Raw genomic sequence first — 57,671 nt, forward strand, 5'->3', positions numbered from 1 at the left:
GGCAGCAGGACGGCGACGGGTTCACCGTGCCGTACCCCGTGGTGCCGCAGGCGTACGGCCGACGACTGCGCCCGGGCCAGGAGTTCGCCGTAGGTGAGGACGTCCGGGCCGTCGATGACCGCGGCGGCCTCGGGGGTACGGGCAGCCTGGGCCGCGAACTCCCGGGCGACCGAAGGGGCGTGGACCGGCTCCTCGGCCCGGTTCCACTCCGTGAGCAGCCGGTGGTGTTCGTCGTCCGTGAGCAGCCGGACGGCGGACGCCGGGCGGTCGGGCCGCTCGGCGAAGGCGGTCAGGATCCGCTGATACCAGTCGGCGATCCGCCGCACGGTCTCCTCGTCGAAGAGTCCGGTGCGGTAGGTGATGCCTCCGTTCAAGGCGCCCTCGGCGCCCGGTTCCTGGACAAGGGTCACCGTGAGGTCGAACTTGGCGGTGCGGGTGTGGACGGCCACCGGTTCGCTGCTCAGGCCGGACAGTTCCGGCCCTTCGGCGGTCCGGGTCTGGTAGTTGAGCATCACCTGGAACAACGGGTGCCGTTCCAGGGAGCGTTCGACGTCGAGCAGGTCCACCAGCCGCTCGAAGGGGAGGTCCGCGTGGTCGAGCGCGGCCAGCGTGGTGTCACGGGCGCGGGTGACGAGCTGCTCGGGGGTCGGGTCGCCGCCCAGGTCCAGCCGCAGGACGAGGGTGTTGACGAAGAACCCGACCAGTTCGTGGACCGAGGCGTCGTCGCGCCCGGCGACGAGGGTGCCGATGGGCACGTCGTCGGTGGAGCCGATCCGGTGCAGGAGGACGGCGAGCGCCGCGTGGGCGACCATGAAGGGGGTCGCGCCGGTCCGGGAGGCGAGCCGCCGCAGGCCCGCCGTGACCTCGCCGGAGAGGGCGAACTCGACGATGCCGCCGCCATGGCCGGTGTCCGGCCGGCGCGGCCGGTCCAGCGGAAGCGGAGTCTCCGCCGGGAGACCGGCCAACCGGTCCTGCCAGTAACGCACTTGGCGGCCGGTCTCGCTCGCGTCGTCGTCCTCCGCGCCCAGCAGTTCCCGCTGCCGGAGCGTGTGGTCGGCGTACTGGAGCGGCAGCGGCTCCCAGTTGGGCTCCCGCTGCCCGGTGCGGGCGGCGAGGGCGGTGGCGAGGTCGTCCAGCAGGGGACGTACGGACCACTCGTCCCCCGCGATGTGGTGCAGCACCAGGAGGAGCACGTCGTGGCGGTCCCTCTCCCCCTCGGCCCGCACCCGGAACACGGTGGCGCGCAGCGGGGTCTCCGTCTCCAGGGCGAAGGGACGGGTGGCGGCCTCGGCGAGGGCCGCCTCCAGGTCCGGCGCCGCCACCTCCTCGACGTTCAGCGGTACGGGGGCGTCCCCCGGGGCGAGGATGCGCTGCACCGCGCGGCCCGCACGTTCGGGGAAGACCGTGCGCAGCACCTCGTGGCGGGCGGCCAGGTCCGCCAGCGCCCGGGCCAGGGCCTCCGTGTCCAGCGACCCGGCCAGGCGCAGGGCGATGGGGACGTTGTAGGCGGCAGTGGGTTCGTCGTCGAGCCGGTGGAGGAACCAGAGGCGCTGCTGGGCTGCGGAGAGGGGCGGTTCGGCGGGGCGTGGGCCTCCGGCGGGCGCCGTGCGGCCCTGGGCGGGCCGCCGTGCGTCGCGGAGCAGGGCCGCGGTGGCGGCCGGGGTCCGGGCGGCGAACAGTTGCCCGACGCTCAGGTCCGCGCCCAGCACGGTCCGTACCCGGCCGGCCAGGCTCATCGCGGTCAGTGAGTGTCCGCCGTGCTCGAAGAAGTCGTCGTGCGGGCCGAGTTCGGCGAGGTTCAGGACGTCCGCGAAGAGACGGCACAGGAGTTCGGTGCGCTGGTCCAGGGGCTCGCCTCCGGCGCGGTCCGTGGCCGTCCGCTCCGGTGCGGGCAGAGCGGCGCGGTCGAGCTTGCCGTTCTCGGTGAGCGGGAGGGCCTCCAGGGCGAGGAGGGCGGCGGGGACCTGGTAGCCGGGGAGGCGGGCGGCGAGCCGGTCGCGCAGTGCCGCCAGGTCCAGGGGGGCGTCGGGCACAACATAGCCGACGAGCGCGGGGCCGCCCGGCAGGTCCGTGCGCAGGACGACGGCCGCCCGCGCGACCCCGTCCTGGGCCAGCAGCGCGGCCTCGGTCTCGCCGGGCTCGACGCGGTGCCCGCGCAGCTTGACCTGGTCGTCGGCGCGCCCCAGGAAGTCCAGGGCACCGTCGGGCCGGACGCGGACCAGGTCGCCCGTGCGGTACAGCCGCTCCCCCGGCGTCGCCCCGTGCGGATCGGCGACGAAGCGTTCGGCGGTGAGCCGGGGGCGCCGGTGGTAGCCGCGGGCCAGCCCGGACCCGCCGACGTACAGCTCGCCCGGGACGCCGGGCAGGACGGGCCGCAGGGCGCTGTCGAGCACGCGGGCGGTCGTGCCGTCCAGGGGGACCCCGATCGGGAGGGGGCCCTCGCCGGGTGTGCCCGGCTCCAGCGGGTGGGCGGTGGCGAACGTGGTGGTCTCGGTCGGCCCGTAACCGTTGACGATGCGCAGCTCCGGTGCGGCGTGCAGGGCTGCGGTCACGGCGGCGGGCGGGACCACGTCGCCGCCGGTCCACACCTCGCGCAGGGCGGCGAAGACCTCGGGTGCCTCCTGGGCGAGGAGGGCGAACAGCCCGGCGGTGAACCAGGCGGACCCCGCCCCTTCGCCGTGTTCCGCGTCGCCGGTCAGCAGCTCGCGCCAGCGGGCCGGGTCGAGGGGTTCGTCGGGGGCGAGGACGAGTTGGCCACCGCGCAGCAGCGTCCCCCAGATCTCGTGGGTGGCCGCGTCGAAGGAGTGCGGTGAGTGGACCAGCGTCCGGTCGTACGCTCCGCCGGTGAACCGGCTGTCGGCGGCGAGGGCGAGCACGGCACGCTCGGGGACGCCGACGCCCTTGGGCTCCCCGGTGGATCCGGAGGTGTACATGACGTACGCGAGCCGGTCGGGCGCGGGCTGCGCGACCGGCGGCCAGGGTCCGCCCGCACCCTCCGGGCCCTCGTGGGGCGGATGCACGAGAGGCAGCGGACCGTAGGCGGGGTCGCCGGAGCCGGAGAGGCACACCAGCGCGACCGCGCCGGACGCGCTCAGCACCGTACGGACGCGTTCGGCGGGCCAGTCGGGGTGCAGGGGCAGACAGGCCGCCCCGGCCCACGCGATGGCGAGTTCGGTGGTCACCAGGTCCACCGAGCGGGGCAGGAGCACGGCGACGACGGCCTCGGGTCCGGCCCCGGCCTCCCGGAGCCGCTCCGCGAACCGTGCTGCCCGCGCCGCGAGTTCGCCGTAGCTCACGCTCTCGCCGCCCCCGCCGAGGGTGCGTACGGCGACGGTGTCGGGTTCGGCGGCGGCGAAGGCGGCGACCGTGGCGGCGCATCCGGGGGCATCGGCGGTGGCGGTCGGCGCGGGCCGGTGGAGCACCTCGGCCGCCGCTCCCCCGGCGATGTCCAGCCGCCCGGCCGGTGTCTCCGGCCGGTGGGCGAGGTGGTGCAGGGCGCGGGTCAGCAGCTCCAGGATGTGCCGGGCCGCGTCGGTGTCGTACAGATCGGGGCGGTGCTTGAGGACCAGCCGGATGCGGCCGCCGTGCAGGGTGATGGCGAGCGTGAGCGGATAGTGGGTGGCGTCCCGGCCGCCGACGCCGCGCACCTCCAGCCCGGCGGCGCGTTCGGCGCCGGTGAGGGATTCGTCGTCGAAGGGGTAGTTCTCGAAGACGGTCATGGTGTCGAGCAGCACCGGCAGCCCCGACAGCCGCTGGATGTCGGCCAGTCCGAGATGCTGGTGGTCGAGCAGGGCGACCTGGCGGGCGTGCAGGTCGGTGACCGCGTCGCCGACCGGGCGGGCGGGGCCGGTCCGTACCCGGGTGGGCAGCGTGTTGACGAACAGCCCCACCATCGCTTCCACCCCGTCGAGTTCGGCGGGGCGGCCGGAGACGGCGCTGCCGAAGACCACGTCGTCGCGGCCGGTGAGGCGGGCGAGGACGAGCCCCCAGCCCGCCTGGACGACGGTGTTCAGGGTGGTGCCCTCGGCCCGCGCGTACCGCTGGAGGGCGGAGGTGAGGTCCGCGTCGAGTTCGGTGCCGGTCTCCTGGGGGATGTGTGCGGTGGCCGGGGCGGCGGGCGCGACCAGGGTGGGTTCCGTGATCCCGGCCAGGGCGGTGCGCCAGGCGGCCTCGGCGGCCGCCCGGTCGCGGGTGGTGAGCCAGGTGGCGTACTCGGCGAACGGGCGCCGGTGGACCGGGGGCCGCCCGGCGTAGGCGTCGAAGATGTCGGTGAGGAGCAGCGGGGACGACCAGCCGTCGAGCAGCAGATGGTGGCTGGTGAGGAGCAGCCGCCACCGGTCGTCCGAGGTACGGATCAGGGTGATGCGCAGCAGCGGCGGGCGGTCCGGGTCGAAGCGGCGGGTGCGGTCCTCCGCGACCAGGGTGTCGAGGTCGGCGGGGTGTTCCCGCAGGTCGTGCTCGGTCCACTCCGGGGCCGCGTCGGCGCTGGTGTACTGCACCAGCCGTCCGGTGGAGAGCCGGCGGAATCCGGCCCGCAGATTGGCGTGGCGGCTGAGGACGGTCCGGGCGGCGCGGTGCAGCCGGGCGGGGTCGAGGGGGCCGGTGAGCTCCAGTTCCAGCTGGACCGCGTAGATGTCGGGGCCGGTCCGGTCCCCGGTCAGCGCGTGGTAGGCGAGACCGTGCTGGAGGGGGGTGAGGGGAAGGAGTCCGTCGAGTCCGGGGCGGTCCGTTTCGAGCTCGGTGATCTCCCCCTGGCTCAGCGGTACGGCGAAGTCGCCGGGGCTGTGTCCGGCGAAGCCGGGTTCGCCGCTGCGCCGGACGAGTTCGGCCAGGGCCGCGGTGAACCGCTCGGCGAGGGTGCGGACCCGGTCGGGGGCGAGGAGGTCGGCGGCGTAGGTCCAGCGGACCGTGAGCAGCGGCCCCTGGGGGCCGTCCAGCGTCGTGGCGTTGAGGTCCAGCACGTGTCCGCCCAGGAGGACGGGGAGCGGTCCGGTGTGGACGGCGTCCGATTCGGGGGCGGGGCCCCAGTGGCCGTCGGCAGTGTCGGCGGTGAAGCGGCCGAGGTAGTTGAAGGCGATCTGGGCGCCGCTCGGCGCCTGCGCGTGCAGGGCCCCGTAGCCGGCGCCCCGGCCGGGGACGGCGGCCAGTTGGTCCTTGACGCGCTTGACGTCCTGGCCGACGGAGCCACTCCCCGGGTGCAGGCGTACGGGGTACTGCGTGGTGAACCAGCCGACGGTACGGGAGAGGTCGGCGCCGGGCACCAGTTCCTCGTGGCGGCCGTGGGATTCCAGGTCGACCAGCAGCGGGTCCTTCGCGCCGACGGCGTGGACGAGGGCCGCCAGGAGGAGTTCGTCGGGCCGAGCGTGGAAGGCGGCGGCGGTCGCGGCGAGCAGGGGGGCGGTGATCTCCGGCGGGAGTTCGGTGCGCAGCTCACCGGGGGTGTGCGGGGCGGCCGCCGCGTCCGGGGCGGCCAGGGGCGCGGGCGGTTCGTGGAGCGCGGCCGCCCAGTGGTCCCGCTCGGCGGCGAACCGCTCGGGGGCCCCGTACAGGGCCTCCGCCCAGTGCGCGAAGGAGGTGGTGGGGCGGGGCGGGGGTGTGCCGGTGGTGACGGCGTGGGCGAGATCGGGCAGCAGGATCCGCCAGGACACCCCGTCGACGGCGAGGTGGTGCACGAGCAGCAGCAGCCGCCCGTCCCGGCCGGGTCCGCGCGAGAACCACACGGCCCGCAGCAACTGGCCCGCCTGCGGGTCGAGTTCGGCGGCGGCGGACCGGGAGTGCGCCTCGACGGCCAGCCGCAGCTCGGCCTCGTCCCCGGTGACCGGGACGACGGTGAGCAGGGAGGCGAGGTCCGGGGCGGTTCCGGCGGGTGTGAGGCGCGGCTGTCCCGCGTCGTCGGTGACCGCCGCGCCCAGCAGGTCGTGGGTGTCCAGGAGGTGGCCGAGCGCGGTGCGCAGCCGTTCCGCCGTGAGGTCGGCCGGGACGGTGGAGAGCATCGACTGGTGGAAGCCCGTCCAGTGCCCGGGGCTGCGGCGCAGCCAGTGCATGAGCGGGGTGAACGGGGCCGGTGCGGGCGCGTCCGCCACGGGCTCCGCGCGGTCGCCCGGCAGGGCGGTGCGCGGGGCGAGTGCCTCGGCGAGGGCGCGCGGGGTGGGGTGTTCGAAGACCTGCCGGGCGCTGACGTCGAACCCCGACTTCCGGGCGCGGGAGACCAGTTGGATGGAGCTGATGCTGTCTCCGCCGAGGGCGAAGAACGAGTCGTCCCCGCCGGGCGGGCCGTCCAGGCGCAGGATGTCGGCGAAGAGGACGGCCAGCTCGGCGGCCGCGCCTTCCAGTGGCGCGTCATCGGTGGACGGGGCGGCCGGGGCGGGCAGGGCCGCGCGGTCCACCTTGCCGGTGGGCCCGAGCGGAAGGGCGGGCAGGACGGTGACGGTGGCCGGGACGGCGTAGTCGGGCAGCCGGTGGGTGAGGGCCTCGCGCAGTGCTCCGGGGTCCAGCTCCGTGCCGTCCTTGGCGACGGCGTATCCGGCGAGCAGTCTGCTGCCTGGCCGGTCCTCGCGCAGGACGGCGGCGGCCTGGCGTACGCCCGGCAGGGCGGCCAGGGCCGACTCGATCTCCCCGAGCTCGATGCGGAAGCCGCGCAGCTTCACCTGGTGGTCGGCGCGGCCGAGGTACTCCAGCTGCCCGTCCCCGCGCCACCGGGCCAGGTCGCCGGTGCGGTACATGCGGGAGCCGGGCGGCCCGTACGGGTTGGCGACGAACCGTCCCGCGGTCAGCCCCGGGCGGCCCGCGTAGCCCTGGGCGAGCCCCGATCCGGCGGCGTACAGCTCGCCGGGGGTGCCGGGCGGCACCGGCCCCAGGGCCGCGTCCAGGACGTAGACGGCGGTCTCCGCGACGGCCGTGCCGACGGGGACGGGGCTGTTGTCGTCGCCGCGCAGCCCGTCCGGGGTGCAGCGCCACAGGGTGGCGTCAACGGTGGTCTCGGTGGGTCCGTAGGAGTTGAACATGCGGGTGCGGCCGGCCCAGGTGCGGACGAGGGCGGGGGTGCAGGCCTCCCCGGCGACGATGAGCGTGGTGCCGGGGGCGACGGCGCCCTCGGGGAGCGCGGCGAGGACGGCGGGCGGCACGGTGAGGTGGGTGACGCGGTGCTCGGCGAGGAAGCGGGCGAGCGGTTCACCGAGGCGCTGTTCGGCGGGGACGATCTCCAGGGCGGCCCCGGAGAGCAGCGCCATGACGATCTCCCACACGGAGGTGTCGAAGCTCAGCGAGGCGAACTGGAGGACCCGGGAGCCCGGTCCGGTGGCGAAGGCGTCGGTGAGGGTGCGGGCGAGGGCGGGCAGCCCGGTGTGGGTGACGACCACGCCCTTGGGGGTGCCGGTGGAACCCGAGGTGTAGATGACGTACGCCGCCGCGTCGGGGCGCAGGGTGCGCCAGTGGCCGGGGTCCTCGGCGGACCGGGTGAGCAGCGAGCTGTCCAGCTCCAGGCCGGGCACGCCGTCGGGGGCGGGCGCGCCGGGTGCGGTGAGGACCAGGGCGGGGGCCGCGTCGGTGAGCATGTGGGCGACGCGCTCGGCCGGGTAGCCGGGGTCGACGGGCACGTACACGGCTCCGGTCTTCGCCACCGCGAGGAGCGCGACGACCGCTTCGACGGTGCGGGGCAGCATGACCGCGACCCGGCCCCGGGGACGTACGCCGTGGTCGGTGAGGGTGCGGGCGAGGGCGCTCGCGGCCGCGTCCAGGCTCCGGTAGTCCAGTTCGGTACGCGGGCCGGCGGTGAGGGTGGGTCCGGCGAGCGCGGGCGCCCCAGGGTGTGCGGCGGCCTGGGCGGCGAAGAGGCCGGGGAGGGTGGACCAGGCGTCGCCGTGCGGTACGGCGGCGGCGTCGGGGCCGCCGATGAGCGCGGCGCGTTCGGCGGGGCTGAGGATCTCCAGCCGGTGCAGCGGGGCGGCGGGGTCGGCGACCGCGGCCGACAGGAGGCGTACGAGGCGGTCGGCGAGGGCCTGGGCGGTGGCCGGTTCGAAGAGGTCCTCGGCGTACTCCAGGACGCCTTCGATGCCGTGGGTGCCCTCGCGTTCGGCCAGGGTGAAGGTCAGGTCGAACTTGGCGGAGCGGCCGCGCGCCGGGACCGTCGTGGTGGTGAGGCCGGGCAGCCCGATCTCACCCGCCTGCCGGTTCTCGTACGCCAGCATCACCTGGAAGAGCGGGTGGCGGGCGAGCGAGCGGTGCGGGGCGAGCGCGTCCACCAGGTGTTCGAAGGGGACGTCGGCGTGGGCGTAGGCGGCGAGGTCGGTCTCCCGGACGCGGCGCAGGAGGTCGCGGAAGGACGGGTCGCCGGTGAGGTCGGTGCGCAGGACCAGGTTGTTGACGAAGAAGCCGACCAGGTCGTCGAGCGCGGTGTCGTGGCGTCCGGCGACGGGTGTGCCGATGACGATGTCCCGGCCCGATCCGGTGCGGGCGAGGAGGGCCGCCAGGGCGGCGTGGGCGACCATGAACAGCGAGACGGACTCGGTGCGGGCCAGGGCGCGCATCGCCGTGTGGACCTCGGCGGGGACGGTGAAGCGGACGAAGCCGCCCCGGTGGCTCGGGACCGGCGGCCGGGGGTGGTCGGTGGGCAGGGGGAGCTCGGCGGGCAGGTCCCGCAGGTGCTCGCGCCAGTGGTCGAGCTGGGCGGCCAGGACGCCGCCGGGGAGCGGGGAGCCGTCCTGCCAGCCCAGGGTCTCGCGCTGCCAGAGCGTGAAGTCGGCGTACTGGACGGGCAGCGGCGGCCGGTCGGGGGCGCGGCCCTCGCACCGTGCGGCGTAGGCGGTGGCGAGGTCGGTGAGGAGGGGGCGGGCGGACCACTGGTCGGCGGCGATGTGGTGGACGACGAGCACGATCACGTGCTGGTCGGGGGCGAGCCGCAGCAGTCCGGCGCGCAGCGGTACGTCCCGCTCGACGTCGAAGGGGGTGCGGGCCATCTCCTCGGTGAAGGAGGCGATCTCGCCGTCGCGGCCGTCGGATTCGACCACCGTGAGCAGCGGCGGGAGGCCGTCGGTGGCCACGATGTGCTGGCGCGGCTGCCCGTCGGTGGCGGGGAAGACGGTGCGCAGGGACTCGTGCCGGGCCGCCACGTCGACGAGGGCGGCGCGCAGGGCCGGGACGTCCAGCGGGCCGGTCAGCCGGGCGGCGAACGGGATCGTGTAGTCGGCGCCGACGCCGTGGAGCTGCTGGAGGAACCAGAGCCGCTGCTGGGCCGGTGAGAGCGGCAGGGTGTCGGGGCGCGGCCGGGGGCGCAGGGGTACGGGGGCGGTTTCGGCGCTCCGGGTGCGGCGGGCGAGCGCGGCGACGGTTCCCGCCTCGAAGACATCGCGTACCGACAGCCGTACGTCGAGCGCCGCGCGGATACGGGAGGCGAGCCGGGTCGCCAGGAGGGAGTGGCCGCCGAGGGCGAAGAAGTCGTCGTCGGCGCCCACCTGTTCGCGTTCCAGGATCTCCGCGAACAGGTGCGCGATGATCTCCTCCTGCGGGGTGGCGGGCGCACGGCCGCCGACGGTGGTGCTCTCCTCCGGCTCGGGCAGGGCGTTGCGGTCGAGCTTGCCGTTGCCGGTGAGCGGCCAGTGGTCGACGGCGATGACGGCGGCGGGGACGAGGTGGTCGGGCAGGCGTTCGCACAGGGCCTCCCGGAGCCGGGCCGGGTCGGCCGGCCGGCCGCCGGCGGGGGTGACGTAGCCGAGGAGCCGGGTCCCGCCGCCGGGGGCGGGGCGCGCCAGGACGACGGCGTCGGCGACCTCGTCGAGCGCGGCGAGGGCGGCCCGGGCCTCCCCCGGCTCGACCCGGAATCCGCGGATCTGGACCTGCTCGTCGGCGCGGCCGAGGTAGTCCAGCTCCCCGTCGTCCGTCCAGCGCGCCAGGTCACCGGTGCGGTACATCCGGGAGCCGGGCCCGCCGAACGGGTCGGCCACGAAGCGGGTGGCGGTGAGGCCGTGCTGCCCCAGATAGCCCCGGGCCAGGCCGGGTCCGGACACGTACAGCTCGCCCGTCGCGCCGGGGGCGACCGGCTGGAGGGCGCTGTCCAGCAGGCGTACGGCGAGGTCTTCCAGGGGCCGCCCGACGGGGCTGCCCCCCGGGACGGCCGCCTCGGGAGTGAGGGTGTGGGTGGTGACGTGGACGGTCGTCTCGGTGATGCCGTACATGTTGACGAGTTCGGGTCCCTCGTCCCCGTACCGCCGCCACCACTCCCCCAGCCGCTCCGGTTCCAGCGCCTCACCGCCGAACACGACGGTACGGAGGGCGAGTCCGCCGTCCTCCGGCCGGTCGAGCAGGACGTCGGCGAGCTGGTGGAAGGCGGAGGGGGTCTGGTTGAGCACGGTGACGCGTTCGCGGCGCAGGAGGGCCGCGAACTCCTCGGGGGTGCGGGTCACTTCACGCGGGACGATGACGAGGCGGCCGCCGTACAGCAGGGCGCCGAAGATCTCCCAGACGGAGAAGTCGAAGGCGTAGGAGTGGAAGAGCGTCCACACGTCGCCGGGGCCGAAGCCGAAGTCCTCCTCGGTGGTGTCCAGGAGCCGCAGGACGTTGCCGTGCTCGACGACCACGCCCTTGGGGCGGCCGGTGGAGCCGGAGGTGTGGATGACGTACGCGGCGGCGCTGCGGGGAACACGGGGTGCGGGGCGCGCCGGAGGTTCCGGATCCGGTACGTCGTCCAGGGCCAGCCACCCCGTTCCCGGGCTCCCGTCCACCGAGGGGAGTTCGTCGCGGTACCGGGAGAGGGTCACGCCCACCACGGGCCGTGCGGTGGCCAGTTGGACGGCCACCCGGTCGGCCGGGGTGGTGGTGGCGAGCGGTAGGTAGGCGGCACCGGTCTTCAGCACGCCGAGGATCGCGGCGATCTGCGCGGTGGAGGGGCCCAGGGCGAGCGCGACCAGGGTGCCGGGGCGGGCGCCGTGGGCGTGCAGCAGGCGGGCGATCCGGTCGGCTGCGGCGTCGAGCTCGCGGTAGCTCGTCGCCGTGTCCCCGTCGGTCACGGCGATCGCGTCGGGGTCGAGGGCGACGGCGGCGGCGAACCGGTCCGGGATGCTCTCGTCGTCCAGGTCGCCGGACGTGAGAACGTCACCGTCCTCCAGGACGCGGCGGCGGTCTTGTGCCGAGAGCAGGTCCACCGTGCCGGCCGGAGCGGTGGAGTCGGCGGCCAGGGCGTCCAGGACCCGGACGTAGGCGGTACCGAGGGCGCGGGCCCGGTCGGCGGTGATCAGATCGGGGCGGTGGCGCAGCGCGATCCGGGTCGCGGGGCCGGGGTGGACGACGACGGTGACGGGGTAGTGCGTGGCGTCCTCCCCGCGTACCGAGCGCACGGTGAGGCCCCCGGCGGCCTGGGCCTCGGCGAGCCCCTCGCTGTCGACACCGAAGTTCTCCACCACGAGGAGGGTGTCGAACAGCTCGCCGTGGCCGCCGAGTCGCTGGATGTGCTGGAGCCCGAGGTGCTCGTGACCGAGGAGCTTCGTGCGCTCGGCGTGGAGGGTGGTCGCGATGTCGGCCAGAGCGGCGCGCGGGGGCGCGTGGACGACCACGGGAAGGGTGTTGATGAAGAGGCCGATCATGGACTCCGCCCCGTCGAGATCGGCCGGACGGCCGGAGACGGTGGTGCCGAAGGCGACGTCCGCCCGGCCGGTGAGGCGGGCCAGCGTGGCGCCCCAGGCGGCCTGGTGGACGGCGGCCACGGTGAGCTGACGGGCCGCCGCGAAGGCGGCCAGCCCCTCGGCGGTGGCGGCGGAGAGCCGCAGGTCCAGCTGGACGGGCGGTTCGGCCGGCGCGGCGCCGACGGAGGCGGGAGCCAGGAGGGTCGGCCCGGTCAGCGGCGCCAGCGCCCGCGACCAGGCCGCCTCGGCGGCCGGGCGGTCCTGGGCGGCGAGCCAGGCCAGGAAGTCGCGGTAGGGCCGCACGGCCGGGAGGGCGGGCGCGGCGGGGGCCTTGGTGTGCTGGGCGTAGGCGGTGAACAGCTCCTTGCCGAGCAGGGGGACCGACCAGCCGTCGAGCAGGACGTGGTGGGCGGTGAGGATCAGCGTGTGGTCCTGGCCGGTGTGGCGCAGCAGGGTGAGGCGGAGGAGCGGGGGGCGGGTGAGGTCGAAGCGGTGGGCGCGTTCCTCGTCGAGGACCCGCTTCTCCTCGGCCCGCCGCTCTTCGGGGTCCGCACCGCGCAGGTCGATCTCCCGCCACGGCACCTCGGCGTCCCGGGGGATCACCTGGACGGGCCGGTCGAGGCCCTCCTGGAGGAAGGCGGCCCGCAGGTGGGGGTGGCGGTCCAGGACCGTGTCCATCGCCCGGCGCAGGGCGGTGGTGTCGAGATCGCCGTCGAGACGGAAGACCAGACGCATGGTGTAGACGTCGAGTCCGCCGGGGGTGCCGGCGGCCTTGACCGTGCCGGAGGCGGCGCCTGTGCCTGAACCGGTGTCCGGGGCGGAGCCGGTGTTCGCGCCTGAACCGGTGCTCGCTCCGGCGAGGTCCGCGTGGAAGAGCAGGCCTTCCTGAAGGGGTGCCAGCGGAAGAATGTCTTCCAGGCCGTGGTCCACGCTCACCGGTTCCTCCATCGGGCTTCGAGCATCGCGGTCTGTTCGGGGCTGAGGGGGGACAGCCCGTGGGCGGGCGCGGCAGTGGGCGCGGGCCCGGGGTCCTCGGCGGCGAGGGCGATCAGCGCGCGCTGCCAGCAGTCGGCCAGCGCGCGGGCCGCCTCGCCGTCCAGGGCGCCCGGCGACCAGGTCAGCCGGGTGTCCAGCAGCGGCCCTTCGGGGGTGTCCCGGGTGAGGGCGTTGATCTCCACGGCATGGGCCATGGCGAGCGTGGCGTCGATCGCCCCGCCGAGCACCCCCGCCTCGGGCGCCGGGCTCCACGGTTCTCCCCCGGCGCCGGGTGCCGTACCGAACCGGCCCAGGTAGTTGAAGGCGAGCGCGGGTGCTTCGGCACCGGGGGCGATCGGGCCCTGGTCCGGGGCCGCGTACCGCAGCAGCCCGTAGCCGATGCCGCTGTCGGGCAGCTCGGCCAGGTGGTCCCGGGTGCGGGTCAGGGTGGCGGCCGGCGGTTCGGCGGCCGTGGCCAGCAGGCGTACGGGATAGAGGCTGGTGAACCAGCCGACGGTACGGGACAGGTCGGCGCCGTCCACGATCTGCTGCTCCCGGCCGTGGCCCTCCACATGGGCGGCGAAGTCCACCCGGTCGCGCCCGCTCCACTCGCGGACCGCCCGGGCCAGCGCGGTGAGCAGCAGGTCCTGGACCCGCGCCCCGTGGCGTTCCGCCGACGCGGTGAGCAGGGAGCGGGTGTGCTCGCCGCTCAGGGTCGCGGTCAGGTGGCGGGCGTCGGCGACCGTGCCCAGCTCCGTTCCGGTGCGGGCCACGGGGGCGGGGAGCCGGTCGGGGGCGGCCAGGATCTCCTGCCAGCGCGGTAGTTCGGCGGTACGGCGGGCGGCCGCCCGCTCCAGCGTCAGTGCCCAGGCCCGGAACGAGGTGGTCACCGCGTCCGGCCGGGGCGCGCGCCCTGCGGAGATGTCGCGGGCCGCCTGGGCGAGGTCGTCGAGCAGGATGCGCCAGGAGACGCCGTCCACGGCCAGGTGGTGGATGACCAGGAGCAGCCTGCCGGCCGGGTACTGGCGGGCCCGCACCATGAGCCCTTCGGCCGGGTCGAGCCGGGCGGCGAGCTCGTCCACCTCGCGGGCCAGGGCCTCCGGTCCCGACTGCGGGTCCCACTCCCCCGTGTCCAGCAGCGGTGGCCGCGTCTCACCGGGTTCCGGGATCACCGCTGTCCCGGCCCGCAGGTCGATGCGGGCCCGCAGCATGTCGTGGTGGCGCAGCAGGGCGGTGAGGGTGCGTTCCGTCTCGGTGGGATCGATGCCGGGAGGGAGGGTGAGCAGCATCGACTGGCTGAACCGGCCGGTGGGGCCGGGGCGTTCGGACAGCCAGCGCATGATGGGCGTGAGGGGAGCCGGACCGGAGGCCGGGGCGGCGGCAGGCGCCGCGCCCACGGCCGTACCGGGCTCCCGCTCGGCGGCCAGTGCGGCGAGCGCGCGGACCGACCGCGCTTCGAAGACCTCACGCGGGGTGAGGAGAATCCCGGCGGCGCGGGCCCGGGCCACCAGTTGCATGGAGAGGATGCTGTCCCCGCCGAGCGTGAAGAAGCTGTCCTCGGCTCCCACGGAGGGCAGGGCGAGCAGGTCGGCGAAGAGCGCGGCCAGGGCCTCCTCGACAGGCCCTTCGGGCACCGCCTGCCCGGTGGCGGCGCTGAAGTCGGGCGCGGGCAGAGCGTCGCGGTCGAGCTTTCCGTGTGCGGTCACCGGCAGCGCGGGGACGGTCACGAAGGCGGCGGGCACCATGTGGTCGGGCAGGGCGGCCGCCAACGCCGTGCGCAGGGCGGCGGGGTCGAGGGGCTCGTCGCCCGTACCGTCCGCGGGGGTGACGTAGGCGACGAGCCTCGTCGGTCCGGCCGGGGCGTCCTGGCGGAGGATCACGGCGGCGGAGCGGACCTGGTCGAGCGCCTGGAGCGCGGCGGTGATCTCGCCGGGCTCGACGCGGAAGCCGCGCACCTTGATCTGGTCGTCGGCGCGGCCGTGGTAGCGGAGGGAGCCGTCCGCCGTACGGGAGACGAGGTCGCCGGTGCGGTACATCCGGCTGCCGGGGGCGCCGCCGGGCTCGGCGGTGAAGCGCTCGGCGGTCAGCCCGGGGCGGCCCAGGTAGCCCTGGGCGACGCCGGGTCCGGCGACGTACAACTCCCCCGTGGCGCCGGGCGGGACCGGCCGGAGCAGGGTGTCCAGGACGTGGGTGCGGACGCCGTGGAGCGGGGTGCCGATGGGCGGCTCGGAGCCGGGGCGCAGGGCGGCGCTCATGGTGACGCAGGCGGTGGCCTCGGTGGGGCCGTAGGCGTTGATCATGCGTCGGCCGGGCGCCCAGCGGGCGGTCAGAGGGGCCGGGCACGCCTCGCCGCCGACTATGAGGGTGCGCAGGCAGTCCAGGCCGTCGGGTTCCAGGCCGGTCAGGGCGGTCGGAGGGATGAGGGCGTGGCTGATCCGGCGGCGGGCGATCGTCTCGCCGAGCAACTCGCCTGCCAGCGGCCCGGGTTCGGGGATGACGAGGGTGGCCCCGGTGGCCAGGGCCATCAGCGTCTCCATGACGGACGCGTCGAAGGACGGGGAGGCGAGCTGGAGCACCCGGCTCTCGTCGTCGATACCCAGGCGCTCGGCCTGGGCGGTGGCGAGGGCGGCCAGTCCCCGGTGGGTGGTGACGACGCCCTTGGGGCGGCCGGTGGATCCGGAGGTGAAGGTGAGGTAGGCGGGGTGGTCGGGGGTGACGGGGGTGACGGGGGTGACGGGGGTGACGGGGGCGGACTCCTCGGTGGCAGGGGCGACCTGGACGGGCGCGCCGGTGGCGGACGTGTTGCGGGCAGGCGCTCCGGTGGCCGCGCCCGTCTCCGGCTCTCCGTCCGTGAACAGCGCCCCCGGGTGGCGGTCGGCCAGGGCCCGGTGGGTGAGGATTCCGGCCGGCCGGGCGTCCCGGAGCATGGCGGCGATGCGCTGCCCGGGATAGTCCGGGTCGACGGGCAGGTGGGCGGCGCCGGCCCGCTGGACGGCGAGCTGGGCGACGACCAGGTCGGCGGAGCGGGGCAGGATGACCGCGACCACCTGTCCCGGACGGATGCCGGTGCCGCGCAGCCGTTCGGCCAGGCGCCCGGCGCGCTCGTCCAGTTCGGCGTACGTGAGCGTGCCGCCCGGCGCGTCCACGGCGACGGCGTCGGGCCGCCGGTCCCGCTGCGCGGCGAACAGCTGGTGCCAGGTGCGGGCGGGCGGCGCCTGCGGCCCCTCGCGGTGCGGGGTGAGGGCGGTGCGCTCGGCGGGGGTGAGCGGGTCGAGGTCGGCGACGCGGGTGTCCGGTGCGGCGACGAGCGTCCGCAGCAGGTGCTCGACGCGTGCGGCCAGCTCCCGGGCCCGGTCGGGTGGGACGGCGGCGGGGCGGTGGGCCAGGCGCAGGGTGAGCCGTTCACCGGGGACGACGGCGAACGTGACCGGGTAGTGGGTGGCGTCCCGGCCCCGGATCCCCGCCACTCCGAGCCCAGTCGCGGCGGCGAGGGAGGCGACCGGGTCGGCGGGGTAGCTCTCCAGGGCGGTCAGCGTGTCGAACAGGACACCCTGACCGGCGGCACGTTGGATCGCGGCCAGGCCGAGGTGCTGGTGCGGCAGCAGCGCGGCGTACTCGCCCTGGACGCGCTCCGCGAGCGCGGCGAGCGTCTCCTCGGGCCGCAGGGTGACGCGTACGGGCACGGTGTTGACGTACAGCCCGATCATGTCCGGCGCGTCCGGCACCTCGGCGGGCCGGCCGGCGACGACGGTGCCGAAGACCACGTCACGGCGTCCGGTGTGCGCGCTCAGCACCAGGCCCCACACGGTCTGCGTGAGGCTGCCCAGGGTGAGCTCCCGCTCCCGGGCGAACGCGGCGAGGCGGGCGGTGAGTTCGGGGTCCAGCACCACGACGTGCTCGGCCGGCAGTTCGCTCTCGCCGGGGTCGTCGGGGACCAGGCGGGTGGGTTCGGTGACCCCGTCCAGGGCATTCCGCCACGCCTCGGCGGCGCTCTCCTCGTCCTGGGCGTCGAGCCAGGACGCGTAGTGCGCGTACCGGGGTGCGGCGGCCAGGGGCAGACCCGCGTAGCTGTGCAGGATCTCCCGTACGAGCAGGGGCAGGGACCAGCCGTCCAGGACGAGGTGGTGGCCGGTGAGGACCAGCTCGGTGGCGTCGGAGCGGTGGATCAGGGTGGCGCGGAGCAGCGGAGGGGCGGTCAGGTCGAAGCGGCGGCGCCGTTCTTCGTCGATGCGGCGCAGTGCGCGCCGTTCCTGCTCCCGGGGCTTGCGGCGGCGCAGGTCCAGCTCGTCCACCTCCGGTTCCAGGCCGTCGTGGACGCGTCGGGCCCAACCGTCCTCGCCGGCGGTGAACCCGGTGCGCAAGGGGTCGTGGCGGTCGACGACGGTGCGCAGGGCGCCGCGCAGCCGGTCGGGGTCGAGGGGGTCGGTGAGCCGGACCACGACCTGGACGTGGTAGACGTCCAGGGCCTCGGCTCCGGCGCCCCGCGACCCGTCGTACTGGCCGTCGTGCTGCCCGCCGTACTGGCCGTCGTACTGCGAGAGGAAGAGCAGCCCCTCCTGGAGCGGGGTGAGCCGTCCCGGCCTTCCGCCGTCCGGGGTGCCGTGGGCGGTCTGCTGCCCCGCCGTCGGCTCGGTGGCGCGCTCGGCGACGGCCAGCAGACCGCTGACCGTCCGGCGGCGGAAGACGTCCTGCGGGGTGAAGACGATCCCGGCCTTGCGTGCGGCTCCGACGAGCTGGATGGAGAGGATGCTGTCACCGCCGAGGGCGAAGAAGCTGTCGTCCACGCCGACGTGTTCGGTCCGCAGGAGTTCGGCGAAGAGGGCGGCCAGCCGGCGTTCCTCGTCGGTGGCGGGCTCGGTCCGGGTGTCCGGGGAGGCGAGCCGGGGTGCGGGCAGCGCGGACCGGTCGAGCTTGCCGTTGGCGGTGACCGGGAGGGCGGGCAGCGGGACGAGGGCGGTGGGGATGAGATGGGCGGGCAGCCGGGCGGCGAGGTGCTCGTCCAGTCCGTCCGGCAGCCGCACGTCACCGTACTCGTGCAGTCCGTCCGGCAGCCGCACGTCACCGTACTCGTGCAGCACGGCGGGCAGCCTGGCCTCACCGTGCTCGTCCGGTCCGGCCGGCAGCCGCTCGGCCGTCGGCGTACCGGGGCGCGGCACGACGTAGCCGATGAGGTGCGTCGCCCCCGTGGCCGCGTCCTCGCGGGCGACCACCGCGCTGTGGGCGACCTCCGGGTGGGCGTCCAGCGCGGCCTGGATCTCGCCGGGTTCGACGCGCTGTCCGCGCAGTTTCAGCTGGTCGTCCGCGCGCCCGAGGTGTTCCAGCACCCCGTCGGCCCGCAACCGGGCCAGGTCGCCGGTGCGGTAGAGGCGGCTGCCGGGCGGACCGTACGGGTGGGGGACGAAGCGTTCGGCGGTCAACGCGGCCCGGCCGTGGTAGCCGTGGGCGAGCTGGACGCCGGCGAGGTACAGCTCCCCCGCCGCCCCGGGCGGCGCCGGGCGCAGCCGCTCGTCCAGGACGAGGGTGGCGGTGTTCCACACGGGGGCGCCGATCGGGATGTGTCCGGCGGCGATGTCGTCGCCGGTGACGTGATGGGCGGTGACGTCCACGGCGGCTTCGGTGGGCCCGTACAGGTTGTGGAGTTCGGTGTGGGGGGCCAGGTCCAGCAGTCCGGCCGCCGCAGCGGGGCTCAGGGTCTCGCCGCTGGCGATGACGCGGCGGAGGGTGGCGCAGTCACCGGGTCCGGCGACCGCGGTGAAGGCCGTCAGCATCGAGGGGACGAAGTGCACGGTGGTGATGGAGTGGTGGCGGATCAGCCGGGCGATGGCGGCGGGGTCGCGGTGGTCGTCGGGCCCGGCGGTGACGAGGGTGGCGCCGGCCAGCAGGGGCCAGAACAGCTCCCAGACCGATACGTCGAAGCTCGCCGGCGTCTTGAGCAGGACACGGTCCCGCGCCGAGAGCCGGTAGGTCTCCTGGGCCCACCGCAGCCGGTTGGTGACGGCGCTGTGCGGAACGGAGACGCCCTTGGGGCGGCCGGTGGAGCCGGAGGTGAACAGGATGTACGCGGGGTCGGCGGGCCGGGGGGTGTCGGGCACGGTGGTGAAGCGCGGCACGTCCTCGGAGCGGATGTCGAGCACCGGGAGGCCGTCGGCCGCCCCGTCGGGCAGCGGCCGGGACGCGTCGGTGACCAGCAGCGAGGCGTCCGCGTCCCGGAGCAGTTCGCCGATCCTCGCCGGTGGCAGGGCCGGGTCGAGGGGCAGGTAGGCGGCGCCGGCGCGCTGCACGGCGTGGACGGCCAGGACGAGTTCCGCGCTTCGGGGCAGCGCCACGGCCACGGTGTCGCCGCGTCGCACGTCCCGGTCGGCGAGGAGTCCGGCGATCCGGTCGGTCTCGGTGTCGAACTCGCCGTAGCTCCAGCTGCGCGTCCCGTCGCGCAGCGCCTCGGCCGCCGGGGTGCGGGCGGCCTGCTCGCGCACCAGGTCGGTGAGGGTGCGGGCGGGCAGGGGCACGTCGGGACCGGTCGACGTGGAGAGCACCCACCGCTGTTCCGTGCCGTCGAGGACCGGGATGTGGCTGAGGGGCAGGTCGGGATAGGCGCAGAGCCGGTGCAGCAGAGCGGTCAGCCGGCGGGCGAGGGCTTCGACGGTGGGGCGGTCGAAGAGGGCCGTGCGGTAGTTGAAGGCGGCCCGGAGCCCTTCCGTACCGGACTCTTCGACGACGGCGAGCGTCAGGTCGAACTTGGCGGCCCGGGTCTCGACCAGTTCCACATCGGCGCTGCCCGGGCCGAAGGGGTGGGTGCGCCGGGGGGCGTTCTGGTGGATCAGGGCGACCTGGAAGAGCGGGTGGCGGGAGAGGGAGCGTTCCGGGGCGAGGTCGTCCACCAGCCGTTCGAAGGGCAGGTCGCCGTGGTCGAAGGCGTCCAGGTCGCCGGCGCGGACCCGGGCGAGGAGTTCGGCGAAGGTGGGGTTGCCGGAGGTGTCGGTGCGCAGGACGACGGTGTTGGCGACCAGTCCCGGCAGCTCGGCGAGGGCGTCCTCACCGCGTCCGCTGAGCGTGGTCCCGATCGGCAGGTCGTGGCCGGCTCCGTGGGCGCTGAGCAGGACGGCGAGGGCGGCCTGGAGCGTCATGAAGAGGGTGGCGCCACTGGAGCGGGCGAGCTGGACGGCGGCCCGGTGGGTCGCGGCGGGGAGGGTGAACTCCACCGAGTCGCCCCGCTCGTCGACCGCCGTGGGCCGGGGCCGGTCCAGGGGCAGCGTGATCTCCTCGGGCGCTCCGGCGAGGGCGGTGCGCCAGTAGGCCAGCAGCCCCTTCTCCCGGGCGTCGGTGGCCGCGCGGTGCCAGAGGGTGTAGTCGGCGTACTGGAGCGCGGGTTCGGCCGGCGTCTGCTGTTCCGGGTCGGTCTCGGTGGCGTAGAGCCTGCCGAGATCACGGACGATCGGGCCGGTGGAGCCCTCGTCGAAGGCGATGTGGTGCAGCGTCAGCAGCAGGGCGCGTACGTCACCGGAACCGGAGCCGCCGCCCGGGCCGGTGAGCAGGTGGGCGCGGAGCGGTGGCCGGTCCGCCAGGTCGAACGGCTCGGCCGCCAGCCGCCGGGCCGCGTCCTCGACGCTCTCGCCCTCCACCAGCCGGACGTGGCTCAGCGGTACGGAGGCGGCTTCGGGCAGCACCTGCTGCACCGGGCGGCCCTCGTGCTCGGGGTAGCAGGTGCGCAGGATCTCGTGGCGGTGGGTCAGGGCGGTGAGGGCGCGGCCGAGGGCGTCCTCGTCGACGGGTCCGTGCAGCCTGATCAGCAGCGGGACCGCATAGGTGACGGGTGATCCGCCGAGCCGGTGCAGGAACCACAGCCGGGCCTGCGCGGGTGAGAGCGGCAGCCGTTCGGGGCGGGCGGCGGCACGGGCGAGTGCGGGCGTCCCCTCCCCCGCCGTGCGGGTGAGCCCGGTGAGGCGGGCGGCGAGCCGGGCCACGGTCGGGGCCTCGAAGAGCGTCCGTACGGGAACGTCGAGCCCCAGCTCCGTACGCACCCGCCCGGCGAGGCGGGTGACGAGCAGGGAGTGGCCCCCGAGCGCGAAGAAGTCGTCGTCCACGCCGACGGGGGCGCGGCCCAGCACCTCCCCGTACAGCCCGGCGAGCAGCCGTTCGTGCGGGGTCCGCACGGCCCGGCCACCGGATTCCCCGGTGTCCGTGCCGGGCAGCGGCAGGGCGGCCCGGTCGAGCTTGCCGTTGGCGGTGAGCGGGAGCCGTTCCACGCCGACGAAGGCGGTAGGCACCATGTGGTCCGGCAGGGCGGCGGCGCACGCCTCGCGCAGCGCGGCCGCGTCCGCTCCCCCGGTCGTGTAGGCGACGAGCCCGGGTCCTGCGGGCAGGTCCTCGCGCAGGAGGACGGCGACGGAGCGGGCCCCGCCCCGGGTGCGGAGCACCGCCTCGATCTCGGCGGTCTCGATGCGGAAGCCGCGCAGCGACACCTGGCTGTCGACCCGCCCGAGGTAGTGCAGGGTGCCGTCGGCGGACCAGCGGGCGAGGTCGCCGCTGCGGTACATCCGGGTGCCGGGCGGGCCGTACGGGTCGGCGACGAAGCGTTCGGCGGTCAGCGCGTGCCGCCCCCGGTAGCCCCGGGCGAGCCCGGCCCCGCTGACGTACAGCTCACCGCTCACGCCCGGCGGTACGGGGCGCAGGGCGCGGTCCAGGACGTAGAGGCGCAGGTCGTCGATGGCCCGGCCGACCGGGCTGGTGCCGGGGACGGCCGCCTCGGGGGTGAGGGGGTGGGTGGTGACGTGGACGGTGGTCTCGGTGATGCCGTACATGTTCACCACGCGCGGCGCGCCCGGCAGTTGGAGCCAGGGAGCGAGCCGGGCGGGGTCCAGGGCCTCCCCGCCGAGGACGATCAGCCGCAGTGCGGGGGGTGCGCCGGGTGAGCCGGGGGCGGCGAGGGCTTCGGTGAGCTGGTAGCAGGCGGAGGGTGTCTGGTTGAGGACGGTGACGCCTTCGCGGTGCAGCAGGGCGAGGAAGTCGTCGGGGGCGCGGGTGACGGCGTGCGGGACGACGACCAGGCGGCCGCCGTGGAGCAGGGCGCCCCACATCTCCCAGACGGAGAAGTCGAAGGCGTAGCTGTGGAAGAGGGTCCAGACGTCGTCGGGGCCGAAGGCGTGCTCGGCGGTGGCGTCGAAGAGGCGGGCCAGGTTGCGGCCGGTGACGACGACGCCCTTGGGGCGGCCGGTGGAGCCGGAGGTGTAGATCAGGTAGGCGGCGTGGTCCCGGCTCAGGGGGGCGGTGCGCTCGGCGTCGGTGACGGGGTCCTGCGACGACTGCGGCCAGGTGCTGTCTTCTCCGTCGAGTACGAGGACGGGTGCGGCGGATTCGGCGGATTCGGCGGGGGCACGGTGGGCGGTGGCCGTGTCGGTGAGGACGAGGGCGGGATCGGCGTCCTGGAGGGTCCAGGCGATGCGCTCGTCCGGGTACGCGGGGTCGACGGGGACATAGGCGGCCCCGGTCTTGGCCACCGCGAGCACCGCCTCCACGAGGGTGAGCGAGCGGGGCAGCAGCAGCGCGACGCGCTCCTCGGGTCCGGCACCGCGTGAAATGAGGTTCCGGGCCAGGGAGTTGGTACGGGCGTCGAGCTCGGCGTAGGTCAGGGTGCGGCCCTCGGACGTGACGGCGGGGGCGTCGGGCCTCAGGTGCGCCGCGCGGGCGAACCGGTCGAGGACGGACAGGGTGTCCGGGTGGCCGCCCCGCGGGTTCCAGTCGCGTAGCAGGGTCTCCTCCTCGCCGTCCAGGAGGACCCCGAGGGAGCTGAGCGAGGTGTCCGGGCGGGCAACCGCCCTGGCCAGCAGGGCGACCAGCCGCTCGACGAGCGTGACCACGGTGGCGCGGTCGAACAGGTCGGCGCTGTAGTTGACCGCCCCGTCGATGGCCCCGGTGGTGAGGTGGTCGGTGAAGCCGACGGTGAGGTCGAACTTGGCGGTGGCGGTCTCCCGCAGAGCGAAGCCGGCCTCGACGCCGGGCGCGGTGAAGGGGGGCTCGGTGCGGTTCTGGTAGGTGAGCATCACCTGGAACAGCGGGTTGGCCGCGCCGCGTTCGGGGTTGAGCTCCTCCACCACCCGCTCGAAGGGCAGCTCGGCGTGGTCGAAGGCATCGAGGTCCACGGCCCTCACCCGGCCGAGGAGTTCACGGAAGGACGGGTCCCCGGACAGGTCGGTGCGCAGGACGAGGGTGTTCACGAAGAAGCCGATCAGCTTCTCCGTGTGGCGTTCGCCCCGGCCGGCGGTCGGGACTCCGAGGGGGATGTCGTCGCCGGCGCCGAGCCCGGTGAGCAGGGCGCAGAGCGCGGCCTGCGTGACCATGAACGGGGTCACCCCGGCGTCGGCGGCCAGGGCGCGGAGCTGTGAGGCGACCTCGTCGGGCAGGGTCAAGGGGACGAATCCACCGCGTCCGGTGGGGGTGTCCGGGCGCGGCCGGTCGGTGGGGAGTGCGAGGACGGCCGGGGCGCCCTGGAGCGTACGCCGCCAGAAGTCGAGCCGGTCGTCCAGGTGGCCGCCGTCCAGCAGCTCCCGCTGCCAGCGGGCGTAGTCGGTGTAGCGGACGGGGAGCGGGGGCCACGTCGGCGCCCGGCCGGCCAGGCGCGCCCGGTAGGCGGCGGAGAGATCGGTGAGCAGGGGCTCCACCGACCATTCGTCGGCCGCGATGTGGTGGATGAGCAGGAGCACGGTGGTGCGGTCCGCCTCGGTCAGCACGGTCACGCGGAGCGGGGGTTCGGTCGCCAGGTCGAAGGGTTCGGCGCTGAGGGCGTCGAGGGTCCGCTCCACCTCCTCCGGGCCGTCCGTTGCCCGGATCCGGACCGGCGCGGCGCTCTCCAGGACCTGCTGGACGGGGGCGCCGTCGGCCTCGGGGAACACGGTGCGGAGCACGGCGTGGCGGGCGGCGAGGTCGGTGACGGCGGCGGTCAGCGCGCCGAGGTCGCACGCCCCGGTGAGGGTGAGGACGAAGGGCAGGTGGTAGGTGGTGCCGGGCTGGAGCCGGCTGAGGAACCAGAGCCTGGCCTGTGCGGGCGAGAGCGGCGGAGCGCCCTCGTCGTCGGCGACGCGTTCGAGGGCGGGCAGTCCGGCCGTCGGGGGCGCGGAGCGGGCGGCCAGGGCGGCGACGGTCGGGGTGTCGAAGATCTGCCGGACGGAGAGCGGATGGCCGAGCACCTCGGCCGCTCGCCCCGCGAGCCGGGCGGCGAGCAGGGAGTGGCCGCCCAGGGCGAAGAAGTCGGCGTCCGCGCCGACCTGTCCGGTGGAGAGCAGGTCGGCGAAGAGGGCGGCGAGCAGCTCCTCCCGCTGGCCTGCCGGGGCACGTCCGGTGGTCGGATCGGCGGGCCGGGGTGCGGGCAGGGCGTTGCGGTCCAGCTTTCCGTTGGGGGTGAGCGGGAGGGTGTCGAGCGGCAGGCAGAGCGCCGGGATCAGGTGGCCGGGCAGGACGGTCCGCAGCTCCTCGCGGACCCGGGCGGCCGCGGCCGCCCGCTCCTGCGGGGTGGTGCCGGGGAGCCCGGTGAGGTAGGCGATGAGCCGGGGTGCCGGGTCGGACGGGTCCTGGTGGGCGATCACGGCCGCGTCGGCGACCTCGGGGCGGGTGCGCAGGGCGGCGGCCACTTCCCCGGGTTCGATGCGGTGGCCGCGGATCTTCACCTGATGGTCGGCGCGCCCGACGATCTCCAGGGTGGCGTCGTCCCGGAGGCGGGCGAGGTCGCCGGTGCGGTACATGCGGGATCCGGGCGGCCCGTAGGGGTCGGCGGTGAAGCGTTCGGAGGTCAGCCCGGCCTGGCCGGCGTATCCCTGGGCGAGGCCGTCGCCGGCGAGGTAGAGCTCCCCCACGGTTCCGGCGGGCAGCGGGACGAGGCCCCGGCCGAGCACGTGGGCGCGGGTGTTCCACAGCGGGGTGCCGATGTGCGGGCTGCTCGCCGCCGCCCTGCCGAGTGCGCCCGCCGTGGACCAGATGGTCGTCTCGGTGGGCCCGTAGAGGTTGACCAGCCCTGCCCCGTGCTCCGCGAGCCGGCGGGCGAGGCCGGGGTCGAGGGCTTCACCGCCGACGAGGGTGCGCAGCCCCGTCACGGCGTCCTCGTCGTGGTCCAGGAGGGACCGCCAGAGGGAGGGGGTGGCCTGCATGACGGTGGGGCGGGTGGCGGCGATGAGCGCGGTGAGGAGCGCCGGGTCACGGACCTGTTCGCGGTCGGCGAGGATCACGGTGCCGCCGGTGATCAGCGGCAGGAACAGTTCGAGTACGGCGATGTCGAAGCCGACCGTGGTGACCGCCAGCAGGCGCTCGCGCCCGGTGAACTCCAGGGTGTCGGCCAGGCAGAGCAGGAAGTTGCCGACGGCCCCGGAGGTGACGACGACCCCCTTGGGCCGGCCGGTGGAACCGGAGGTGTAGATGACGTAGGCCGGGGCGAGGGGGTGGGCGGGCCGGGGCGCGAGCGGCGCGGCCGCACCGAGAGCGGCGGCGGTCCCCGGGTCGTCCAGGAGCAGAGCGGTACGCGGCTCGGCGCCGATGGTGCGGGCGGTCTCCCGGTCGGTGACCAGGAGTGCGGGATGCGCGTCCGCGAGCAGCATCCGGATCCGCTCGGCCGGGAAGCCGGGGTCGACCGGCAGATAGGCGGCCCCGGTCCGGGCGACGGCCAGCAGGGCGACGAGAAGGCCGGCGCCCCGGGGCAGGCTGATACCGACGAGGGCGCCCGGTCCGGCACCGCGCTGGGCCAGGAGCCCTGCCAGACGGGCGGCGCGGGCGTCGAGTTCGCCGTAGGTCAGCGGCCCCTCCGCGCTGACGAGGGCGGTGCGGTCGGGGGTACGGGCCGCCTGGGCGGAGCAGAGTTCGGCGAGGGTGGCGGGCGGAGCGGGGTGCGGGACGGCAGCCGCGCCCGCCGTGGCGGATGCGGGCACGGGCGGGATCGTGACGAGGGGGCGGGCCGGGTCGGCGGTGACCTGTTCCAGGACGTGCAGCAGCACCCGGCCGAAGCGGCCGGCGGCGTCGGCGTCCCACAGATCGGTGCGGTATTCGAGCTGCCCGGTGGCCGTGCCGGTGGCCGGGTCCTCGCTGATGGTGCACTGGAGGTCGAACTTGGCCACCCCGGTCGGCACGAGCCGTGGCCGGCCGTTCTGTCCGGGAAGGACGGGCCGGTCGGGGAACTCCTCCCGTACCGCGAACAGCACTTGGAACAGGGGGCTGACTCCGGGCAGCCGGGGCGGGTTGACCTCGGCGACGATGCGGTCCAGCGGGAGCCGCTGGTGGGTGAGGGCGGCGAGGTCGTCGTGCCGGGTCCGCTCCAGCAGCTCCAGGAAGCTGGGGGTGCCGCTGAGGTCGCTGCGCAACGGCAGGGTGTTGATGAGGAAGCCGACGCTGTCGCGGAGCGCCTCGTCGTCCCGGCCGGCGACCGGTGTGCCGATCACCAGGTCGTCGCCGCAGCCGAGTTGGGCCAGGGCGGTGACGAACGCGGCGTGCAGCACCATGAAGGAGGTGGTTCGGGTGGACCGGCCCAGGGCCGTGATCCGCGCGTGGAGCCGGGTGTCGATGGTGAAGTCGTGGGTCCGGGCGGGGCCGCCGGTCCGCTCGGGCCGGGGGCGGGCCCAGGGCAGCTGCAGCTGTTCGGGGGCGCCGCTCAGCCGGGTGCGCCAGTACGCGGTGTCGGCCTGCTCGGTCGCCGCCACCACCTCTCGCTGCCAGAGGGCGAAGTCGGCGTGGTCCACGAGGAGCGCCGGGCGGTCGGGGGGCGTGGAGCCGAGCCGGGCGGCGTAGCAGGCGGCGAGGTCGTCGAGGAGCGGGGGCAGGGACCACTCGTCCGCCGCGATGTGGTGCAGGACGAGCAACAGCGTCTGCCGGGCGGGCTCCTGCTCCCCGTCCTCCGGTACGACGGTGAACAAGGCGGCACGGAGGGGCGTTTCGCGTTCGATGGCGAATGGCTCCGCCGCGAACATGGCCAGACGTCCCGTCAGATCTTGCGCCGAGGTGTCCCGTTCGGACAGCCCGGGCGCGGCGGATGCGGCGTCCAGGATGTGCTGCCGGGGCTCTCCCCCCTCGGCGGGGAAGACCGTGCGCAGGATCTCGTGGCGGGCGGCGAGGTCGGCGAGCGCGAGGCGCAGGGCGGCCGGGTCGAGCCGCCCGGTCAGGTCCAGGGCCAGCGGAATGTTGTAGGAGCCGTCCTCGCCGTCGCTCCGGCCGAGGAACCACAGGCGTCGCTGTCCGGCGGAGAGCGGCTGGTCGTGGGTGCGGGCCCGCCGGACCAGCGGGGGTACGGCCGCGGTCTCCCGGGAGGCCTGGGCGTCCGCCAGGACGGGGGCGAGCCGGGCAGGGGTCGGGTGGTCGAACACGGCGCGTACCGGCAGTTGCACGGCGGTGCGGGTGCGGAGCGCGGTGACCAGCCGGGCGGCGGAGAGGGAGTGGCCGCCCAGGCGGAAGAAGTCGTCGTCGGGTGACACGTCGGGCAGCGCGAGCACCTGGGCGAACAGGTCGCAGAGCAACGCCTCGTCGCCGGGCCGGGGGGCGCGTCCCGCTGCGGTGCCTGCGCCCGCCCGGACGGTGGGGAGGGCGGCACGGTCGGTCTTGCCGTTCGCGGTGCGCGGCAGCCGGGGCAGGGCGACGAAGTGGCCGGGGACCAGGTGCTCGGGGAGTGTGGCGGCCAGGGCCGCGCGCAACGGGTCGGCCCAGCGAGGGTCGGGGGCGGTGTCGGTTCCGACGGCGGAAGGGTCGGGGGCGGTGTCGGCTCCGACGGCGGACGGGCTGACGGCGGTGTCGGCTCGGGCAGCGGAAGGGCCGGCGGCGGTCTCCGTGGACAGGACGCAGTACGCCACCAGGGCCGGCTCTCCGCCCGGGCCGGGCGTGGCCGTGACCGCCGCCTCGGTCACCGAGGGGTGGGACAGGAGGGCGGCCTCGATCTCACCCGGCTCGACCCGGTGGCCGCGGATCTTGACCTGGTGGTCGGCGCGGCCGAGCACCTCCAGGGTGCCGTCCTCCCGGAGGCGGGCGAGGTCACCGGTGCGGTACATGCGGCTGCCGGGCGGCCCGTAGGGGTCGGCGACGAAGCGTTCGGCGGTGAGCCCGGTGCGGCCGAGGTAGCCGTCGGCGACCCCGTCGCCGGCGAGGTGGAGCTCACCGGTCGTTCCGGCCGGGGCGGGGGCCAGAGTGCGGTCCAGGACGTAGGCGCGGGTGCGCCGGACCGGCCTGCCGACGTGCGGCGCGGTGGCGGTGGCGGTGGCGGTGGCGGTGGCGGTGGCGGTGGCGGTGGCGGTGGCGGTGGCGGTGGCGGTGGCGGTGGCGGTGGCGGTGGCGGTGGCGGTGGCGGTGGCGGTGGTGAGGGTGGCGGCGGTGGACCAGACGGTGGTCTCGGTCGGGCCGTAGAGGTTGACGAGTCCCGCCGCGTGCCGGGTGAGGGTGCGGGCCAGGTCGGCGGGGAGCGGCTCTCCGCCGCTGAGCGCCCGCAGGCCGCCGAGCGCGTCGGGCGCGGCGTCGGCGAGGACCCGCCAGAGCGAGGGCGTGGCCTGCATGACGGTGGGCTCGGCCGCCCTGACCAGCTCGGCGAGTGCGAAGGGGTCACGTACCGCCTCCTCGTCCGCGAGCACGACCGTCGCCCCGCTGAGGAGGGGGACGAAGAGCTCCAGCGTCGCGATGTCGAAGGAGACGGTGGTGACGGCCAGCAGGCGGTCCTCGCCGGTCAGGCCGAGCAGCCGGCCCATGGCGGCGAGCAGGTTGGCCAGGGCACGCCGGGGAACCACGACCCCCTTGGGACGGCCGGTGGACCCGGAGGTGTGGATCACGTACGCGGGGTCGCCCGGGTGGGCGGGCGGCGCGGGCACGGGCCGTTCCGGCGGCCGCGCGGCGAGTGCGGTACCGCCTGCGTCCACCGTGAGTACGGGCGGCGCGGCGCCGCCGTCCGGCGTGCGGTCCGTCACCAGCAGCAGGGGGCGGGTGTCGTCGAGCATGTACCGCAGCCGGTCCGCCGGGTAGCGGGGGTCCAGCGGTACGTACGCGGCACCGGCCGCCGCCACGGCCAGCAGGGTGACCACCAGGGCTTCGCTCCGCGGCAGCGCGACGGCGACCAGAGTGCCCCGGCCCGCCCCTCGGGCCCGTAGCTCGCCGCTCAACCGGTCCACTCGATCGGCGAGTTGGGCGTACGTGAGGCTCTTCCCGCCGCAGCGGAGCGCGACCGCCTCCGGGGTGCGCCGCACCTGTTCCGCGAACCCCTCGGCGAGGTCGGGGGCGGGGGCGTCGTCGTCGGCCGGGGTGGTGGACTCCGCGAGGAGGCGGTGGCGTTCGGTGTCGTCCACGAGGGCGAGGCGGCCCACCGGGGTGTCGGGGGCACAGCGGGAGAGGCGGTCGAGCAGCCCGGCGAAGCGGTGGAGGTGGGCGGCCGGCTCCTTCTCCCCGTACACCTCGGGGTTGGCGTCGATGGTGAGGCCGAGGCCGGTAAGGCCGTCCTCGCCGCCCTGCCCGCTCACGGTGACCGTCAGGTCCTCCACGGCTCCGGCGGCCAGCGAGTGGACCGACCCCGCGCAGTCTCCGAAGGCGATCTCGGTGGTGAAGGGCTTGATGTTCAGCTGCGGTCCGACCAGGCGCTTGCCGTCACCGAACAGGCCGAGTTCCCGGCGCAGTTGCTCGCCCCGGTAGCGCTGATGGCGGCGCTGGCGGCGCAGCGTCCTCACCACGCGGCGCAGGAGGTCGCCGACGGGCTCCCGCTCGTCGACGGCGATCCTGAGGGGCACGACGTTGACGGCGGTGGTGGGGATTCTGGCGAGCGCGCTGCCGGTGCGGTTGCTGACGGGCAGCCCGATCACGGCTTCGCCCGCCCCGGTGAGCCGGGTGAGGTAGAGGGCCCAGGCGGCGGTGACGGCTTCCGGCCAGGTGGCGCGGGCCTGCGCGGCGAAGGCGGTGAGCCGTTCGGCGTCGGCGGCACGGAGGGTGAGTCCGGTGCGCAGGGCCCGGTGCGCGGGGCGGGTGGGTTCCGCGCGGGCGGGGGTCGCGGGGTGCGGGCGGTCGGCGAGCAGGTCGCGCCAGAACTCTCCGTCCACCGCGTGCTGTTCGGAGTCCCCGTACCGCTGGTCCTCGGCGATCGCGTCCCGGATCGAGCCGAACGCGGCGTCGGGCGGCGTGGTGCCCGCGGTCAGGTGGCCGTAGAGCTCGGCGACGCGCTCGGCGAAGCGGGCGTAGCCGTAGGCGTCCAGGAGGATGTGGTGGCAGCGGTGGTACCAGAGCCACTGTCCGTCCCCGGTGCGCAGCAGGGCGTGGAGTTGGAGCCGGCCGTCCTCCAGGTCGACGGGCAGGGAGAGGTCGTGGGCCATCCAGGCGTGCGCCGCACCCCGCGGATCGGTGGCTTCGCGGAAGTCCAGCAGGTCGGGCCGGACGGGCGCCACCGCGCCGGTCTCCTGCCGGACTGTGTCCCCGTCGGCGGCGAAGCGGACGGAGAGGCCATCGGCCTCACCGGTGGCCCGGGTCACCGCCGTCGCGAACGCCTGCTCGTCCAGCTCCCCGGTGAGCTCGACGTACTCCGCGGTGAGATACGCGGGGTTCGCCGGGTCGAGTCGCTGCGCGGACCAGAGCCCGAGCTGGGCCTCGGTCAGCGGCAGGCGTTCGCGGTCGGTGGTCATGCTCAGTCTCCCGGCGGGAAGTCTCACCGGACTCCGGTGAGGCGGACAGGGGCGTGGGCGGGGCGTGCGAAGGCGGGGCGTACGGAACCGGCGCATGCGGAAGCAGGGCATGCCGGACGGGCACGCCTACGGTCCCGTCGGCGCGGCGGCAGGACGGAGGAGGGATGGTGGCGGCGCGCGGAAGCCGAGGCGCGCGCAAAGCCGAAGCGTGCGGAAGGCGGGCGTCCGGGGACGCGCCGGGGTCCGGCCCGCAGGTCGGGCCCCGGCGCGGCGTCCTCAGCGCCAGGGTGCGGGCTCGGTCAGCCGGCGGATCTGTGGCCGGGGAATCTGTGGCCGTGGTGGGGGGCGAGCGACATGACAGCTTTCGGCTGTACGACGAAGGGGCGCATCATCATCATGTCCTCGTGCTCGTAGACGTGGCAGTGGTGCATGAACCGTCCGGGCGGCCCGTCGAAGGTGGCGCCGACCGTGATGAGCTGGGCGGGAGCGAGCGAGATGACGTCCTTGGGGCCCTTCTCCGCAGCGGTGAGGGGGGCGTTGCGCAGCCACCGGATCGGGGTGGTGGTGCCCATCCCGTAGCCGCCGTCGAGTTCGAAGGCGGTGAAGGAGCTGACGTCGTACACCTCGCGGCTCAGCCCCTGGAAGGCGACCGAGTGCAGGTGCATGGGGTGCGGGAAGGCCCCCGCGGATTTCTCCAGGCTGAGGAACCTCCACCGTTCGGTGGCTCCCGCGGCGACGGTGAAGCGCACCGGGTCCTCGAAGGTGGCGGCGACCCGCCGGAAGGTGCGTACGGTGCCGTGCTCGTCCTCGATCTGGATGATCCCGTCGATGGGCAGCGGCCCTTCGGGGGCGTCGGTCTCCTCCATCTCCCAGAGTTCGGGGTCCTTGGGATAGACGGGGGTGACCACGACGAGGCGTTCGGGGGCGGAGGCCGGGGGCCTGACCGGCGTGAAGGAGGTGGCGAGCCGCTTCGGCGGGACGAATGTGCCCGGCGCCGCCCGGGAGGCGACGCGGAACTCCATCAGGTCGGGCCGGGCGCCGGGTTCCGGGAGGGCGTTGACCAGGCGGAGCCGTCTGCCGCGCAGGGCGGTGAAGTCCACCAGGAGGTCGGCGCGTTCGCCGGGGGTGAGGGGTACGCCCCCGGTCACCGGGTCGGGAGCGGGCAGCAGCCCGCTGTCCGTGCCGATCAGCCGGAAGGCGGTGGATGGCAGTTCGGCGCCGGACTCGTCGAGGATCTTGAGCAGGTAGGGCCGGTTGTTGGCGGCGTTGAGGGCCCGGAAGCGGTACCACCCGGCGTCCACGTCCAGATGCGGCCAGATCACCCCGTTGACCAGGTTGAACGGCCCCGTGAAGGGGCGGACCAGCTCGTAGGGGTCGTCGGCGACGACGATTCCCTTGTAGAGGAGGTCGCCGGTGAACGCGCCGTCGGCGTCCAGGTCGAGGTTGCGGTCGTAGATGACGAGCGGAATCTCGCGGTCCCCCGAGGGCAGGCGTAAGCGCCGCTCCTCCTCGTCCCTGATCAGGTAGGCGCCCGCGCCGAGTCCGGTCATCACGTTGAGGTGTGTGATGTGCATGGCGTGGTCGTGGTACCAGAGTCCGGCGGCCGGCTGGTCGTTGGGGTATTCGGCGAGTTGCGCCGAGCCCGGCAGTACGGCGTTCTCCGCCCAGCCGTCGTTGCCGCCGCCGGTGACGGCGCCGTGCAGGTGCACCACGGCCCAGGGCGGCAGGGCGGCCACGTCGGCGCGGGGTTCGGAGCCCTCACGTCCGGGCCGGTCCCACATCAGGGGCAGCTCGGGGTCGTAGGCGAAGGGGACCCGGACGGCCGGCAGCGGGAAGGCGCCACTGAGGTCGTTCTCCCAGGCGATACGGAGCCGGCTGCCGCGCCGTGCCTCGATGGTCGGGCCCACATGGGTGCCGTCGTAGGTCCAGAGCCGGGTGGCGGGGAGGCTTCGGTGGAGCCGTACGCGGGCCGGACGCATGGGGACGGTGAGCTCCCCCTTGCGGCCGCGCAGTACCCGGGGAATGGGCAGCGGGTCGAGGAAGGGGGTGAGGGTGCGGGCCGCGCGGGCCGCCGCTCCGGCGGCTTTCCCGGTGAGCCGGGGGCCTGCCTCGCGGGCCTCACGGACGGCTTCGGGCAGGTCGTCGAGCGGGGTGCCGAGTGCGGCGGTCATCAGGTCGGGGCGGGGTGGGGCGGGGGCTGCCACGGCCCGGCCGGATCCGCCGGTGAGGGCGAGTCCGGTGCCGAGGGCCGCCCCGGTGCTCACCAGGCCGGCTCCGATGAGGAACCCGCGGCGGGCGACCGGGTGCGGCGGCTTCGGGGAAGGGCTCATGTCGGATCGGCCGCCATGCTCTCTATCAGGCTCTTGGGCCGCAGGTCGGTCCAGTTCTGCTCCACGTAGTCGAGGCAGGCCTGGCGGGTGTCCTCCGGGTGGGCCACGGTCCAGCCGGCGGGCACCTCGGCGAAGGAGGGCCACAGGGAGTGCTGCCCCTCGTCGTTGACGAGCACCAGGTAGGTGCCGTTCTCGTCCTCGAACGGGTTGGTCACCGATCCTCCTTGAACTCAGGCCTGGGGCCCAGGCCTTGGGTGTGGGCCTGAAAGCCAGGCCGCAAACTTAGGTAAGGCTATCTTTACTTCGACGATAGCGACCCTACCCACCTTGTTCTCGGTTGACTCATCGAACCTCACAACTCCCTTCCGCATCAGGGACGTTGATGGCCGGAAATGAACGCCACGCTCCCAGCCATCCGGCTACGCGGTGCCGGTGCCACGCCGCTTGAACAGCACCCAGGCGAGGTAGACACCGCCCAGCACGGCCGTGGTGACGCCCACCGGGAGCAGGTTGTTGCGCTGGGACTCCTCGACCACCTGGATCCAGCCGATCCGCTCGTCGGCCCACACCAGGGCGGTGAAGAACTGGCTGGAAGCGAGGTGTGCGGCCGACAGCAGTCCGGCGCCCACCGCGCCCGCCGAGAGCAGACTGACCCCGGGACTGCGGCTCACCATGACGGCGATCTGAGGGGCGGCCAGCGCGATGAACGGGATGGGGCCGGCGCTCGCCACGGCGACCCCGCACAGCCCGATGCCCAGCACGGTCAGCGCGAGCCGCGAACGGTTGACGCGGACGCCCAGACCGGTCGCCAGATCGTCGCCGAGCTCCATCATCCGCAGCCGTCTGCCGAACAGCAGGGCCAGGGGCAGCAGCACCACCAGCGCCACCGCCATCGTCTGCACCGAGCTCCAGCCCCGCCCGTTGAGCGTGCCGACGAGCCAGATGTGCGCGTTCTGGGCGTCGTTGAGCGAGGACCTGGTGAGGAGGTAGGAGTTGACCGAGCCGAGCATGGCGGTCACCCCGAGCCCGATGAGCACCAGCCGGATACCGTGCAGCCCTCCCCGGCTCGCCAGCACCGAGACCACCAGCGCGGTGGCCAGTCCTCCGGCGATCGCCCCGGCCGCCACCGAGGCGGCCGCTCCCCCGAAGGTCACGATGACCAGGATCGCGCCGGTCGCCGCGCCGCTGTTGAAGCCGATGACGTCCGGACTGGCCAGGGCATTGCGGGAGACGCTCTGGAAGATCGCGCCGCTGATGCCCAGCGCGCAGCCGACCAGGATCGCCAGCAGCGCCTGCGGCAGGCGTTCCTGGTTGACGAAGTGGACGGCGAGCCGGTCGCCCGTCCCGTAGAACAGGGCGCGGCCCACTTCGGGGACGGTCACCGGGTAGGCGCCGACGCAGAGGCTGACCAGCAAGAAGCCCCCGGCGAGCAGCAGCGCGCCGACGATCACCGCACCGGTCCGCCGGTGCATCCGGAAGCTGACCCGCCCGGCCCAGAGCCGTACCGGCCGGGCGGGGGCGGTGGAGGGGCCCGCGCTCTGCCGGGCGGGCCGGACCTCGGTCGTCGTCACAGCGAGGCCTCCTTACGACGGCACACCATGGCGATGAAGACCGGCGCGCCGATCACCGCCGTCACGGCGCCGACCTCCAGCTCGTCGCCCGGCAGTGCCACCCGGCCGATGATGTCCGAGACCAGCAGGAGCACGGGGGCGAGCAGCATCGAGTACGGCAGCACCCAGCGCAGATCGGGGCCGGTCAGCCAGCGCGCCACGAGGGGGACGACGAGGCCGACGAAGGCGATCGGGCCGGCGGCCGCGGTCGACGCGCCGCAGAGCAGGGTCACCACGACCACGGCGGCGATCCGGGTCCGGGCGATGCGTGCGCCGAGCGCCCGCCCCAGTTCGTCACCCAGGGCGAGGGAGTTGAGCGAGCGGGCCAGCAGCAGGGCGATCACCAGGCCGATGACGATGAACGGCAGGAGCTGCACGACGAGTTCGGGTTCCCGCCCGGCGAGCGAGCCGACCATCCAGAAGCGCAGGTAGTCGTAGGTGGCCGAGTCGAAGACGGTGAGTCCGGCGATGACCCCGCTCAGGCTCGCGCTCACGGCGGCTCCGGCCAGGGCGAGACGTACGGGCGTGGGCCCGGCCCGCCCGGAGGCGCCGAGGACGTACACGATGACGGTGGTGAGCGCGGCGCCCGCGAAGGAGAACCAGACCAGCGAGCCGAAGCCCGCGAGGCCGATGACACCGATGCCGAACACCACTGCGGCGGAGGCGCCCGCGTTGACGCCGAGCAGTCCGGGGTCGGCCAGGGGGTTACGGGTCACGGCCTGCATCACCGCTCCCGCCACGCCGAGGGCCGCGCCGGTCATCAGGCCGACGAGGGTGCGCGGCAGCCTCAACTGCCGGATCACATCGGTGGTGTAGGAGCCGTCGTCGTTCCAGATGGCCGTCCATACCTGGCCGAGCGTGGTGTCCTTGGCGCCGATCCAGGTGCTCAGCGCGACGAGGAGGAGCAGGAGCCCCCCGAGGACGAGCAGTCCGCCGCCCCGCAGGGCGATGCGGGCCGGGGTCGTTTCCTGGTGCTTGCGGGCCGCCGGGGCGGGGCGGCCGAGGGTGGTCTGACCGGGCACTGGAGCCTCTCACCCACCCGTCCGGTGGCGGGCGGGAGCGGATAACGCCCCGCGCGCACGGTCTCCTGAGGCGCCGCGGTCGGTTGCGCGACGGTGCACGGCGGTCACAGCCCGAGGTCGCTGAGGCGCGCCTCGTAGCGGATGGTGAGGTCCTGCTCGTCGTCGACCGGGTCGTCCCAGAGGGCCAGCAGCTCGGCGCGGACGGCCTCGGGCAGGGCCTCGTACCGCTCGTTCCAGCTGTCGGCGTCCGGGATCCAGTAGCCGACGACCTTGAACCGGGTGGCGGGCAGCCCCAGCTCCTTGCGGAGGTAACGGCGTACGGTGCGCAGCGCGTTGGTCTCGCCCGCGACCCAGACGTAGCCGCCGGTCATGTCCGTGCCGGGCGGGATCGCGGCGCTCACCAGCTCGGCCAGCCGGCTGGCCTCGTGGCCGTTGCCGCCGTAGGTCCAGGTGACCTTGGTGCCGGGCAGCGGCTGGACGGCCTCGGGGCCGGGGAGTTCGACGACCACGCGGGTGGCGACCTCGTCCGGGGTGTTCTCCAGGAGGCGCGCCACGGCGGGCAGGCCGGTCTGGTCGGCGATCAGCACCTGCCAGGCGAGGTCGTCCGGCGGGCTGTAGAGGCCGGTCGGGTCGTTCACCCCGAGCACGTCCCCGGGCTGCGCACCGGCCACCCAGGTCGAGGCCACCCCGTGGTCGTGGAGCACGAAGTCGACGTCGATCTCCCGGCTCTCCGGGCGCGCCGCCCGCACGGTGTACGTACGCATCGGGGCGACGGGCCGGCCCTCCGGGGTCTCCCAGCCCTTCTCCGTGGTGACGGGCAGGGAGACGTCCGAGCGGTCGGGGCCGTGCGGGAAGAAGAGGCGTATGTACTCGTCGCCGACCCCGGTGGACTCGAAGCCGGCGAGACCTTCGCCATGGAGCGTGACGCGGGTCATCGTCGCGGTGAGCGGCTGGACTCGGGCGACGACGGCTCGGTGGATCGTCATGGACAAGGCCCCTTCGTGCGAAGTTTCCGGATCGACTTAGGTCAGCCTAACCTTCCATCGGGGGTTGTTCGATACCACCTCGGGTGCACGGCCCCGCCCGGGTCCGGTATCAGCAGATCCGCGGCAGTTGCTCACCCAGGGGCATGTCCACCACCCGGGTTCCGCCGAGGCCGGTGGCGGCCACGACCATGCCGGGATGGTCCTCGACGCAGGTCCCGATCCGCACCGACTCCTTGCCGAGCGGGTGGGCGCGCATCGCCTCCAGGACGGCGTCGGCGTGGTCGGGCGGTACGAAGGCGACGAGCTTGCCCTCGTTGGCGACGTACAGGGGGTCGAGGCCGAGGAAGGAGCAGGCGTTGGCGACGGTGTCGGGGACGGGGAGGGAACGCTCGTCGAGGGTGATCCCGACGCCCGCCGCCCCGGCGATCTCGTCGAGCGAGGTGGCCAGGCCGCCCCGGGTGGGGTCGCGCAGGACCTGGAGGTCCGGGCAGACGGCGAGCATGTCGGCCACCAGGCCGGCCAGGGAAGCGGTGTCGCCCTGGATCTCGACGCCGAACTCCAGGCCCTCGCGCACGCTCATGATGGCGACGCCGTGGACCCCGATCTCTCCGCTGACCAGGACCGCGTCGCCGGGCGCGGCCCGCAGCGGGCGGATGTCGACGCCGTCGTCGCCGAAGCCGCACCAGTAGCCCTCGGGTTTGATGCGCTCGTTCGGGATGAAGCCCTCGACCACCAGGACGAAGGGTTCCAGCTCGCCCCGGTCGGCCTAGAAGAACCACTCCACGAAGTTGTCGGCGCCCTCGACGGGTCCGCACTCGTAGTCGATGAGGGGCCGGTGGACCGCGACCTTGGGCAGGCCGGGCAAGGCGCCGAGCGTGAGTTTCTCGATGCTCGGCTGGGTGGCGGCGGTGAGGGACACGGAGTCGCCGTCGCAGCTCAGAGCCGCGTTGATCCAGAGGATGTGAACGGTCGGGTCTTCCTGAGGTGTCTCCATCACGTCCGTGTCGGCCGTGGTGGCGGTCGGGGCATCCATGGGCCCTCCTCGGGTCGGCCCGCTTCAGGAACTTCTAGCCGGCAGCCTCTTTCCTGGATGCCGCGCGCACGTCCCGGCCGGTAAGTGCGCGGGGGCCCTATTGCCGCCCCGCATCCCCTGCGTACGCGGACATGCCGACGGCCACCGCCGCGGTTTCGCGGACGGGGGCCGTCGGGCAGGCGTCAGGGTCAGGATTCCAGGGTCAGGATGCGGTGAGGACCGCGTCGATCTCGCGGAGGAAGTCCGGCAGGTCGTCGGGGTTCCGCGAGGTGATCAGCGGCCAGCCGCCCTCGTCGTCGCGGACCACCGACTTGTCGACCCAGGAGCCGCCGGCGTTGGTGATGTCGGTCTTCAGGGACGCGTACGAGGTCAGGGTCTTGCCCTGGACGTAGCCGCCCTCGATGAGCGCCCACGGGCCGTGGCAGATGGCCGCGACGGGCCGGCCGGAGGCCGCGAACGAGCTGACGATCCGGGTGGTGGCGTCCTGGAGGCGCAGGGTGTCGGCGTTGAGCGTGCCGCCCGGGACGAGCAGGAGGTCGTACGCGGCGGGGTCGACGTCAGCCAGGGTGAGGTCGGGCCGCACGGTGTCACCGGGGTCGCGGTCGCCCACGAGCGTCCGGATCTCGTCGTCGGAGACCGCCGCCACACTGACCTGGGCCCCGTGGTCGCGCAGGTGCTTCACGGGCACGACGAGCTCGTCCTGCTCGACCCCGTAGTTGGTGACGATCGCCAGGATCCGGCGGTTGCCGAGATCGGTGGTGGCCATGTGCTGCTCCTTTCCTCGCAGGTTCTGCGGTTTTCCTCGAAGGTCATGCGGTCGTGTCGTCGGGCGTTCTTCTCATCCTGCCGTGATGCGGACGCACTCCGCGACGGTGTCGCGGAGGCTTCCGGTCCGCTCCAGGATCTCGCGCTGCACCCTGGCCCCGTTGCCGCGCCGCTCCAGTGCGGCCAGCGCCTTCTGCGCGGCCTTGAGGTCGCCGCTGTCCTCCAGGGCGTCCCGCACATGGGCCACGAGCGCCTGGAGCACGTCGGCCGCGGGCTCGGGCCGCAGGCTGCGCGGGTGGATCAGCCGGTCCTCCAGACCCGAACGGGCCGCCTGCCAGGACGCCACCCGCAGCAGGGACACCTCGGTGTCCAGGGGAGGCTGCCCGGCCCGCCACTCCCGCGCGGCCGTCTCCACCAGCGCCCGCACCAGCGTGGCCAGCAGCACCGTGTCCGCCGGGTCCAGGCAGACGTCGGCGATCCTGACCTCCACTGTGGGGTAGTTGGCCGAAAGGCGCGCGTCGAAGTAGACCATCCCCTCGTCCTTGAGCACGCCCGTGCCGACGAGGGCTTTCACCTGCTCGTGGTACCGCTCGGCGGAGCCGTGGAGCTCCACCGGCCCGGCCGAGGGCCACCTGCCCCAGACCCGGCTGCGGTAACTGGCGTACTGGGTGTCCTGCGCCTGCCAGAAGGGGGAGTTGGCGCTCAGGGCGAGCAGGACCGGCAGCCAGCCGCGGATCCGGTCGAGCACGGCGACGCCCTCCTCGTCCGACTCGACCGAGACGTGTACGTGGCATCCGCAGGTCAGCTGCTCCTGGGCGGTCAGCCCGTAGCGCTCCGCCATCCAGTCGTACCGCTCCCCCGTCCCGATCGTGGGGCTCACCGGCAGCGGCGAGGTCGCCAGAGCCGCGACCGAGGCCCCCACGTCGGCGGCGTGGCGGCTCGCCTCGGCGCGCCACCTCTGCACCGCGTCGGCGATCTCGCCCATCTCCCGGCAGGGATGCGTGGCGAACTCCAGCTGCTGGCGGTGCAGCTCCGACTCGAAGGCCGACTCCCCCTCCGCGTCCCTCTCGGCGAGGGCCAGCACCGCCGTAGACAGGGCACGCGCCTCCCCGCTGTCCGGGTCGACCAGCAGCAGTTCCTCTTCCACGCCCACGGTCCGCACCACAGCTCCCACCCCTTCGGTGTTCATCCGGCGATCAGGCAGAGAGGACGGAGTCGTCCTCGGGACGGGCACCCGGCAACCGGTGCCGGGCGGCGACCAGCGCGCTGTCGACATCGCCCGTGCCCGTCGAGACGCACAGGGTGTAGGCCACGTCGTCCATGCGCTGACGCGCCTCGGCGGAGCCGCCGTCCGCGTGCAGCAGGCGCAAGGCCTCGTACTGCTCGACGAGATTGCGCAGCACGGTGGGGTGGGCCATCAGCATGCGGGGGATCCTTCCGCGGGATTCTTCATGTGAATGGGGACTCTTCATGTGAATGTCGTGTGCTCGGCCTGTGCTCCCGGGCACAGCCCCGAGTACCCCGGCATGGGCGACCCATACCCCCGTGTGGGAAGTCTCCCCCGGCCCCGCCTGCGGTGAATCGATCGGCCCGCAAGGGGTACCCAGCAGGACGGACGATCCGACCCCGGGCACTTCCGGGGCAGCACGGAAGGACGCTCTCATGACCGACCGCAGGCCGGAAGGCACCGCCTACACCGGGGCTTCCGGCTCCCCGCCTCCCGTACCGGCGGACATGCCGGACCAGCAGACCCAGGAGGGCGAGGACGCCCTCGACATACCGATCCCGGAGCGGGTCGCCCGCGAGAGCGGCGACCGGCCCGACCCGGACGAGGCGGGTTCCGGCAAGGACGAGCCGCGCAACGCCGGTGCGCACCCCGAGGACCACCCGACGCCGGACGAGTCCACGGGTTAGGCGGCCGTCGCGGACGGGACAGACGTAAGGCCTGTGCCCCCGGTCCTTTCCCGGACCGGGGGCACAGGCCTTACGTGCGCATCAGCTCAGTGGTGTCCGCGCGCCGTGCTCGACGCGCCCCCGAAGAGGCGGGCGAGGGCCCGGAAGGGCAGCGTGACCACGGTGGCGATGGCTCCTCCGACGGACCGCAGCACATCGGCGATGGCCTTCAGCATGGGATGTCCTTCCTGCTCGTCCCGGAAGCTCGGCGAGCTCCGGGATCAACGGCTCGGACACCCCGGGTACCCGGCATACGCCCCGCAAACCGGACCGGGCCAATCCGTTCGGGACCGGCCCCGGACGCCCTCGGCCCCCCAGGACGCGCGCGTCCTGGGGGGCCGAGGGGTCGTTCAACCCGGATCAGGCGGTGGTGATGTTCTCCGCCTGGGGGCCCTTCTGGCCCTGGGTGATGTCGAAGGTCACCGCCTGGCCTTCCTGGAGCTCACGGAAGCCGGTGGAGTTGATGTTGGAGTAGTGCGCGAAGACGTCGGGGCCGCCGCCGTCCTGCGCGATGAAGCCGAAGCCCTTTTCCGAGTTGAACCACTTGACGGTTCCGCTGGCCATGCCTGTACCTCTCAGCAGTAAACGGATCCGCACCGCGCGGACCCGGAGGTGATCGCCCTGGTTCTCAGGCACTGCACAGCAAAACGCCCGCGCCAGGCGCGGGCAGGTACTGCGAACCACGACATCTTCCGGCGACGCTACACGGCGGGATCACTCCTCACCAGAGAGCAACGCCATTTTGGTGTGGATCTTCCTCCGGGCAGGTGGCTCGAACCCCACCGACTGCGCCCTGTTCAGGGCCCGTCGGCACCCCGGGCGACACTCCGCGCCCAGAGCACCAGCGGCAGCTGGAGGGGCAGCCTGGCCAGGGCCGCGGCCCGCTGCGGCCGGGGCCGGCCGCGCCAGTCCACGGCCATCTGCACATTGGCCGGAAACACCCCGACGAAGAAGCCCGCGGTCGCCCGGGCCGCGGCGCCCCGCGTCCGGGGGTGCGCGATCCCCGCGGCCAGGGCGAGTTCGACCACTCCGCTCGCGTACGTCCAGGTTCGGGGCTCGCCGGGCAGGATCCGGGGCACGGTGGCGTCGAACGCCTTCGGGACGGCGAAGTGGAGCACCCCCGCCCCCGCCATGAGTCCGGCGAGCAGCAGGGGGGAACGCGTCCGGGAGGACACGGAGGACATGGGGGCTCCTTACGTCGACGAGCGCCGGGACCATGACTTACTTGCGAGTAAGTTACCGGCTCCCGGCGCCCTTCGTCCCCTCACCACTGGATCTCGCTACTGGATCTCACTACTGGATGAACCGGGGCAGCCACCGCGCCTGGTAGTCGGGGTGTCCGGCGTACTCGGCGGCGAGCTGCCGTACGGCGAAGCCCAGGCCCACCGCCCGGCCGGAGCGGAAGTCCTGGGCCGGGCGGTCGGTGTCCAGCTCGGCGACCTCGACGTACTCGCCGAGCAGCACCCGGTGCGTCTCGATGCGCTCCAGGGTGCGGGCGGGGTCCTGCAGGGCGATGTGATGGTCGAAGCCGCTGTCCCGCACGGTGAACGCGACGCCGCCTCTGCGGTCGTGGACCTCTCCGGGCACATCCGCCGGGCACCGCCATCGGTCCCCGCCGGCAGCCAGGGCGACCTGCTCCTCATCGGCGAGACGCGCCTGGACGAAGGCCACCATGTCTGCGTTGCCGGCCATTGGATGCTGCTCCCTCGTGTTCATGGATCACTGCGGTGATACGGGGAGCATTGTGGTGGACCGGGGCGGCGCGATCCACCACGGGCAGGCGGTGCGGTCAGTCCGCGGTCTCGCCGGTGCCCTTGGCGGCGAGGTCGGCGAGGACCTGGTGGAGGGGTTCGGTGAGCCGGCGGCGGTACTCCTGGACGGCCCAGCCGTTGCCGTCCGGGTCAGTGAAGTACATGAACGTGGCCCCGTCCTCGGGGGTGTACCGCTGCGGTTCGGAGACCTCCACCCCGCGGGCGACGAGCTCCGCGTGGGCGGCGTCGATGTCCGTGACGCAGAGCTGGAGGCCGTGGTACGTGCCCGGTTGCGGGTCCCCCGTCGGGTTCGGGATGCCGTCGATCAGGGCGATCGAGCAGCCCGAGCCGGGCGGGGTGAGCTGAACGACGCGCGCCCCCGGCATCACCTCGCCGTCGATGTCGACATGGAAGCCGATCTTGTCCCGGTAGAAGTCACGGGCCCGGTCCAGGTCGGTCACGGGGAGCACGATCACTTCAAGGGTCCAGTCCATGGCTGTGGGAGCCTTTCGCGGTGTCGGGGGGTGTGTCGGAGGACGTACCGGGGGTGTCGGACGTTTCGCCGGTCCCGTCTGGGCCGGCCTCCCCGGGGACGGTCACCCCGGGGGTCGCGCCGCCTTGGAGCCGGGCCAGGTCGGAGGCGCGGACCTGGATGACCAGCAGGGCGACCAGCGCGGCGAAGACGGCGAAGCAGGCCGCCACGACGAAGGCGCTGGAGACGCCCGCGGTGAGGACCTCGTCCCCCCAGGGCGGTGGCAGCTCTCCGGTCCTGCGGAACTGGAGCAGCTGGGCGGGGGTGGCCTGTTCCAGGAAGCGCGGCACCTGGTCGGTGGCCTCGTGGCGGCTGGCCGTGCCGAACATCGTCACCAGGATGGAGAGCCCCAGGGAGCCGCCCACCTGCTGGGTCGCGTTGAGGACCCCGGAGGCCGCGCCCGCCTCCTTCGGGGCGACGCCGGAGACCGCCATGAGGGTCAGCGAGACGAACTGCATGCCCATGCCCAGGCCGAAGACGAGCATCGGGCCGAGGATGGAGCCGAGGTACGTGCTGTGGACGTCGGTCAGCGTCAGCCAGCCGAGCCCGATGGCGGCCAGCAGCGCGCCCGTGACCATGAAGGGTTTCGGCCCCCACCGGGGCAGCAGCTGGGAGGCGAAGCCCGCGCCGACCGCGATGATGACGCTGACCGGCAGGAAGGCGAGTCCGGCCCGCAGCGGGCTGAAGTCCAGCACGTTCTGCACGAAGAGCGTCAGGAAGAAGAACATCCCGAACATCGCCGCGGCGAGGCTCAGCATCATCGCGTAGGTCCCGGCGCGGTTGCGGTCGCGGAACATCCACAGCGGGGTGATCGGCTGCCGGGAGCGGCTCTCGATGAAGATGAACAGCGCCAGCAGCACGACCGCCGCCGCGAACGAGCCGAGGGTGAGCGGGTCGCTCCAGCCGTCCTCGGAGGCGCGGATGAAACCGTAGACCAGCAGCACCATGCCGACGGTCGAGGTGAGGGCGCCGACGACGTCGAAGTGGCCCGGGTGGCGTTCGGACTCGCGGATGTAGCGGGGCGTGGCGAAGGCGATGAGCAGGCCGATGGGGACGTTCACGAACAGGACCCATCGCCAGTCCAGCCACTCGACGAGCACCCCGCCCGCCAGCAGCCCGATCGCGCTGCCGCCCGCCGAGACCGCGGCGAACACCCCGAACGCCCTGTTGCGTTCGGGGCCCTCGCGGAAGGTCGTGGTGATCAGCGACAGGGCGGTCGGCGAGGCGATGGCGCCGCCGACGCCCTGGAGCGCGCGGGCGGCGAGCAACTGCCAGGACTCCTGGGAGAGTCCGCCGAGCAGCGAGGCGAGCACGAAGAGCAGCACACCGAAGATGAAGACGCGGCGGCGGCCGAGGATGTCACCGAGCCGCCCGCCGAGCAGCAGCAGTCCGCCGAAGGTCAGCGTGTAGGCGTTGACGACCCAGGACAGGTTCTCGGTGGAGAAGCCCAGGGACTTCTGCATGTGAGGGAGGGCGATGTTGACGATGGTGATGTCGAGGACCACCATCAGCTGGCACGAGGCGATGACGAGGAGTGCCAGTCCGCTGCCCCGGCCCTGCTGATCGGGCCGGGTGGTCTTGCCGGGTGTCGCGTGGGAGCCCGTCATGGGTGGGTTCGTCTCTCGTTCCGAGGGCGCTGCGCCCCTGTCGGGGCGGTCGGTCTTCCGTCGGCCGGGTGAACGCGGACCGTTGACCCGGCCGACGTTCACCCGATCGACGTTATGACGGAACCGGGAGCCTCGCCATTCGATCACCCGAGGGGCGGGGCCGCCCTACTGGAGCGCGCGGACCGCCGCGCGGAAGAGGGCGGGTGCGCGGTGGGCCGCCGCGACGATCATCCGGCGCGACACGGGGTGGCCCGCGGCACCCAGCAGGGCCTGGGTCAGCAGCCGGTAGCGGCGCGTCGCCCCCGTCCACCGGGCCGGGTACTCCTCGGGCCGCCCGGCGGCCAGGCAGCCGACCGCCGCCGTCGCGGTGGCCACGGCGAGGGCGATGCCCTCCCCGGTCAGCGCGTCGGTGTAGCCCGCCGCGTCGCCGACCAGCAGGACGCGTCCGGCCCGTGGCGCCGACGCCCGCTGCCGGAGCGGACCTGCCCCGCGTACGGGGGTGGCGTGCGGGCCGAGCCGGGCGGCGAGGGCCGGGAAGCCGGCCAGGTGCTCGTCGTAGGGGCGGCGGTCGCGGCTGAGGACGGCGACGCCCACCAGGTGCTCGCCGACGGGGGTCACGTACGCCTCCGCCTCCGGTGACCAGTGGACCTCGACCAGGTCCGTCCAGGGGGCGGTGCGGTAGTGCCGCCGCAGCCCGTAGCGGCCGGGCCCGGGGGTGGGGTGGTCCAGGCCGAGGGTGCGGCGCAGCGGCGAGTGGAGGCCGTCGGCGGCGATGAGCCAGCGCGCGGTCAGCCCGGCGGCGGTGACGGTCCGCCCGTCCTGGCGGACCTCGCGGACCTTGCCTTCCACGATGCGTACGCCGAGGGCTCGCGCCCGCTCGTGGAGGGCCGCGTGCAGGGCGGTGCGCCGTACGCCGAGCCCGTACGCGCCCCGGAACGCCGCCTCCGCGCTGCGCCGCCCGTCGGTGTACCGGATGCCGCGCAGGGGGTGCCCGGCCGGGTGGACGCCGAGGCGGTGGAGGGCGGCGAGGCCGCCGGGCATGATGCCCTCGCCGCAGGCCTTGTCGACGGGGGCGGGGCGGGGTTCGACCACCACGGCCTCCAGGCCCGCCCGGGCGGCCTGGATCGCGGCGGCCAGTCCCGCCGGTCCGCCGCCTGCGACCAGGATGTCGATCACGCCCGTGCTTCCGCCATCGGGAGGCGGGCCAGCGCCTCGTCCTCACAGCGGATCCGGACTGCCATGAGGACGGCGTTGAGCAGGGTGAAGACCGCCGCGGTCGCCCACGCCCCGTGGACGAGGGGCAGGGCGATGCCTTCGGCGGCGACGGCGACGTAGTTGGGGTGGCGCAGCCACCGGTAGGGGCCGCCGGTGACCAGGGGCAGGCCGGGGACGACGATGACGCGGGTGTTCCAGCGGGGCCCGAGCATGGTGATGCACCACCAGCGCAACGCCTGCGCCGCGACGACGACGGCCGCCATGGTCCAGCCGAGGGCAGGCAGGAAGGGGCGGTCGGCGAAGTGGACCTCGGCCAGGCACCCGGCCAGCAGGGCGGTGTGCAGGGCGACCATCGCCGGGTAGTGGCCGCCGCCCGCCTCGGAGCCGCCACGGGCCAGGCTCCAGCGGGTGTTGCGGCGGGCGACGACGAGCTCGGCGAGGCGTTCGACGGCGACGCCGAGCACCAGGGCGGTGTACCAGATCATGAGCCGTACCTTCCTACCAGCGCAGCAGCACCAGTTCGCAGCAGAAGCCCGGGCCCATGGCCAGCAGGAGTCCGGGGGTGCCCGGTTCGGGGCGGCGGTGCTCGATGGTGTCCCGCAGGACGTGCAGGACCGAGGCGGAGGAGAGGTTGCCGACGTCGGCCAGCGAGCGCCAGGTGACGTCCAGCGCGCCCTCGCGCAGGTCGAGGACCTCGGTGACGGCCTCCAGGACCTTGGGGCCGCCCGGGTGGCAGACCCAGTGGGCGATGTCCTTCGGCTTGAGGCCGTGTTCGTCGAGGAACTCCCGTACGTCGTCGGCGAGGTACTGGCGTACGACGTCGGGCACGGCCGGATCGAGGACCACGCTGAATCCGGTGGAGCCGATGGACCAGCCCATCACGTGCTCGGTCTCCGGGTACATCCGGCTGCGGGTGGCCACGATCTCGGGTCCGGCGACGGCCCGCCGCCCGCCGAGGGCGACCACCGCGGCCGCCCCGTCGCCGAACAGGGCGGTGGCCACCAGGTTGGCGGGGGTCACGTCCTGGCGCTGGAAGGTCAGCGAGCAGAGCTCGACCGAGAGCAGCACGGCGACGTCGTCGGGCCGGCCGAGCAGATAGTCGTGGACCCGGGCCACCCCGGCCGCTCCGGCGACACAGCCGAGGCCGAAGACCGGCAGCCGCTTCACATCGGAGCGCAGGCCGAGGCGGGCCACCAGCCGGGCGTCGACGGAGGGGGCGGCGAGGCCGGTGACGGAGGTGAACATCAGCAGGTCCACATCGGTGGGGCGCAGCCCGGCCGCGCGCAGGGCGCCTCGTACGGCCTGGCCGCCGAGGTCGACAGCCGAGCGGATGAACACGTCGTTGGCCGCGCCGAAGCCGTTCAGGTCGCGGTAGCTCTCCAGCGGCAGCACGGTGTGGCGGGTGCGGACGCGGGCGTTCTCGTGGAGCCGGTCCAGGACGCGGCGGTCGGTGCCGGGCGGCAGACAGGTGTCGGCCACCATGTCGGTGACCGCTCGCTGGGTGTGGCGGTGGGGCGGCAGGGCCCCGTGGACCGCGGCGATCCGGGTCATTGCGGCTCCTGCGTCGGGGACGTCATCACCCCATCCTGCCTACGAATACGAGCAAAACCTGGCAAAAGAGGCGCGCGGCTGCCGTGTTGACGGAGCCACAGCTCCCTACGATCGCCGGATGGACGCCATGGACTCCATCGGCGGCGCAGGTACGGCCACGGCGGCGGCCCGGTGGCCGGGCCGCGCGGCGGGTCTTGCGCTCGCCTGCCATCCGGGGCCGGTGGTCGCGGTCACCGCGCTCGCCTGCGCCCTGGCCGTCGGGGCGGGCCTCTCCCCCGCACGGCTCGCCCTGGTCGGGGTGGCGGTGCTGACCGGGCAGCTCTCGGTGGGCTGGTGCAACGACGCGTACGACGCGGGGCGCGACGCCCGGGCCGGGCGACGGGGGAAGCCGGTCGCGGACGGCGCGGTCTCCGTGCGCGCGGCGTGGGGTGCGGCGGCGGTCGCGCTCGCCCTGTGCGTACCGCTCTCCCTGACCTGCGGCTTTCTCGCCGGTACGGTGCACCTCGCCGCGGTCGCCGCCGCCTGGCTCTACAACCTGAGGCTGAAGGCGACGGTGCTCTCCTGGGTGCCGTACGCGGCCGGATTCGCCGCGCTCCCCTCGCTTGTGACGCTCAGCCTGCCCGACGCGCCCTGGCCCCGGTGGTGGACGGTGACCGCGGGGGCGCTGCTGGGGTGCGCGGCCCACCTGGGCGACACCCTCCCGGACATCGAGGCGGACCGGGCCGCCGGTATCCGGGGGCTGCCGCACCGGCTCGGCGCCCGGGGGACCCGGCTGCTGCTGCCGGTGCCGCTCCTCGCGGCCACGGGCGTCCTGGTGCTCGGCCCGCCCGGTCCGGTGGACGCCGGGTCGCTGGCCGTGCTCGTCCTGGCCGGTGCGGCGGCACTGCTGGGGCCGGTGCTGGGCCGGTGGTGGCACAAGGCCGCGCTGGCCGGGGCGGTGACCGTGGCGGCGGCGGACCTGGCACTGCTCCTGGCGCGCGGTACGGCGCTGTCTTGAACCACTCATCGCCCACCGCCTCCTGACGAGGCGTCACTCACCGCACCTTCATGACGTGAGCATGCGAGAACCGTTGACAAATCAGAAACAGACCAGAAATCTATCAACTGCTGTTTGCAAAACATTGACTGCATGGCTCAAATACCGTGGAAGCAGAGGACAGCATGAGATGGAAACGGCTCAGCGAACGATCGATCACCGGCCTGCTCATAGCGGGGCTCGTCACCGTCGGCCTGCTTCCCGTCCAGGCGGCAGCGGCTGAGGCGACCGACCTGGCCCGGGGCAAGGCCGTCACGGCCAGCGGATCGCACGGCGGCTTCCCCGTCGTCAACGCCAACGACGGCCAGGTGAACACCTACTGGGAGTCGAACGGGCACCCCTCGAACCTCACGGTGAAGCTGGGCGCCGACGCGGACCTCCAGTCCGTGGTGATCAAGCTGAACCCGGACCCGATCTGGTCCACCAGGACCCAGGAGTTCCAGGTGCTCGGCCGGACCCAGAGCGGCAGCGCCTTCACCTCGCTCAAGTCCCGCGCCGGCTATGTGTTCAACCCGGCCACCAACCAGAACACCGTGACGGTCCCGGTCGGCGGCCGGGCCGCCGACCTCCAGTTGCAGTTCTTCTCCAACACCGGGGCGCCCGGCGCCCAGGTCGCCGAGATCCAGATCCTCGGGACGCCCGCGCCCAATCCGGACCTGACCGTGAGCGCGCTGTCCTGGAGCCCTTCGGCGCCTTCGGAGACGGACAACATCACCGTCCAGGGGACCGTACGCAACATCGGTACGGCCGCCTCGGCGGCGACCACCGTCGATGTCAGCCTCGGCGGTGTGGTCGTGGGCAGCGCCCCGGTCGGCCCGCTCGCCGCAGGAGCCTCGGCCCAGGTATCCGTCCCGGTCGGCAAGCGGCCGCAGGGCTCGTACACCGTCTCGGCGCTGGTGGACCCGACCGACACGATCATCGAGTCGGACAACACCAACAACAGCCGCACCACCGCGTCCCCGCTGGTGGTCGGCCAGAGCCCCGGCCCCGACCTGGAGGTCCGCTCCATCACCTCCAGCCCGTCCAACCCGGCCGTCGGCGCGGCGGTCAGCTTCACCGTCGCCGTGCACAACCGCGGTACCAGCGCGGTGAGCGCGGGCACCGTCACCCGGCTGACGGTGGGCTCCACCACGCTCAACGGCACCACCCCGGCCGTCCCGGCGGGCGCCACGGTGAACGTGCCCATCAGCGGCACCTGGACGGCGGCGAGCGGCGGGGCCACCCTGACCGCCACGGCCGACGCGACGAACCTGGTCGCGGAGACCAGCGAGACCAACAACGTGCTGGCCCGCTCCATCGTCGTCGGGCGCGGCGCGGCGGTGCCGTACACGGAGTACGAGGCGGAGGACGCCGCGTACCAGGGCACTTTGCTCACCTCGGACGCCAAGCGGACCTTCGGCCACACCAACTTCGCCACCGAGTCATCGGGGCGCAAGTCGGTGCGGCTCAACTCCACCGGTGAGTACGTGGAGTTCACCTCGACCAACGCGTCGAACTCCATCGTCGTCCGCAACTCCATCCCGGACGCGGCGGGCGGCGGCGGCCGCCAGGCGACCATCAGCCTCTACGCGAACGGCCAGTTCGTCCGCAAGCTCGACCTCTCCTCCAAGCACAGCTGGCTGTACGGCAACACCGACAGCCCGGAGGGGCTCACCAACACCCCGGGCGGCGACGCGCGGCGGCTGTTCGACGAGTCGCACGCGCTGCTCGCCCAGACCTATCCGGCGGGCACCAAGTTCCGCCTCCAGCGGGACTCCGGTGACAACGCCGCGTTCTACATCATCGACCTGATCGACCTGGAGCAGGTCGCCCCGCCGACCTCCCAGCCCTCGGGCTGCGTCTCCATCACGCAGTACGGCGCGGTGGCGAACGACGGGATCGACGACACCGCCGCCATCCAGCGCGCGGTGACGGCCAACCAGAACGGCCAGATCGGCTGCGTCTGGATCCCGGCGGGTCAGTGGCGCCAGGAGCAGAAGATCCTCACCGACGACCCGCTGGACCGTGGCCAGTGGAACCAGGTGGGCATCCGTGACGTGACGATCCGGGGCGCGGGCATGTGGCACTCCCAGCTCTACACGCTGACCCCGCCGCACGAGGCGGGCGGGATCAACCACCCGCACGAGGGCAACTTCGGTTTCGACATCGACGAGAACACGAAAATTTCCGACATCGCGATCTTCGGCTCCGGCACGATCCGCGGCGGTGACGGCAACCACGAGGGCGGTGTCGCGCTCAACGGGCGGTTCGGCAAGAACACGAAGATCAGCAACGTCTGGATCGAGCACGCCAACGTGGGCGTCTGGGCGGGCCGCGACTACGACAACATCCAGTCCCTCTGGAACCCGGGCGACGGCGTCGAGTTCACCGGGATGCGGATCCGCAACACCTACGCCGACGGCATCAACTTCGCCAATGGCACCCGCAATTCGACCGTGTACAACTCCTCGTTCCGCAACACCGGCGACGACGCTCTCGCCGTCTGGTCCAGCAAGTACGTCAAGGACCAGTCCGTCGACATCGGCCACGACAACAGCTTCCGCAACAACACCATCCAGCTGCCGTGGCGAGCCAACGGCATCGCGATCTACGGCGGTTACGGCAACAAGATCGAGAACAACATCATCGCCGACACGATGAACTACCCGGCCATCATGCTGGCGACCGACCACGACCCGCTGCCCTTCTCCGGGCAGACGCTGATCGCCAACAACGCGCTGTACCGCACCGGCGGAGCCTTCTGGAACGAGGACCAGGAGTTCGGCGCGATCACCCTCTTCCCGCAGAACCTGCCCATCCCCGGCGTCACGATCCGCGACACCGACATCATCGACTCCACCTACGACGGCATCCAGTTCAAGACCGGTGGCGGCCTGATGCCCGACGTGAAGATCCGAGACGTCCGGATCGACAAGTCCAACAACGGCTCCGGCATCCTCGCGATGGGCGGCGCGCGCGGCAACGCGACGCTGACCAACGTGACGATCACCAACTCGCGTGACGGCCATGTGCTGATCGAGCCCGGCTCGCAGTTCACGATCAGCGGCAGCCCGACCGCCGCACGCGCCAAGCGGTAGTCATCTCTGTACGGTTCCCGGGTCGGCGGTTCGCCCGCCGGCCCGGGAACACACATATTTCCCCGCCACGGCTCTGGGAAGTGCAAGGTCCGGCCGCTACCCTCCGCGCATGATTCCCACGGTTGTCTGGGGTACCGGCAACGTCGGCCGCGCGGCGATCCGCGCCGTCGAGGCCCATCCGGCACTGACACTCACCGCCGTCCTCGTCCACGATCCCGGCAAGGTCGGCCGGGACGCGGGCGAGTTGGGCGGTCTCGGCCGCACGCTCGGCGTCGCGGCCACCGACGACATCGCCGCCGTCCTGGCCGGCCGCCCCCGGGCGCTGGTCTACGCGGCGTCCGGCGACATCCGCCCCGACGACGCGCTCACCGACATCGGCCGGGCGATCCGGGCCGGAGCCGTCGTCGTCACGCCCTCCCTCTATCCCCTCTACGACCAGCGCAACGCCCCGCCCGAGCTGCGGGACCCCGTCCTGGCCGCCGTCGCGGAGGGCGGCGGCTCCCTCTTCGTCTCCGGGGTCGACCCCGGCTGGGGCAACGACGTCCTGCCGCTGCTGGTCAGCGGTCTGGGCACCGAGGTGGACGTGATCCGCTGCCAGGAGATCTTCGACTACTCCACGTACGAGCAGGAGGATTCGGTACGCCACCTGATCGGCATGGGCCACCCGCTGGACTACCAGCCGCTCATGCTCGCCGAGAGCGTTCCGACGATGGTGTGGGGCGGTCAGATACGGCTGATGGCCCGGGCGCTCGGCGTCGAACTGGACGAGATCCGCGAGACGCTGGACCGCCGGGCGCTGGAGACGACGGTGACCACCCGCACAATGGGCGAGTTCGCGGCGGGCACCCAGGGCGCGGTGCGGTTCGAGGTGCAGGGCATCGTGGGCGGCGAGCCCCGCATCGTGATCGAGCACATCACCCGCATCCATCCGTCGTGCGCCCCGGACTGGCCATCCCCACCCGACGGCGTGGGCGCGCACCGGGTGGTGATCGAGGGCCGCCCCCGTATCGAGGTGACGGTCGAGGCGTCCGACGAGGGCGAGAACCGGTCGGCGGGCGGTAACGCCACGGCGGTCGGGCGGCTCGTCTCGGCGATCGACTGGCTGGTGGACGCCAAACCGGGCCTGTACGACGCACTCGATGTCCCGCTGCGGCCCGCTGTCGGCAGGCTGGGAAGGAGAACGGCATGATCATCGACATTCCGGAGGGCCAGGAGCCCATCGGTTACGTGTGGGGGGAGATGGTCCCCGGCATCGGCATGGCCGCCGCCACCTTCTCGATGTCCGTGTACGAGCACACGACGCTGGGCCTGCGGGAGTTCGAGGCGGCCCGGCTGCGGATCGCGCAGATCAACGGGTGCCTGTTCTGCCTGGACTGGCGGACGGAGCGGGACGGCGCGAAGGTCGAGGAGGAGTTCGCTCAGGCGGTGACCGAGTGGCGTACGACGGACGCCTTCGACGCGCGGACCCGGCTGGCGGCGGAATACGCGGAGCGGTACGCGCTGGACCACCACGGTCTCGACGACGCCTTCTGGAAGCGGATGACCGCGCACTACAGCCAGGTGGAGATCGTGGAGCTGTCCATGAGCATCGGCTCCTGGCTGGCGTTCGGGCGGCTCAACCATGTGCTGGGGATCGACGCGGTGTGCGTGCTGCCGGGTCACTGACGGAGTCCGGGGCCGCCGGGTTGGCACTCCCGGCCCCGGGCTCTCCGTACGCCCGGTGGATCAGCGGCGCATATCGGTGGCGATGATCCGCTCGATGTTGCGCTCGGCGAGCGCGGTGATCGTGACGAACGGGTTGACGCTGACGTTGCCGGGGATCAGGGCGCCGTCGATGACGTACAGCCCCGGATAACCGTGCAGCCGACCGTAGTTGTCGGTGGCCTTGTCGAGGACCGCTCCGCCCAGCGGGTGGTAGGTGAGGTGGTCCCCCCAGATCTTGTAGGTGCCGAAGAGGTCCGTGCGGTAGATCGTCCCCTCCTTCTTGTTGATCTTGTCGAAGATGGTCTTCGCGGCGTCGATCGACGGCTGCTTCCACGCCGTCTGCCAGTTCAGTTCGGGCCTGCCCGCCGCCGCGTTCCAGGTGAACTCGGCCCGGTGGGGGTTCTTGGTGATCGAGAGGTAGAACGAGGCCCAGGTCTCGATCCCGGTGGGCAGCGGAGCGACTTCGGCGAACGCTCCGCCGGCGTCCCAGTTGTCGATGCCGCCGGTGGGGATGGACGACTGCACCTTCCCCGTCGGGTCCCAGAGGTGGTTGGCCCGGCCGCACATGACGTTGCCGTTGTCGCCCCAGCCCTTGCCGACCTCGTTGTTCAGGCCGGGCAGCGCCCCGGTCGCCTTCAGCCCGACGAGCAGCTTGCTGGTGCCGACGCTGCCCGCGGCGAAGAAGACCCTGTCCGCCGTGACCGTCTTGGTGACGGCGGTCCGGCCGGTGGTGTCCAGCTGGTCGATGAGGACCGTGTAGCCGCCGCCGGAGGCCGGGGAGACGCGGGTGACCTTGTGCAGGGGGCTGATGGTGACCCGGCCGGTGGCCTTGATCCGGTCGATGTAGGTCTTCTGGAGCGACTTCTTGCCGTAGTTGTTGCCGTAGAGGATCTCGGCGTCCAGCGCGGACTTCGGGACGGTCCCGGCCGCCTCCTGCTTCATGTAGTCCCAGTCGTACACGGCGGGCACGAAGAGGAACGGGAAGCCGGAGCGCTGGGCGTGCTTCCGGCCGACCCGTGCGTACTGGTAGCAGTCGACGGAGTCGAACCACACGGGGTCGATGGTGGTGACGCCGAGGTCCGCGTTGGCGCGCGGGTAGTACGTGCTGTACATCTCGGCGGCGTTCACCGACGGGAGGATGGCGGCGAAGTTCTCCCGCTTGGGCGTGACGGCCATACCGCCGTTGACCAGCGAGCCGCCCCCGACGCCGCGCCCCTGGTAGACGGTGATGCCGGCGAACTCCTCGGCGTCCAGGATGCCGGTGTAGCGGTTGACGTTCTTGTCGATCGGGAAGCCGAGGAAGTTGCTCAGCGGCTGCTTGGTCCTGGTGCGCAGCCAGAAGGAGCGGTCGTCGGGCTTGGTGGTGTTGGCGAAGATCTTGCCGTCCGCGCCGGGGGTGTCCCAGGCCATGCCCATCTCGACCATGTGGACGTCCGTGCCGGCCTGGGCGAGCCGGAGAGCGGCCACCGAACCGCCGTAGCCGGTCCCGATGACCAGCACCGGCACATGGGCGCCGGATCCGATGGGGGCCGCTGCCGCGCGGGGCGTGGCCCAGACCGGCGTGGTGGGTCCGGCGAGCGCCGCGACCCCGAGAAGAGAACCTGTTCCTGTGATGAATCTTCGACGCGATACACCCTTGGGGGCGTTGTTGTGCAGGGTAGTGTCGTTCATGTGACATCCCTCACTCTCGACAGAGTGCAACAGGTTCTACTGTCGATCGCGTGGTAAGTCACTAGAAACTTGGGGGTAACTTCCCCCTGCGGATGCGCACGCCCGAGGGGCCCCGGACCGTGCGGTCCGGGGCCCCTCGGATGTGAGCCTTCGTCCAGCGATCAGTAGGCGCCGAAGACGTTGTCGATCGAGCCGTACCGGTCGGCGGCGTAGTTGCACGCGGCGGTGATGTTGGCGACCGGGTCGTAGCTGTCGGTCGAGGTGCCGGGCACGTGGTACGCCTGGAACGTCGGGTCGATGACCTGGAGCAGCCCCTTGGACGGGGTGCCCTTCACCGCGTTGGAGTCCCAGTTGTTGATGGCGTTCGGGTTGCCCGAGGACTCGCGGATGATGTTGCGGTGGATGCCCTCGTAGCTGCCGGGGATGCCGTGCTGGGCCATGACCGCCAGCGACTCCTTGATCCAGCCATCGAGGTCGTTGGTGTACGTGGCGGGAGCGGCGGCGGCCGGGGCGGCGGCGGGCGCGGCCGTGGTGCGCTCCGAGCGGTCGGCGCGCTCCGCCGTTGCGGTGCGCTCGGCGGCCGGGGCGGCCTCGGCAGCCTTGGCGGCCTTGGCGTCTGACGGGGCGGCAGCCTTGGCGCCGATGGTCAGCGTGATACCCGGGTGAATAAGGTTCGGGTTCTCACCAACGGCCTTGCGGTTGCCTTCGTACAGCTTCTTCCAGCCGCCGTTGACGGAATACTCGCGGGCGATCTTGGAAAGCGTTTCGCCGGACACCACGGAATGCTTGGCGGGCGCGGCCTTCGTCACGGAATTCGCCTGGGCGGTCACGGAGACGGGAGCGACCGCCTTTTCCGCGGCGACGGAGTGCGCGGGGGCGGCGGAGGCGGTGGTGGCGCCGAGCACGGGGAGGGCCAGAACGGCTCCACCTGTGGTCACGGCGGCGATGCCGCGGCTCAGCGAGACGGACTTGGGACGGCGGTGCTTACCCTGTGCGGGCATGGGGAATTTCCTCTCCGGCGCCTACGAGGTGAGCTGTCGGGTTCAGACGGGAGATGTCTGGCCGCATGGACGTGCGACTTCACCCCTAGCCGTTCCGGAGACCGGATCGGCGGCTTACCTGGGTCCCCCGCTCCTGCCGTACGTGGGTGGGTTTCGGATTCCCGGACGGCGGCAGGATTCGGCGTTCCATCCGGATTGAGCGTGACCGTAGGCGAAAAGCGCCGAACAGAACAAGCCCCGAATTCCGGATGACCTTTCTCCGCAAGATCGAATTACGGAATTCCCGGCCGCGCCCGTTCCGTCACGGTGTCAACTTTCTTGGCACAGAAGGGAACCGAACCTTCCGATTCCGCGTCCGCACCCCCGGACGTGACGCTCACCACTTCGTACGGGGCTGACCGAAAAGGGCGCGGTCAAAACAACCCAAGAAGCTCAATAGCCCTTTTATGGAAGAGGGGGTTAAAAGGCCGAAATCGCCCATACCGCCCCACCGAAACGGACTTTTCGGGCGGTTCCGTAGGCCGGGTCGGAGGCCCCGCGCGGCCAGGGCTTACGGTGTGGGGTGGAGACTAGTAAGCCAACCCTTACCTCCGACGTACGCTGTACCTGCCCGCGTTCGCCCGCCTTAAGGATCACCACGCCATGACACGCCCCGTCCGCGTCGCCATTGTCGGAGCCGGCCCTGCCGGTATCTACGCTGCGGACGCGCTGCTCAAATCCGAGGTCTGCCAGGACCCGGGTGTCTCGATCGACCTGTTCGAGCGCATGCCCGCACCCTTCGGCCTGATCCGTTACGGCGTGGCCCCCGACCACCCCCGGATCAAGGGCATCGTCAAGGCGCTGCACCAGGTGCTGGACAAGCCGCAGATCCGCCTCTTCGGCAATGTGAGCTACCCGAACGACATCGACCTGGACGACCTGCGGTCCTTCTACGACGCGGTGATCTTCTCGACCGGCGCCGAGGCCGACCGGGCGCTCGACATCGCGGGCATCGAGCTGGACGGCTCCTACGGCGCGGCCGAGTTCGTCTCCTGGTACGACGGCCACCCCGAGGTGCCGCGCACCTGGCCGCTCACCGCGGAGAAGGTCGCCGTCCTCGGCGTCGGCAACGTGGCGCTGGACGTCGCCCGGGTGCTGGCCAAGACGGCCGACGAGCTGCTGCCGACCGAGATCCCGGACAACGTGTACCAGGGCCTCAAGGAGAACAAGGCGCTGGAGGTGCATGTGTTCGGGCGGCGTGGCCCGGCGCAGGCCAAGTTCAGCCCGATGGAGCTGCGCGAGCTGGACCACTCCCCCAACATCGAGGTCATCGTCAACCCCGAGGACATCGAGTACGACGAGGGCTCGATCGCCACCCGGCGGGAGAACAAGCAGGCCAACATGGTCGCGCAGACCCTGGAGAACTGGGCGATCCGCGATGTCGGCGACCGCCCGCACAAGCTCTTCCTGCACTTCTTCGAGTCCCCGGTCGAGATCCTCGGCGAGGACGGCAAGGTCGTCGCGCTGCGCACCGAGCGCACCGAGCTGGACGGCACCGGCAACGTCCGGGGCACCGGCAAGTTCACCGACTGGGACATGCAGAGCGTCTACCGGGCCGTCGGCTACTACTCGGAGGAGCTGCCGAAGCTCCCCTTCGACGTGGCCTCCGGCACGGTCCCGCACGAGGCGGGCCGCGTCATCGCCGGGGACGAGCACATGGCGTCGGTCTACGTCACGGGCTGGATCAAGCGCGGCCCGATCGGCCTGATCGGCCACACCAAGGGTGACGCCAACGAGACGGTCGCCTGCCTCCTGGAGGACCGCGCCGCAGGCCGTCTGCCCGAGCCGGCGACGCCCGCCCCGGAGGCCGTGGAGGCCTTCCTGGAGAGCCGCAACGTCCGCTTCACGACGTGGGAGGGCTGGCACAAGCTGGACGCCCACGAGCAGGCGCTCGGCGTCGCCCAGGGCCGTGAGCGCATCAAGGTCGTGGAGCGCGAGGGCATGCTGGACGCCTCCGGCGCCTGATCAGGGCCGTCGCAGGGCCGTCGCAGAGCCGTCACCGCTCGGCTCAGGCCGGGTCCGGGGTACTCGTCGTGCCTCCCGGGCCCGGCCCGCGGAACGTCCGCCACAGGTCCGGCGGGGCGGTGTCCCGGGACGGCTGCGGCGCCTTCTCCGGGAGGTGCGTCCAGCGGGCGGCGACCAGGAGCGCGATGTCGTCGGGCCGGTCGGTGGCCTGCCGGGCCTCCCCGATCACCCGGTTCGCCAGCTCGGCCAGCGGGACCGGGCCGATCCCGGCGATGGTGGCCCGCAGCCGTTCGATGCCCTCGTCGATGTCGGTCCCGGGGCGTTCGATGAGCCCGTCGGTGAACAGGGCGAGCATGTCGCCCGGATCGAGTCGCAGCTCCGTGACGGGGTAGGTCGCCTGCCCGTCGATGCCGAGCACGATGCCGCCGGCCAGGTCCAGCACCTCGGTCCGGCCGTCGGGGTGCCGCAGCACAGGCTGCGGGTGGCCCGCCCGTACGGCACGGGCCCGCCCGGTGAGCGGGTCCAGCACGATGTAGCAGCAGCTGGCGAACTGGCCCGGGTCGAGATCGATGAGCAGCCGGTTGGTGCCGCTCATCACCTCCTGCGGGTCATGGTTGCTGAGGGCGAACGCCCTTA

29 protein-coding genes, 1 pseudogene and 1 riboswitch (2 of these 31 only partly in view) are annotated in these 57,671 nt (G+C 73.5%); of the genes and pseudogenes, 6 read left to right on the top strand and 24 right to left on the bottom strand.

Going from position 1 to position 57,671, the window contains the following annotated elements; genetic code table 11:
* The 12 genes and pseudogenes from R2B67_RS01220 to R2B67_RS01275 form a co-directional block, all read right to left on the bottom strand.
* Positions 1-12,542, bottom strand: partial view of a non-ribosomal peptide synthetase gene (locus R2B67_RS01220; protein WP_455679985.1) — the 5' portion only. The gene continues 3,082 nt to the left of window position 1, outside the view; only the first 12,542 of its 15,624 coding nucleotides appear in the window; it begins with the start codon at positions 12,540-12,542; its stop codon lies off the left edge, out of view.
* Between the two features lie 2 nt (positions 12,543-12,544).
* Positions 12,545-30,187: a non-ribosomal peptide synthetase gene (locus tag R2B67_RS01225; RefSeq protein WP_317815952.1), complete on the bottom strand. Its 17,643-nt coding sequence runs from the start codon at positions 30,185-30,187 to the stop codon at positions 12,545-12,547.
* Between the two features lie 299 nt (positions 30,188-30,486).
* Positions 30,487-32,517 carry a multicopper oxidase family protein gene (locus R2B67_RS01230; RefSeq protein ID WP_317815953.1) on the bottom strand — a complete coding sequence of 677 codons (2,031 nt, stop codon included), beginning with the start codon at positions 32,515-32,517 and terminating at the stop codon, positions 30,487-30,489.
* Positions 32,514-32,732, bottom strand: a complete 219-nt coding sequence (locus R2B67_RS01235) for an MbtH family protein (protein WP_018512889.1) — start codon at positions 32,730-32,732, stop codon at positions 32,514-32,516. The genes R2B67_RS01230 and R2B67_RS01235 overlap by 4 nt, the downstream gene beginning before the upstream one ends.
* 204 nt (positions 32,733-32,936) lie before the next feature.
* Positions 32,937-34,088 (bottom strand): FecCD family ABC transporter permease, encoded by a 1,152-nt coding sequence (locus R2B67_RS01240; protein WP_018512890.1) that lies wholly within the window; start codon positions 34,086-34,088, stop codon positions 32,937-32,939.
* Positions 34,085-35,149, bottom strand: a complete 1,065-nt coding sequence (locus tag R2B67_RS01245) for a FecCD family ABC transporter permease (protein ID WP_317815954.1) — start codon at positions 35,147-35,149, stop codon at positions 34,085-34,087. The genes R2B67_RS01240 and R2B67_RS01245 overlap by 4 nt, the downstream gene beginning before the upstream one ends.
* Before the next feature lie 104 nt (positions 35,150-35,253).
* A complete protein-coding gene (locus R2B67_RS01250) occupies positions 35,254-36,135 on the bottom strand; it encodes a siderophore-interacting protein (protein ID WP_018512892.1) in 882 nt (293 codons plus the stop codon).
* Positions 36,136-36,244: 109 nt separating this feature from the next.
* Positions 36,245-36,814: pseudogene (locus R2B67_RS01255) on the bottom strand (AIR synthase-related protein); the annotation flags it as partial.
* An 87-nt stretch (positions 36,815-36,901) separates the two neighbouring features.
* Positions 36,902-37,168, bottom strand: a complete 267-nt coding sequence (locus tag R2B67_RS01260) for a hypothetical protein (RefSeq protein ID WP_317815955.1) — start codon at positions 37,166-37,168, stop codon at positions 36,902-36,904.
* 202 nt (positions 37,169-37,370) lie between these two features.
* Positions 37,371-37,934: a type 1 glutamine amidotransferase domain-containing protein gene (locus tag R2B67_RS01265; RefSeq protein ID WP_018512895.1), complete on the bottom strand. Its 564-nt coding sequence runs from the start codon at positions 37,932-37,934 to the stop codon at positions 37,371-37,373.
* Between the two features lie 72 nt (positions 37,935-38,006).
* The gene (locus R2B67_RS01270; RefSeq protein WP_317815956.1) at positions 38,007-39,122 is read right to left on the bottom strand and encodes a glutamate--cysteine ligase 2; all 1,116 of its coding nucleotides are present in this window, start codon (positions 39,120-39,122) and stop codon (positions 38,007-38,009) included.
* 7 nt (positions 39,123-39,129) lie between these two features.
* On the bottom strand, positions 39,130-39,357 hold the full coding sequence (locus R2B67_RS01275; protein ID WP_018512897.1) for a DUF5133 domain-containing protein: 228 nt from the start codon (positions 39,355-39,357) through the stop codon (positions 39,130-39,132).
* Between the two features lie 238 nt (positions 39,358-39,595).
* Here R2B67_RS01275 and R2B67_RS01280 point away from each other — a divergent pair, with 238 nt between their 5' ends.
* Positions 39,596-39,847: a hypothetical protein gene (locus R2B67_RS01280; protein WP_317815957.1), complete on the top strand. Its 252-nt coding sequence runs from the start codon at positions 39,596-39,598 to the stop codon at positions 39,845-39,847.
* A gap of 86 nt (positions 39,848-39,933) precedes the next feature.
* Here the strand turns inward: R2B67_RS01280 and R2B67_RS01285 are convergent, their stop codons facing one another.
* The 9 genes from R2B67_RS01285 to R2B67_RS01325 all read right to left on the bottom strand — a co-directional run bounded on the left by R2B67_RS01285 (position 39,934) and on the right by R2B67_RS01325 (position 46,542).
* Complete coding sequence (locus R2B67_RS01285) at positions 39,934-40,062, bottom strand: LPFR motif small protein (RefSeq protein ID WP_018512899.1); 129 nt, start codon at positions 40,060-40,062, stop codon at positions 39,934-39,936.
* A gap of 184 nt (positions 40,063-40,246) precedes the next feature.
* A complete protein-coding gene (locus R2B67_RS01290; RefSeq protein ID WP_003964323.1) occupies positions 40,247-40,450 on the bottom strand; it encodes a cold-shock protein in 204 nt (67 codons plus the stop codon).
* A 233-nt stretch (positions 40,451-40,683) separates the two neighbouring features.
* Positions 40,684-41,070, bottom strand: a complete 387-nt coding sequence (locus R2B67_RS01295) for a DoxX family protein (RefSeq protein ID WP_398867814.1) — start codon at positions 41,068-41,070, stop codon at positions 40,684-40,686.
* 109 nt (positions 41,071-41,179) lie between these two features.
* Entirely contained in the window at positions 41,180-41,578 is a 399-nt protein-coding gene (locus R2B67_RS01300) for a DUF6221 family protein (protein WP_018512901.1), read from the bottom strand.
* Positions 41,579-41,675: 97 nt separating this feature from the next.
* Positions 41,676-42,131: a VOC family protein gene (locus tag R2B67_RS01305; RefSeq protein ID WP_109980708.1), complete on the bottom strand. Its 456-nt coding sequence runs from the start codon at positions 42,129-42,131 to the stop codon at positions 41,676-41,678.
* Positions 42,115-43,776 (bottom strand): MFS transporter, encoded by a 1,662-nt coding sequence (locus tag R2B67_RS01310; RefSeq protein ID WP_317815960.1) that lies wholly within the window; start codon positions 43,774-43,776, stop codon positions 42,115-42,117. Before R2B67_RS01310 ends, R2B67_RS01305 begins: the two co-directional genes overlap by 17 nt.
* A gap of 165 nt (positions 43,777-43,941) precedes the next feature.
* Positions 43,942-44,952 carry an NAD(P)/FAD-dependent oxidoreductase gene (locus tag R2B67_RS01315; RefSeq protein ID WP_317815961.1) on the bottom strand — a complete coding sequence of 337 codons (1,011 nt, stop codon included), beginning with the start codon at positions 44,950-44,952 and terminating at the stop codon, positions 43,942-43,944.
* On the bottom strand, positions 44,949-45,476 hold the full coding sequence (locus R2B67_RS01320; RefSeq protein WP_317815962.1) for an isoprenylcysteine carboxyl methyltransferase family protein: 528 nt from the start codon (positions 45,474-45,476) through the stop codon (positions 44,949-44,951). The genes R2B67_RS01315 and R2B67_RS01320 overlap by 4 nt, the downstream gene beginning before the upstream one ends.
* A 13-nt stretch (positions 45,477-45,489) precedes the next feature.
* Positions 45,490-46,542, bottom strand: coding sequence for a type III polyketide synthase (locus R2B67_RS01325; protein WP_237329206.1), 1,053 nt, complete (start codon positions 46,540-46,542; stop codon positions 45,490-45,492).
* A 118-nt stretch (positions 46,543-46,660) separates the two neighbouring features.
* On the opposite strand from R2B67_RS01325, the gene R2B67_RS01330 reads away from it, so the two are divergent.
* The 4 genes from R2B67_RS01330 to R2B67_RS01345 all read left to right on the top strand — a co-directional run bounded on the left by R2B67_RS01330 (position 46,661) and on the right by R2B67_RS01345 (position 52,320).
* The gene (locus R2B67_RS01330; RefSeq protein WP_317815963.1) at positions 46,661-47,539 is read left to right on the top strand and encodes a UbiA family prenyltransferase; all 879 of its coding nucleotides are present in this window, start codon (positions 46,661-46,663) and stop codon (positions 47,537-47,539) included.
* Between the two features lie 164 nt (positions 47,540-47,703).
* A complete protein-coding gene (locus tag R2B67_RS01335; protein WP_317815964.1) occupies positions 47,704-50,655 on the top strand; it encodes a CARDB domain-containing protein in 2,952 nt (983 codons plus the stop codon).
* A 109-nt stretch (positions 50,656-50,764) separates the two neighbouring features.
* Positions 50,765-51,844 (top strand): NAD(P)H-dependent amine dehydrogenase family protein, encoded by a 1,080-nt coding sequence (locus R2B67_RS01340; protein ID WP_317815965.1) that lies wholly within the window; start codon positions 50,765-50,767, stop codon positions 51,842-51,844.
* The gene (locus R2B67_RS01345) at positions 51,841-52,320 is read left to right on the top strand and encodes a carboxymuconolactone decarboxylase family protein (protein ID WP_109980701.1); all 480 of its coding nucleotides are present in this window, start codon (positions 51,841-51,843) and stop codon (positions 52,318-52,320) included. The genes R2B67_RS01340 and R2B67_RS01345 overlap by 4 nt, the downstream gene beginning before the upstream one ends.
* Positions 52,321-52,380: 60 nt before the next feature.
* On the opposite strand, the gene R2B67_RS01350 is transcribed toward R2B67_RS01345, so the two are convergent.
* Both R2B67_RS01350 and R2B67_RS01355 read right to left on the bottom strand, forming a co-directional pair.
* Complete coding sequence (locus tag R2B67_RS01350; protein ID WP_317815966.1) at positions 52,381-54,030, bottom strand: GMC oxidoreductase; 1,650 nt, start codon at positions 54,028-54,030, stop codon at positions 52,381-52,383.
* A gap of 161 nt (positions 54,031-54,191) precedes the next feature.
* Entirely contained in the window at positions 54,192-55,031 is an 840-nt protein-coding gene (locus tag R2B67_RS01355; protein WP_317815967.1) for a transglycosylase SLT domain-containing protein, read from the bottom strand.
* Positions 55,032-55,034: 3 nt separating this feature from the next.
* Positions 55,035-55,190, bottom strand: a riboswitch (cyclic di-AMP (ydaO/yuaA leader).
* A gap of 483 nt (positions 55,191-55,673) precedes the next feature.
* On the opposite strand from R2B67_RS01355, the gene R2B67_RS01360 reads away from it, so the two are divergent.
* Positions 55,674-57,035, top strand: a complete 1,362-nt coding sequence (locus R2B67_RS01360) for an FAD-dependent oxidoreductase (protein ID WP_317815968.1) — start codon at positions 55,674-55,676, stop codon at positions 57,033-57,035.
* A 43-nt stretch (positions 57,036-57,078) separates the two neighbouring features.
* On the opposite strand, the gene R2B67_RS01365 is transcribed toward R2B67_RS01360, so the two are convergent.
* Positions 57,079-57,671 carry the 3' portion of a SpoIIE family protein phosphatase gene (locus tag R2B67_RS01365; protein ID WP_317815969.1) on the bottom strand. 2,017 nt of this gene lie beyond the right edge of the window, so the window shows 593 of its 2,610 coding nt (coding positions 2,018-2,610); its start codon lies off the right edge, out of view; it ends in the stop codon at positions 57,079-57,081.

Origin of the sequence: Streptomyces cyaneofuscatus, assembly GCF_033109485.1 — a bacterium.
Taxonomy (GTDB): Bacteria; Actinomycetota; Actinomycetes; order Streptomycetales; family Streptomycetaceae; genus Streptomyces; species Streptomyces cyaneofuscatus.

What these genes read in the sequence shown, in the direction of transcription:
- R2B67_RS01285 (WP_018512899.1), bottom strand. Translation starts at nt 40,062, where the DNA reads ATGCTGAAGGCCATCGCCGATGTGCTGCGGTCCGTCGGAGGAGCCATC.
- R2B67_RS01350 (WP_317815966.1), bottom strand. Translation starts at nt 54,030, where the DNA reads ATGAACGACACTACCCTGCACAACAACGCCCCCAAGGGTGTATCGCGT.
- R2B67_RS01295 (WP_398867814.1), bottom strand. Translation starts at nt 41,070, where the DNA reads ATGTCCTCCGTGTCCTCCCGGACGCGTTCCCCCCTGCTGCTCGCCGGA.
- R2B67_RS01270 (WP_317815956.1), bottom strand. Translation starts at nt 39,122, where the DNA reads ATGAACACCGAAGGGGTGGGAGCTGTGGTGCGGACCGTGGGCGTGGAA.
- R2B67_RS01250 (WP_018512892.1), bottom strand. Translation starts at nt 36,135, where the DNA reads ATGACGATCCACCGAGCCGTCGTCGCCCGAGTCCAGCCGCTCACCGCG.
- R2B67_RS01330 (WP_317815963.1), top strand. Translation starts at nt 46,661, where the DNA reads ATGGACGCCATGGACTCCATCGGCGGCGCAGGTACGGCCACGGCGGCG.
- R2B67_RS01230 (WP_317815953.1), bottom strand. Translation starts at nt 32,517, where the DNA reads ATGAGCCCTTCCCCGAAGCCGCCGCACCCGGTCGCCCGCCGCGGGTTC.
- R2B67_RS01335 (WP_317815964.1), top strand. Translation starts at nt 47,704, where the DNA reads ATGAGATGGAAACGGCTCAGCGAACGATCGATCACCGGCCTGCTCATA.
- R2B67_RS01260 (WP_317815955.1), bottom strand. Translation starts at nt 37,168, where the DNA reads ATGGATGCCCCGACCGCCACCACGGCCGACACGGACGTGATGGAGACA.
- R2B67_RS01320 (WP_317815962.1), bottom strand. Translation starts at nt 45,476, where the DNA reads ATGATCTGGTACACCGCCCTGGTGCTCGGCGTCGCCGTCGAACGCCTC.
- R2B67_RS01275 (WP_018512897.1), bottom strand. Translation starts at nt 39,357, where the DNA reads ATGCTGATGGCCCACCCCACCGTGCTGCGCAATCTCGTCGAGCAGTAC.
- R2B67_RS01305 (WP_109980708.1), bottom strand. Translation starts at nt 42,131, where the DNA reads ATGGACTGGACCCTTGAAGTGATCGTGCTCCCCGTGACCGACCTGGAC.
- R2B67_RS01340 (WP_317815965.1), top strand. Translation starts at nt 50,765, where the DNA reads ATGATTCCCACGGTTGTCTGGGGTACCGGCAACGTCGGCCGCGCGGCG.
- R2B67_RS01280 (WP_317815957.1), top strand. Translation starts at nt 39,596, where the DNA reads ATGACCGACCGCAGGCCGGAAGGCACCGCCTACACCGGGGCTTCCGGC.
- R2B67_RS01325 (WP_237329206.1), bottom strand. Translation starts at nt 46,542, where the DNA reads ATGACCCGGATCGCCGCGGTCCACGGGGCCCTGCCGCCCCACCGCCAC.
- R2B67_RS01265 (WP_018512895.1), bottom strand. Translation starts at nt 37,934, where the DNA reads ATGGCCACCACCGATCTCGGCAACCGCCGGATCCTGGCGATCGTCACC.
- R2B67_RS01300 (WP_018512901.1), bottom strand. Translation starts at nt 41,578, where the DNA reads ATGGCCGGCAACGCAGACATGGTGGCCTTCGTCCAGGCGCGTCTCGCC.
- R2B67_RS01290 (WP_003964323.1), bottom strand. Translation starts at nt 40,450, where the DNA reads ATGGCCAGCGGAACCGTCAAGTGGTTCAACTCGGAAAAGGGCTTCGGC.
- R2B67_RS01355 (WP_317815967.1), bottom strand. Translation starts at nt 55,031, where the DNA reads ATGCCCGCACAGGGTAAGCACCGCCGTCCCAAGTCCGTCTCGCTGAGC.
- R2B67_RS01345 (WP_109980701.1), top strand. Translation starts at nt 51,841, where the DNA reads ATGATCATCGACATTCCGGAGGGCCAGGAGCCCATCGGTTACGTGTGG.
- R2B67_RS01360 (WP_317815968.1), top strand. Translation starts at nt 55,674, where the DNA reads ATGACACGCCCCGTCCGCGTCGCCATTGTCGGAGCCGGCCCTGCCGGT.
- R2B67_RS01225 (WP_317815952.1), bottom strand. Translation starts at nt 30,187, where the DNA reads ATGACCACCGACCGCGAACGCCTGCCGCTGACCGAGGCCCAGCTCGGG.
- R2B67_RS01310 (WP_317815960.1), bottom strand. Translation starts at nt 43,776, where the DNA reads ATGACGGGCTCCCACGCGACACCCGGCAAGACCACCCGGCCCGATCAG.